Genomic DNA, 57,671 nt, shown 5'->3' with positions numbered 1-57,671 from the left:
CTGAGGAATGTGTAACACACTTAAATGGGATCTTTGCATTTGCTGTCTGGGATGAAAAAAAGGACCATCTTTTCATAGCACGTGACCGGCTTGGAGTTAAACCATTATTTTTCTCCGAGGTTTCTGGTGGACTTATTTTTGGATCGGAATTGAAAGCTGTTCTTGCCCATCCGGAAATAAAGCCTGCATTAAACCGGGAAGGTATTGCAGACGTATTGGGGCTTGGACCTTCAAGGCCGCCTGGTTCAGGTGTATTTCAGGGAGTACGTGAGCTTAAGCCAGGTCACGCCCTAACCTTTTCAAGAAATGGATTGAAGATATGGCGTTACTGGAATGTCGAGAGCAGGAAGCATACGGACAGCCTGGAGGATACGATAGAAAATGTCAGATACCTTGTGACCGACGCTGTGAAAAGGCAGCTTGTTTCGGATGTTCCTCTGTGTACCTTCCTTTCAGGCGGAGTCGATTCAAGCATAATAACAGCCATTGCGGCAAGGGATTTTCAAAAAGAGGGAAAAGGGCCGCTCAATACTTATTCGATTGACTATGAAGGAAACCATCAATTCTTTAAACGGAATGACTTTCAGCCTGATGCTGATTCCTATTGGATTAACTTAATGGCAGAAGAATTTGAAACGAAACATCACTCCTGTATTATTAGTCAGGAAGAACTCGCGGAAAATTTGAAAGAAGCAGTAATGGTAAGAGATTTGCCGGGAATGGCAGATGTCGACTCCTCTCTTCTCTGGTTTTGCCGAAAAATAAAAGAGGACTTTACTGTAAGTCTTTCAGGTGAATGTGCAGACGAAATTTTTGGCGGCTATCCATGGTTCCACAGGCAGGATGATTTGACACGTGAAGGCTTCCCATGGATGCGTTCTGTTGCAGAGCGGCAGGAATTGCTCAAGCCTCATTGGGGAAGTAAATTGAAATTAAATGAGTATGTAATCGATAACTATAATCTTTCTGTCGCGGAAACTCCAGTAATGGAAGGGGAAACCCGAGAGGAAACAAGGAGAAGAGAAATATTTTATCTAAATATGAATTGGTTTATGACTACCCTTTTAGATCGAAAGGACAGAATGAGCATGGGTGCAGGCCTTGAAGTGCGTGTGCCATTTGCAGACCACAGGCTTGTAGAGTATGCCTGGAATATCCCATGGGAAATGAAAATGCATGGGGCAAGGGAAAAAGGCATCCTTCGCAAGGCTTTTGAAGGGCTGCTGCCAGAAGAAGTGTTATATCGGAAAAAAAGTCCTTATCCAAAGACGCATAATCCGTATTACACAAAACTAGTGCAGGATTTGCTCACAAATGCACTTAAGAATAAATCTTCCGTGCTCCATGAGTTATTCGATAATAAGAAATTAACGGCCATTGCAGAATCTGGCGGCGCGTCCTTCACCCAGCCATGGTTTGGCCAATTGATGACCGGCCCACAGCTTCTTGCACACCTATATCAAATTCATGTTTGGTTTGAGGAATATGGAATTAACTTAGCAGAGTAAGAATCTAACAAGCTCCCCTCGCAGCAGGGGAGCTTTAATATTGAACGCAAATTCGGATTTTTGGTGGGCAGAAGGTCCAGATAAGTTTTACCATAGCAGCCAGCACACTTTATCACATTTATTTTTTAGGATTATCGTCATGGAGCCTGGCTTTTAGTGCAGCTAATTATAAGAGGAGTTGGGAAGTGGAAGCATCTTTACAAAAAAATCTCACATCCTTTTTTGGATTTTTATAAAATTATCTAAGTAAAATCGTCTTGCTGCTCTTTAAACGAAGATAGTTTTACAGGAAAACACAAAAAATAGACTGTGAGAAAGATATTTAAATAATTAAAAAGGGGAAATGCACGATTTTGAGAAAGAAATGCACGATTTTGAGGAAGAAATGCACGAAATTTGGAAAAGAATGCACGATTTCGAGGAGGAAATGCACGATTTCGAGGAGGAAATGCATGAAATTGGAAAAGAATGCATGACTTCAAGGGAGAAATGCACGATTTTGAGGAAGAAATGCACGAAATTGGAAAAGAATGCATGACTTCAAGGGAGAAATGCACGAATTGAGGAAATAATGCACGTGTTTGCAATGCAATCCATACCATTGAGGAGATAACCAGGCCTGCTCTCCGGACCGCCAGAGCTATAAATGTAAGTTGGCAGATATATAATACAACTATTCATAAATGCTTTCAATATACTAAAAAAAGGCCGGGAACCCCCGGCCTTAACCTGCCTTAACAAAAGCCTTATTCACCCAAATCCTTGACCGCCATCGTGTTAACATTAAAATCCCGCGAAGCCACTCATCGCAAATAAACGCGATCCATACCCCCACTAAACCGAGCCCAAAATAAATGCCAAGAATATAGGAGAGACTGACACTGACTCCCCACATGGAGAGAATCCCCATGTAAACAGGGAACCTGACATCACCGGAGGCACGCAAGCCATTTATTATTACCAGATTAAAAGACCGTCCGGGTTCCAAAATAGTCGTTAGTAAAATCAGCGTACTTCCCAAAGCGATAATATCTTTATTGTGTGTGAAAAAGGAAACCAGCTGATGGGAGAAGAGAGAAAATACTAGTGATGCAGAGAAAGAAATAATAATAGCAAGTTTTAGACTCTTTAAACATCGTTTATAGGCTTCTTCATGTTTTTGGCCGCCGACCATATGCCCAATCATAATCTCTGTACCCTGGCTTATGGCAACACTGCCAAGATAAATAAACATCATGATATTTTGCGCATATACCTTCGTGGTCAGCGCCTCTGTTCCCAACGATGTAATGAAGAATGTAATGACCATCTGGGAGGCATTGTAGGATAAGTTCTCACCAGCGGCTGGAACGCCAATTCTTAATAGATTTCTAATATGTTCCTTAGGGAAACGAAACATCAACTTAAAAGGAAAGGGCCTAGGGACCCGCTTAAATAAAATATAAAGGGCAAAGAGAAATCCAATAAAACGGCTGACTGTGGTTGAAATAGCTACACCCTCAGGGCCAAGAACCGGAAACCCTAATAATCCAAAAATAAATAACGAGTTTCCTGTAACATTTAAAATATTCATTCCCACTGCTAAAAACATAGAGTCACGAGTGTAACCATAGCTTCTGATAATAGCACTAATAGTCATAATTAATGCTTGTATAAAAGAAAAACCGCCAACTATTTTCAAAAAAATTTGAGCCTCATTCATTAATTCAGCAGGTAAGTCCATCAGCTGCAAAAGATATCCGCCGAAGAAAAAGGCAATGGCACTGAGCAGAAGTCCAAAGAGAAAGTTGGCACCAAGTGAGACTGCAGCAATTTCGGTTGCGTTTTTCCCGCGTTTCGCTCCAAGATTTTGTGCTACAAGGATGGATGTTCCAGTAGCTACAAAACCAAACATCACAATGACAAGCGAAAGAATCTGATTGGATACCCCGACTGCAGCCACCGCTTTGTCTGAGTAGAAGGAGAGCATAAGTGTATCAGCGTTCCCCATTAGCATATAAAGTAAAATTTCTATAAATAATGGCCAGGTTATAGTAAACAAGGTCATTTTCTTAGCTGTATTTTCCATAAATAACCCCCATCCCCGTAAAAACAAAAGAACGCGGACAAGGTTCAGTAAAGGACCCTGTCCGCTTCTAAATATCATATGTCTCTGAATATTAAACCATTAAAACTCAAGGATGGCAAAGCCTTTTGAAACTAGCTGTATTGAAAATTTATCAGTTCCTGATATTTCTTCATTTGTCCATAAATTGCGAACAGACTTCCCAGATAGGTTAAAGGGCAGAACATAATCAACGGTATCACTTCCGGTGTTGAGAATGACAACAGCCGTTCTTTCTCCATTAGATTTTGTATAGGCAAGACATGTTTCGTGATATTCCCCAGGAATAAAGGAGAGCTGACCTTCGTTTGCCAAAAGAGGATTTTCCTTACGCAGGGCAATCAACTTTTGTACATGGGCAAATAAATCCAGATTTTGTTTCTCCGCGTCCCACTCCATGCACTTTCTGCAGCCTGGATCCTGTTCACCTGTTAGGCCGACCTCATCTCCATAATAAATGCACGGTGTTCCATTAAAGGTAAGCAGAAGACTGTAAATCTGTTTAAGGCGGTCAATGTCCCCTCCGCATACGGTCAATATTCTTGGTGTATCATGGCTGTCAACAAGATTGAAAGCAACCTCGTTAACATTTTGAGGATACATGTGAGTAACCTGGGACATATTTTCAATAAATTCATTAACACTAATTGTTTCTTTTGCAAACAAGTTAAGGATATTTGTAGTAAAAGGATAATTCATAACTGCATCAAACTGGTCACCGCGCAGCCATGGCATTGAATCATGCCAAATCTCCCCGAGAATATATAAGTCAGATTTGATTGCTTTTACTTCTTTCCGAAATTCACGCCAGAATGCATGGTCTACTTCGTTTGCTACGTCCAGGCGCCAGCCGTCGATGTTAAATTCTTTTACCCAGTAGCGGCCAACTTCCAATAGATATTCTTTAACTTCTGGATGTTCGGTATTTAATTTAGGCATCAACTCTGTAAAAGCAAACGTGTCATAGTTTGGAATTGGCTCAGTCACAATCGGAAACTCACGGATATGGAACCAATTTTTAAAACGGGAATTCTCACCATTTTCCAAAACGTCCTGGAATTGAGGAAAGAAGAAACCACTGTGGTTGAAAACGGCATCAAGCATAACCTTTATTCCGTTTTCGTGGCATACTTCAACCATCTTTTTAAAAGTTTCTTTGGTTCCAAACTGCGGATCAATTTCCATATAATCAATCGTATCGTATTTATGGTTTGAGTACGCTTTAAAAATTGGCGTAAAATAAATTCCGCTTATACCTAGCTCTTTAAGATGGTCAATGTGCTGGATAACACCTTCAAGGTCCCCGCCAAAGAAATTTGTACGGGAAGGTTCCAATGATCCCCAAGGGAGAGCACCTTCAGGGTCATTTTCACTATTGCCATTGGCAAACCGTTCAGGAAAAATTTGATACCAAACAGTATTTTTAACCCACTCAGGAGCACGGAAAACATCGACATGATTTAGATAAGGAAAGCAGAAATAATAGGCAGTGTCATCAATCGGAGCCTCATTATAGAACCCTTTTTCTGTATAGCACACAGATTGTTTCCCATCATTTAGGATAAATCCATATCTTAATCTCCTAAAAGGGGGGGCAATGCTGATAAACCAGTAATCAAATAATTGGTCGGATCCGCTCTTAATCATCTGAGAGGTTTTGGTTTGCCATTGGCCATCTTCCCATTCATAAGGATCTCCATGCAATAATGTAACTTCTTTCATATCATTTTTTTTAGTTCTAATCCTGATATGCAATTCTTTTTCAGTGCAAGCGTATGCATAATTATCTTTAGGGCGATGATAAATGGCTTCTTTAAACAATATTATTTCATCCTTTCCAAACATGATATATATAGGTTATTTTACTGATATAAGAATGTCAACGATATATTATTACCCATAAAAATTGTCAAAAATGTTACTAAAAGAAAGATATAAAAAATTTTTTTTTGAAAAAACTAGTTGTCAAATTAGAGATAAGCATTATAATTAAATTACATTGTGCAATCGTTTTCACAGAATGAAAGCGCTTATAGTGAATTTCTGTTCAATTAAACGGTTATACACTGCAAAATTTCTTATTTATTCTTCAGGAGGGGTTCAAATGAAAAAGGGGTTATCGATTTTTATGATGATCGTCCTAATGCTAGGTGTATTAGCAGCTTGTGGTCCTAAGAAAGACGACACTAGCAGCAAAAATACCGGCAAGAAGGAGGAAACTTCTGCTAAACCGGAAAAGCTGGTTGTTTGGGAAGATAAAGATAAATCCGGCTGGCTTAAGAAAGTAGCAGCTGATTTCGAAAAAGAAAACGGCGTTAAAATTGAGTTTAAAGAAGTAGAAATGGCTACTAAAATGCGTGATCAATTACGCCTTGACGGTCCTGCTGGTACAGGTCCAGATATCGTAACTTTACCTCATGACCAAGTAGGCCAGGTTGCAACTGAAGGTCTTATTGCAGAATTGAAAGTAGATAGCAAAGTAACTGACAGATTTGCAAAACCTTCTATTGATGCAGAAACTTATGATGGAAAACTTTATGGACTTCCAAAGTCTTCTGAAACACCAGTTTTCATCTACAACAAGAAACTTATGACTGAAGTTCCAAAAACAATGGACGACCTTTACACTTTCTCTAAAGGCTTCACTAAAGGCGGAAATTATGGTTTCTTAGCTCTTTGGGATAACTTCTACTTCGCACACGGCATCATCGGCGGTATGGGCGGATACGTCTTCAAAACTTCTGACGATGGCAAAGTGGATGTAACTGATATCGGTCTAAACAACGAAGGTGCTGTAAAAGGTACTGAGTATATCCAAAAATGGTACAAAGAAGGCTTATTCCCTAAAGGTATCATAGGTGAAAACGGCGGATCTGCAATGGACGGATTATTCGGAGATGGCAAAGCTGCTTCCGTTATGAGCGGTCCTTGGGCATTCCAGCCTTACAGAGACAAAGGAATTGACATTGGTATCACTGCACTTCCAACACTTCCTAATGGCGAGCACGTAAAAACATTTATGGGTGTTAAAGGATGGCATGTATCTGCATTCTCTAAAAATCAGGAATGGGCTACTAAATTCTTAGAGTTCATCACTAACGATGAAAATGCTAAATACCGTTTCACAAAAACTGCTGAAGTTCCAACAAACACTGCTTTAGTTGACGATCCTGCTATTAAAGGGGACGAAGGTGCCAAAGCTGTAGCAGAACAGTCTCAATACGCTGTTCCAATGCCAAACGTTCCTGAAATGGGACAGGTTTGGAAGCCAATGGCTGACTCTCTTCAAACAGTTGTAACAAACAAACAAGCTCCTAAAAAAGCCCTTGATTCTGCGGTAGAACAAATTAAAGCGCAAATCAAGAAGTAATTAAATGGTGGCGGTGCCTCCTCCCTGGAGGTACTGCCCTCTATTTTTACAGACCATGGTTCAGATTCTTTATGAGGGAAAAATACTTTTTTCCTTCATAAAGCCTCTGTGCTTAAAAAATAGTCATTTAGATAAAGAAAGGGGAATATAGGATGTCTGCTGAATTATCCTATCCAACCAAACATCGAAGAACAGCGCTGCTCCTATCACTTATTCCAGGTCTGGGACAGCTCTATAACAAACAATTTTTAAAAGGTGGCGCGTTTCTTGTCCTTGCTGCCGCATTTATCTATGTGTTCAAGGATCTCTTGAATATTGGATTATGGGGATTAGTCACGCTGGGAGAGGAATTGCCACGAGATCATTCTATATTCCTTTTAGTTTATGGGATTCTAGCCATAATTGTTGTTGTTTTCGGTCTTGGCTTTTACGCATTTAACCTGCGTGATGCATTTAAAACAGGGAGAATGCGGGATCACAATGAGCCGCTTTCAACTGTTAAGGAACAATATCACAACCTGGTAGACAATGGATTTCCATATTTAATTATGACGCCAGGATTTTTATTGCTTATCTTTGTTGTAGTTTTCCCGATCATCTTTGTAATTTTACTCGCGTTTACAAACTATGATCTTTACCATTCACCACCTGCTAAATTGGTAGACTGGGTAGGAATCAAAAACTTCTTTGACATTTTTGAGATTGACATTTGGCGTCAGACATTCTTTGGAGTTCTAGCTTGGACCCTTGTCTGGACATTCTGTGCAACAACTCTTCAAGTAGCACTAGGAATTTTCCTTGCCATTATCGTTAACCAGAAGGATGTAAAAGGTAAAGCTATTATCCGTACAGTATTTATCCTTCCTTGGGCAGTACCTGCTTTCGTATCTATTCTTGTTTTTGCTGGTATGTTCAATGAATCTTTTGGTGCGATTAACCGTGATATTCTGGGTTTCTTGCATATCGATGGTCTTCCTTGGATGACTGAAAAGCTATACACTCGTATCGCTTTGATATTAATCCAATCATGGCTCGGATTCCCGTTCATTTTCGCCATGACAACAGGTGTCCTGCAGTCTATACCAGATGAGCTTTACGAAGCAGCTACCGTTGATGGTGCTTCAAACTTCCAAAAATTCAAGAGCATTACACTGCCACTTGTGCTTTTTGCGACTGCACCAATCCTAATCACACAATATACATTTAACTTTAACAACTTTAATCTTATCTATCTATTTAACGGCGGAGGTCCGGCAGAACCAGGGCAAAATGCCGGTGGTACTGATATTTTGATATCCTGGATTTATCGCCTGACAATGTCATCTGCGGAATATTCGAAAGCTGCTTCTATTACCCTGCTGCTTTCCATAATCGTTATTTCAGTGGCGCTATGGCAATTTAAGAGAACGAAATCATTCCAGGAAGAGGATATGATGTAATATGAATATGAAAAGACAAAAATTCACACGACTCACGCTAACTTACTTGGTCATCTTGGCTATGTTTGTTATTATCCTGTACCCAATGGCTTGGATTATTGGTTCATCTTTTAACCCTGGTCAGAGTTTATCAGGTTCAACGATCATTCCTAAGAATGCTTCTTTGATCCACTATAAGGAGCTTTTTAACACAGCTAAAAGCAACTATTTATTTTGGTATATTAATTCCTTAAAGGTTAGTATTCTAACTATGGTCTTCACTGTAATCCTGGTTAGTCTTACTGCTTATTCATTTTCCCGCTACCGTTTTATCGGCAGGAAAAACAGCTTGCTTACGTTCTTAATCCTGCAAATGATTCCAAACTTTGCAGCTCTGATTGCCATTTATATCTTAGGTATGCTGACACATCTAATTGATACTCATATCGGTTTAATCTGTGTATATGTTGGCGGACAAATACCAATGAACACTTGGCTGATGAAGGGTTACTTGGATACTATTCCTAAAGAGCTGGACGAATCAGCAAAAATTGACGGTGCCGGCCACTTAAGAATCTTTTTCCAGATTGTTATGCCGCTTGCAACTCCAATCATTGCGGTAGTAGCACTATTTGCCTTTATTGCTCCGTTTGGCGATTTCATCATTGCAAGTGTATTGCTCCGTACTGAATCTAAATACACATTGGCTGTAGGACTTTACGACCTTGTTGCAAAGCAGTTTGGTGCAGAATTTACTACATTTGCGGCAGGTGCCGTTCTTATAGCAGTTCCGATTGCCATACTATTCCTATCCTTCCAGCGCTACTTTGTTTCTGGATTAACCGCTGGAGGAACAAAAGGGTAAGAAAATTATTTGGACACTGGGGCCAATTAGCTTAAAATATAGTAGGGAAGGGGATCTCCCCCTTCCCTATTTTTAAAGTTTCTTGTCGTTTGGGAAATTACAGATTTTAACCTTGTGGATAACTCGATCTAGGTTATTGTAATCCAGCTCCAGCGCCCAGCCCCTCGGGGTCATAAGCCAAATCACTTCAGAAATCAGGATTTCCTACGTGATTCGTCTTATGCCTGTTAGGGCTAACCAGGGCGCTTGCGCCTTTTGTTCTGCAATACTCAACAAGCAACGGATGCTTTTAGGAGGTAACTTAATAATGGTAAAAAAATTGTCTGCTTTTGCACTGGTTTTAGTACTTCTTCTTTCATCACTACCAGTACAGGCAGCTGAAAAAAAGCAAGATCGAAAATGGCAGGATGAGACCGTTTATTTTTTAATGGTGGACCGTTTTAATGACGGAGATACAAAAAATGATATCAATGTAAATACACTGGATCCTCTTGCGTACCATGGTGGAGATTTCCAGGGAATTATTGATAAGCTTGATTATCTGAAAGATATGGGCTTTACAGCTATTTGGCTGACTCCAATCTTTGATAATGAAGATCCAGGATATCATGGTTACTGGATAAAGGATTTTTACAAGCCTGATGAGCATTTTGGCTCAATGGAAACTTTTCAAAAGCTTGTACAAGAGGCTCATAAGCGCGGTATTAAAGTTATTCTTGATTTTGTTGCCAATCATGTCGGAAAGAATAATCCATGGGTAAACGATCCCACTAAGAAAGACTGGTTCCACGAGCAAAAGGATATTGCTAACTGGAACGACCAAAAGGAACTGGAGAATGGATGGATCTATGGTCTTCCAGATTTGAATACTGAAAATCCTGAAGTGAAGAAATACCTTATCGATGCTGCCAAATGGTGGATAAAAAAAACAGATATTGATGGTTATCGGCTTGATACCGTAAGGCATGTACCAACGGCTTTCTGGTCGGATTTTTCAAAAGAAGTGAAAAAAGAAAAAAAGGATTTTTATTTGTTGGGAGAGGTTTGGTCGAACGATCCTAATTACATAGCTAAATATGATAAAGCAGGAATAGATGGTTTTGTTGATTATCCGCTTAACGACCATCTGCGTACAGCTTTTGCTAAACCAGACCAGACTCTAAGCTGGCTTTTCAATGATTGGGAGAGAAATAAAAAAATCTATGAAGATCCTTATTTAATGGGTAATTTTATGGATAATCATGACACACCTAGATTTACAAGCGATATTGTTCGAAACAGGCAGAACCCGGGAAGCCAATGGAAAATGGCTTTAACTTATTTATACACGGCTCCTGGAATTCCGATTGTCTATTACGGAAGTGAAATTGCTCTCAACGGTGGAAATGATCCAGATAATCGCAGACAAATGAATTTCAGGGCTGACAAGGAGCTGATTGATTATATTACTAAAATCGGCGAGCTTCGCCAGCAGCTTCCTTCTTTAACAAGGGGAACAATGGAAAAATTATACGAAGAAAACGGCATGGCAGTTTATAAAAGAAAGTACAAAAAGGAAACAACTGTCGTTGCTATCAATAATACAAGTAAATCGCAAACGGTTACCTTAAAGGGAAATCAGCTGGCTGAGGGAAAGGAATTGCGCGGACTTCTGGGTGGGGATATGGTAAAAAGCAAAGATGGCTCTTATACGATCATCCTGGATAGGGCGAAAGCGGAAATTTATGTACTTGCCGACAAGACTGGCCTTAATTATCCTCTAATTATATCTGTTGCAGCAGTTTGGGCTGCTTTTGCTGTCTTTATTTTCTTCATTGTTAAAAGAAAGCGGGCCACAAAACAATAGGGCTTATTGAAAAAGGGGATTTATCATGGCAGATGATTCGAGCTCAGCTATCCAGCCAGGAATGAATGATATAAATGCGCTGACAGAATACTTGAGTATAGGAAGAGTTCTCCGTTTCTTGAAGGAAGAACAAGGCATTTCTATTTCTACTGAATCAGGAGAGTTAAAGCTTATTTTTATTCGGAAAGATATTGTTAGATTTGTCATTAATTTTTTCGGGGAGACAAACCTTGCTTCAAGTCAAGCTGTCATTGGAAAGCAGGAGAAGGTTGATTTTAAGGTAGAAGAAAGCGAAAACTTCATAGTCTGCCAAACCTCTCAGTTAAAGATTTATATAAATAAAGTTCCATTAAACATAAAGGTTTACGATTATCAAGACCGTGAGATTGTCAGTGATGGTACACATGGGATGGCGTATTCTCATAGAAAAGAAGTTGTTTGTTTTAAAAAAATGGATGAAGAGGATTTCTTTTATGGGTTTGGAGAAAAATCAGGGTTTCTTAATAAGCGCGGGGATAAACTCACAATGTGGAATACCGATGTTTATTCTCCCCATAATCCTGAAACGGATGCACTATATCAGTCCATTCCATTCTTTCTGACAATGAGAGGAGGGAATACGCATGGGATCTATTTTGACAATACCTTTAAAACTGTGTTTGATCTCAAGTCAAGTCAAACAGAATATTCCTTTAAGGCAGAAGGCGGGCAGCTTGATTACTATCTTTTTGCCGGACCTTCACCTAAGGAGGTATTGGAACAATATACTTTCCTGACCGGGAGAATGCCGCTTCCACCTAAATGGGCGATTGGCTACCATCAATCCCGGTACAGCTATGAAAACGAGAAAGAAGTCTTGGCCTTGGCCGAAGCCTTTAAAAGTAAAGGGATTCCTCTCGATGCCATATACCTAGATATTCATTATATGGACGGTTACAGGGTATTTACTGTGGACCGGCAAAGGTTTCCCCATTTTGAAGAGATGGTCTCAGAGCTTAAGGAGGCCGGTATCCGTATTGTTCCGATTGTAGATCCAGGAGTTAAAGAGGATCCTGAATATCCGGTTTATTCAGAAGGAGTAAAGAAAGATTACTTTTGCCGATACCTAGAAGGTAATATTTATTTCGGTGAGGTTTGGCCTGGCAAAAGCGCCTTTCCTGACTTTGCCTCTTCCCCTGTTAGAGAGTGGTGGGGGGAACAACACCGCTTTTATACAAATACAGGAATCGAAGGCATCTGGAATGATATGAATGAACCAGCTGTTTTTAATGAAACGAAAACGATGGATTTAAAGGTTCTCCATAACCAGGACGGGAGCCCTAAAACGCATAGAGAGTTTCACAATCTTTATGGCTTGATGATGGGTGAGGCAACGTATTCCGGCATGAAAAAAGAGCTTAAAGGCAAGAGACCGTTTTTGCTAACAAGAGCAGGCTTTGCGGGCGTCCAGCGATATTCAGCTGTCTGGACAGGAGATAACCGGAGTTTTTGGGAACATTTGCAAATGTCCATTCCTATGATCCTTAATCTTGGTTTATCCGGAGTCACTTTCTCAGGTCCTGATGTTGGAGGCTTTGCCCACGATGCAAGTGGAGAATTGCTCGCAAGGTGGACACAGGTGGGAGCCTTCACACCGTATTTCAGAAATCATTCTGTCATTGGCTCAGTTCGTCAGGAGCCTTGGTCATTCGGGGAGAAATACGAAAAGATTATTAAAAAGTATATTGAGCTTCGATACCTTTGGCGTCCTCAGTTATATACATTGTTTGCTGAAGCAAGTTTGAAGGGTACACCCGTCATGAGGCCACTCTTTTTCGAGTATCCCCATGACACCAACACCTATCAGATTTCGGATCAATTTATGCTTGGCGAAAATGTAATAGTTACACCGGTCATGCAGCCAGGCGCTAAACACCGGGCAGTTTATCTTCCTGAAGGTTCCTGGATTGATTATTGGACTGATAAAGTATGGGAAGGCGGCACATACCATTTAATCCAGGCTGAATTAGATATTTTGCCTATTTTTATTAAACAGGGGTCGGTTATTGTTTTGGGAGAGCCTAAACTTACTTCAGAAAAAAAAGAGAAAAGAATTCAGCTTCATATTTACTTTAAAGAAAATGAGAAGGCTGTTTATCAATTTTATGATGATGATGGAAGCTCTTTCGACTACGAGTCTGGAAAATATATTTTAGCTGATTTTGAAATTACCATGTCCGGTGAAAATCAAATTCATATAAATGTTAATAAAAAAGGAAGCTATAAACCGGATTGGCGCGAAATAGAAATCGCCATTCATGGTATATCAGAAAAATGGAATATTTTAATCAATAGAAAACCATTCCTGGCTGAAAGAAAGAGCAATCAAAAAGTTATTTTTACTTTATAATATTAATTAAGAATGTAGTAACTTCTTTGAAAGAGGTGAAATAAATGGCTGTTACGATTAAAGAAGTTGCAAAATTGGCTAATGTTGCTCCTTCAACTGTTTCAAGGGTCATTGCCAATAGTCCCAGAATAAGTGAAAAAACAAAGAAAAAAGTAAAAGAAGCGATGGAGCAGCTAGGATATCATCCTAATTTTATAGCAAGAAGCCTGGCCAGCCAGTCAACTCAGGCAATTGGCCTTGTAATGCCAAGCTCCGGTGATGTGGTATTCCAGAATCCTTTTTTCCCGACAGTCCTGCAGGGGATAAGTGAAGGTGCACACGAGAAAAACTATGCTCTTCATATGACAACTGGTAAATCGGAAGATGAAACCCTTGATGCTGTTATTCATATGGTCCAGGGCAGAAGAGTGGATGGAGTGGTCCTTCTTTACTCTAAAGTCGAAGATAAGGTGATTTCTTATCTAAAGGGAAGGGACTTTCCTTTTGTAGTGGTTGGAAAACCATATAAGCATGTAGAAGAAATTACGCATGTTGATAATGATAATTTCAGGGCAATGAAAGAAGCAACAGAATATTTGATAGGTCTGGGCCACCATGAAATTGCATTTATCGGGGGCAGCTTGGATTTAGTGGTAACTGTCGACCGCTTATTAGGCTATGAGAGGGCCTTGAGAGACGCAAATATTCCTCTTCGGAATGAATATATTGTTCAAGAGGAATTTCTTCGTGAAGGCGGACAGGAAGCTGTTGCAGAACTTATGCAGTTAAAAGAGCATCCTACAGCTTTGGTTGTTGCCGATGATTTCATGGCATTAGGTGTGTTAAATACACTTGATGAACTGGGAATCCGAGTTCCGGAGGATATCTCTATAGTCAGCTTCAATAATGTTTTGCTGGCAGAAATGTCAAAGCCGCCATTAACTTCAGTTGATATAAATATTCTTGATCTTGGATATCAGGCATCCAAAAGCTTAATCCAAAAAATTGAAAACAATAATGAGCCAACCAAACGGATAATTATTTCTCATAACCTGGTTGAACGACATTCCTGTTCAAAATTATAATAAGAAAAAACAAGGCATAGCACTGCTATGCCTTGTTTTTATTAGAAAATAATGTTCGTTAACCATTCACTACTTTTCCTCCATTAACGTGGATCATCTGGCCTGTAATATAGGTGGAGTCATCAGACGCAAGGAAAACATAGCTTGGTGCCAATTCGTAAGGCTGCCCAGCTCGTCCCATTGGTGTGTCTGTACCGAATTTTGCCACCTGGTCTGCAGAAAAAGTTGAAGGGATAAGCGGAGTCCAGATTGGTCCTGGGGCAACTCCATTCACTCTAACGCCTTGCGTAGCCAGAGACATCGATAATGACCTTGTGAAGGTTACAATAGCACCTTTGGTCGAAGAGTAGTCGATCAGTTGTTCATTGCCTGCATATGCAGTAATGGAAGCTGTATTAATAATGGAAGCACCTTTGCTCAAATGAGGCAGAACAGCTTTTGTTAAGTAGAACATAGAGAAAATGTTTGTTTTGAACGTTCTTTCTAGCTGCTCGGCACTAATATCAAGAATGCTTTTTTGCGGATGCTGTTCACCTGCATTATTAACAAGGATATCAATTTTTCCGAACTCATCCATTGTTTGTTGAACTGCATCCTTACAGAAGGACTCATCGCCGATATCCCCCGCAATAAGAAGGCACTTTCGCCCTTCAGCCTCAATCAGCTGTCTGGTTTCTTTGGCATCACTATTTTCTTTTAAATAAATAATCGCTACATCGGCACCCTCTTTTGCAAAGTAAATAGCGACAGACTTTCCAATACCACTATCACCGCCAGTAATAATGGCGGTCTTATTTGATAATTTGCCGCTGCCTTTATAGGAAGGATCGACTGATACTGGTTCAGGATTCATTTGCCCTTCTGTACCTGGCTGCTGGTTTTGGTGTTGGGGTGGAAATCCATTTTTTTGCTGTTCACTATTGCTTGACATAAAAATCCCTCCATTTTTATAATTCCTATATTCATAATTCCTTTTTATGGGTAGAAAAAACATGGAAAAACAAGGAAGAGGACAACTTTAGGATTGAAGTGCCAGTTGATTTGGGGGGAAGGAGGCTTAATATAATCGCATGAAGGACTTTTGACGGGTTTGGGACCGAGCTTTGTACTCGAAACGGGCACACCGATGTATGCAATCCCGATATCGACAATCATCACAATATAAAAAACGAAAGAGTAGTCACTCTTTCGCTGTAGAAAACTATTATCTGTAATTAATAAATTGAACATCGACTGTCAGATCTGCTTCTCTCACTGCTGAAATAATTTTTTGCAGGTCATCACGGCTTTTTGCGCTAACCCTGACCTGGTCGTCCTGAACCTGGCTTTTTACCTTAACTCCACTATTTTTAATAATAGTGTTTATCTTTTTTGCATTTTCTTTATCGATACCCTGTACCAGTTTCGCGCGCTGACGGACAGTGCCACCAGAAGCTCTTTCAATTTTACTGTAATCCAAATTTTTAATTGGTACATTTCGTTTAATGAGTTTCCCAAGAAGTACATCCTTCAGTTGGTCAAGCTTGTACTCGTCATCTGAAACCAGGACGAGCTCCTCTTTGTCGAGGGTAACCTCACTTTTGCTGCCTTTAAAGTCATAACGGGTTTGTATTTCTTTCATTGTTAGCGTTATTGCATTTGTCACTTCTGAAAAATCAACTTTGGATACAATATCAAATGAGCTGTCTTTGGACATAAAAGCCCTCCTGTTCTGGAATATAAATCATAGATTATTTCCTTATATGGCTTCATTATAGTAAAATATAGCAATGCTAACAACCTGGTTGAATAAACTGAGGTGAAATAGAGGAGGTAACAAATTGTCATTAGTAGAATTAACCGGTACAACTACCGTTTTAGAGGTTGCCCGTATAGCATCATTTGGTTATTTTTTGACAGACGGAACGGAAGATGTATTATTGCATAGCAATGAAACAGATCGTGAATATGAGGAAGGGGAATCGGTAGAGGTTTTTCTTTATCCTGATTCACATGGACGATTATCTGCATCAACTAGAATTCCTCCCATTACTGCGGGAAATTACGGCTGGGTAACCGTGAAGGATAAAACCCCTGGACTTGGAGTGTTTTTGGATATTGGCCTTCAAAAGGATTTATTACTTGGCCAGGATGATCTTCCAGTACATACAAGTGTATGGCCAGAACCGGGTGATATGCTTTATGTTACTTTGAAAACGGACAGAAATTACCGGATTTATGCAAAGCATGCGACTGACCCGATCATCGAGGAGATCTCAACGAAAGCTGACCGCAAAGACTTTAACAAAAATGTACAGGGACATATTTACCGCACCGCTAAGGTTGGAAGCTGGATTTATACAATTGAAGGATATAAAGGTTTTATTCATGAATCCCAAAGGCAAAAGGAGCCTCGCCTCGGACAAAAGGTCGAGGGAAGAATAATAGATATTAAAGAAGATGGAACCATAAACGTATCGCTGCTTGCGAGAAAGCAATCTGCTCTTGATGAGGATTCAGAAATGATCTATGACTATCTTCTATCACGAAATGGCGCAATGCCATTCAATGATAAGAGTATGCCGGAGGATATTAAGGAACGCTTCCAGCTTAGCAAGGCTGCGTTTAAAAGAGCCCTTGGAAAGCTAATGAAGGATGGCAAAGTATATCAGGAAGGCAGCTGGACCTATAAGAAAGAATAAAGAGCAGGCATGGTGCCTGCTCTTTATTCTTGTCTTAAGCTTTTATTCGCAAGTCTTATTTATGATCTGTTTTCTTTGAATACGAGTTTTTCCCGGCTTGACGGTTTTTCTCGCGCATCATATTTTTTTCGTGGTTCATGGCATTATGGTCCTGTGCTTTTTTGTCATTATCAGAAGTATGCGGCATAAAAAGGCTCCTTTCCGTGATTTCACAAATAGTTTCTGCACGGAAGGGAGCCAGTATGTAAGAATTATGATGGCAATTGATTTAAAAAGAAAATTGCGATGGTTCCAGGGCCTGTATGTGCGCCAATTACAGAACCAATAGATGAAATATAAACTTCTTTTGGACCAAATTCTTCGATTATCAACACTTTTACCTCTTCGGCTGTCTCTAGGTCATCTGCATGGCTGATCCCGATAACCTGCTGATCTAATTGAGAGCCTCTTTCTTTCATGATATCAAGCATCCGGCGCAGGAGTTTCTTCTTGCCGCGAAGTTTTTCCAGGGGTACAAGCTTTCCATCTTCCATATTTAAAAGAGGCTTTATATTTAACAGACCGCCAAGAAAAGCAGAAGCTTTCGAAACCCGGCCGCCTTTAGCCAAATATTCAAGATCGTCTACGGTAAAAAGGTGTTCCATATGTTCGCATCTAAAAATAACTTCTCTTTTAACTTCTTCTCTTGAAGCATTTTGCTCAGCAAGCTTTACTGCTTCTTTTACCACTAAGCCCTGTCCAATTGAAGCACATTTAGTATCAATAATATCAAGCTTCAGGTCAGGGTATTTTTCTTTGACTTGTTCGAGTATCATGACAGCTGTCTGATAAGTACCGGACAATTGGGATGAAAGGGCAATATAAACGCCTTCTTCATTATTTTCCGCCATTTTTGTAAATACCTCTTCAAACATTAAAGGAGAGACCTGGGATGTTTTAGGTAAATTTCCTCCTCTAATAAAATCATAGACAGTTTTTGGTGAAATTGTTCTTAAATCTTCGTATTCCTGACCATTTATTTCAACCTTAAGGGGTAAAAGAATCACGTTGTTTTCTTCATAAAATTCAATAGGCAAATCACATGCACTGTCTGTCAGTATCTTTACTGCCATATCCTCACCTGCTTTCTAGCTAATCGTTTTTACTTCAAGTTTATCGGACTCGCATAAAAAAAACAATTACCTGTAATGAGAATTAGGAAAAAAGGGCTAAATAATGAATGAAGCTGCATTTTTATCGGGGGTATTTCAAAATGGTTGTTATGGAAGTGAAAAAACTTTCTGTTGTCCTGATAGGTTCATTTTTAAACGCAATGGCGATGAATCTATTTTTAATTCCAGCAAATATATATGCGAGCGGCTTTACAGGAATAGCGCAGTTATTGTCCAAAATCCTCTCTAATACATCCTTCCATCTTTCTACAGGAATACTGCTGCTTCTATTAAATATCCCTGTTACGATCCTTGGATGGCTTAAGGTGGGAAAGTCCTTTACATTATATAGTTTTATCAGTGTTTTTCTAAGCTCCTTATTTCTCGAAATTATTCCTGTTAAACAGGTTTCACATGATATTCTTCTAAATGCGGTATTTGGGGGAGTAATTGCGGCTGTTGGAATAGGCTGGACATTGAAGTGGGGGGCATCAACAGGCGGATTGGATATCGTCGCCATGATACTTTCAAGAATGAAGGACAAGCCGGTCGGTTCATATATTTTTATTCTCAATTCTATCATCATTCTAACTGCAGGGCTTTTATATGGCTGGGAAAAGGCTCTTTATACATTAGTAGCACTTTATACCTCTACAAAAGTGATTGATACGATTCATACAAAAAATGAAAAACTGACAGCAATGATTGTTACCAAAAAAGGCGAAGAGTTAAAAAAAGCTATATATGCTAAGCTGGTCCGTGGAATCACTGCCATTCCAGCTAAAGGTGCTTTTACAAATGAAAACAAGGACATAATGATGATCGTTATAACAAGGTATGAATTATTTGATTTGGAAAGAATAATAAAAGATGTAGATCCTCATGCTTTTACAAATATTATCGAAACAACCGGGATATTTGGTTTCTTCCGAAAAGATTAATAATAGGAGGTACATAAATGAAAGTCTTACTTGCCTTACTAGTACTTTTTACCGCTGCAGGGCTTCCAGTGTTTTCGGATATCACTGGGCATGATAAAAAAACCTTAGCAGTGGCTGATGCAAAGACGGAAGCCCCTCAAAAATTTAGAAATGTACGGAGTGCCGGTAAAAATGGCCGGTACATAATAACAGGTGAAGTTAGGATAAAGGGAGGGGAATTATTTTACACAGTAGAGGATGGGCACAACGAACTGGCAAAAGGAGTTGTACCTATAAGAGCAAAAGAGTGGACATCATTTAAATTTGAAATAAAGATTCCTCAAGTAAAATTACCCCAAAATGGATCAGTGGTTCTTTATCTATATGACAAGGAACCGAACGAAACTAATCCATTTCCTGTTCTTTTGGAGCAAAGAAAAAGCTGACACAAAAACGTGTCAGCTTTTTTTGATATAACCAGAGTTATATCCAGCTCAGCAGCCAGAGTCCTGCTTGCATCAAGTATGACTGTTAGCTAGTGTCCATCCCACTCGTGGCTAGAATAAGACAACATACTCCTCATGTTGTCTAGCTCATTGTAGGGGGGATCAAGGTCATAAGCTAATCCGAGGGGAGGTTAAAGAACAACCCCGACGGCAAGTCTTATACTTTTTCAGGGATGCAGGTCAGAAAGGTGTTGCCACAGGACGTGGTGATTTTACCATCATCCTCTGCCATACGACACTTTCAAGCCGCTTTCGCTTTTCTTACTCAAGCTCGTTTTGCATCTCATGGAGTTGAAGCTGTTCAGCCGAAGTAGAATTTGCATATGCAGAACTTAATGCATTTTTAGCTTTTTCAACTGCTTCGGGCCTTTCAGCTGGGCTGGCCGTGTTAGCCATCTCTACAAATCTGCGTGCCTCTTTGAACAATCGGTTACCCATCCTTAAATACCTCCAAGTGCGGAATCATGTACATTGGCCATCTTCTGGGCCTCCGCCTCGGCATAGGTCATGTGGTAGGGGATTCGTTCAGAATGCTTGGAAACCGTATCTTTTCCTTGCTGGACAAAGCGTTTTGATTTGTTTCGTTTACCCATTCGAATTCCCTCCAATAATAGAGCTCTGATTGAAGCAGTGCTGCTTCGTTTATAGTATGCCCTTTTTGGGAGGGTTCATTGATGTAAAATCCATTTACTTTAAATTTAACAGGTCCTTTAGATAGTGGCCGATTCCATCTTCTTCATTGGTCAGCGTAACTTCATTGGCAATGTTTTTAAGCTGATCAATGGCATTTCCCATAGCAATGCCCCGGCCTGCATACTCAATCATTTCCAGGTCATTATCTTCATCGCCAAAGGCAATCATTCTTTGGGGAGGGATCTGGAAGTATTCAGAAGCCCTTTTCAAACCAACAGCTTTGTTAAGCCCCTTACGTACAATTTCGATAACGTGCCAAGGTGCTGCCCAGCGCCTGTGTTCAATAACTTCTGCGTGAACATCTGTTAGATGCTTCCTAATTAATTCCACATCCTCCTCTTGTGAATGGATAAGCAAACTGGTAGGAGAATCCTTTAAAAGGTTAGCTAAATCACCAGATGTAATTTTGGGATTGCCAAAATTAAAAATATCGAGCAATTTTTCATCGTGATAATGAAAATAAACCTCATCAATTACCTCAGCAATAATATTGTGGAACTTAAAAGAACGGCAAGCTTCAACAATATCCTTTGCCACCTTAATATCAAGTGGTGTATGGTACTGACCCCAGCCCGGGTCAAGGGGATGGTGGACAAAAGCGCCATTAAAATTAACAACTGGTGTATCCAGTTCTAATTCATGGTAATAAAGTTCACTTGACCTAAATGGCCTTCCAGTGGCAATCATCACCACATGACCTTCTTCACGTGCTTTCTTCAAAACATCTTTTGTAAAAGGGGATATTGTCTTGTCGTCTTTTAATAAAGTTCCATCTAAATCCAAAGCAATTAAGTGTCTCTCTGTCATAAGTTCTCCTTTTCAACTGAAAGTGAATGTTTAGGAAAAAAGTTTTCTTCATGTTACACTACACATATAAAATCATTTTTTAGTCCTATAGTAACTATGTTAACAATTTTATAGCAAACCTGTAAAAAAATTCACTTAAAAAGCTTCAGAAAAAAGATATAATTTACAGGAATCCATAGGGGGTTTAAAGTTTGATCCTGATTCAAAATGAACGTATTGAAAGTATTCCCGTTCTGCACCTGGTCAATCAGGAACAGCAGACAGAAAAACTCCCGCTTGTTTTCTTTATTCATGGTTTTACGAGCGCCAAGGAAAATAATCTTCATTATGCTTATCTGCTTGCTGAGAAGGGATTCCGTGTTTTATTGCCAGAAGCCCTTTATCATGGGGAAAGAGAACTGGTATTAAAAGAACAGGATTTATATATCCGTTTTTGGGAAATCGTATTAACCACCATTCATGATTTAAATGTGTTAAAGGAGCACTATGTTTCCCAAAACCTAATTGACGTAGACCGGATTGGAGTTGCCGGAACATCAATGGGAGGAATTGCAACCCTGGGAGCACTGACCCAGTATAAATGGATAAAGGCAGCCGTAAGTTTAATGGGGATGCCAGCCTATGAAGAATTCTCCCGCTTTCAGCTTGAACAGATAAGGAATCATGGTCACCGTATTCCATTCTCGGAGGAGGAAATTGACCGCCAGCTTTCAATGCTGCGTGTATATGACTTAAGCATTCAGCCGGGAAAACTTGAAGGTCGCCCACTATTATTTTGGCACGGCAAAAAGGATGATTTTGTCCCTTATTCGTTTGCTTATGAGTTTTATCAAAATATAGCTGGGGATTATAATGGGCATCCTGAAAAATTGAAGTTTATTACGGATGAACGCGCTGGCCATAAGGTTAGCCAGAAAGGCGTAAAGGCTACTATTGATTGGTTTAGTAAATTTTTATAAATAAAATATAAATTGGAGTGATTGAAATGGATGAAGAATTAAAAGAAAATTTACTTGGTGCACTGGAACTTGTAATCGACCCGGAACTCGGCGTAGATATCGTGAATTTGGGGCTTGTTTATAATGTAGAACTGGATGAAGAAGGAACAGTAACAGTAACCATGACCTTAACTGCTATGGGCTGTCCGCTTGCAGGAACAATCGTGGATCAGGTTAAAAGGGCCCTTGCTGATATTCCTGAAGTTAAAAATACAGAAGTAGATATTGTTTTCAACCCGCCATGGAACAAAGATATGATGTCCCGCTATGCCAAAATAGCGCTTGGCATTCGCTAAGAATGGAGAATTCCAATGAAAAATAAAGTTATTCTTGTTTCATCTGATCAGCTTGGAAGGGGAGAAAAAGAACTTGGTGAAGGAGTTCTGGAAACCTTTTTCACTTTGCTAAAACAGAAAGAGGACCTTCCTGCAGCAATCTTTTTTATGAATAGCGGAGTTTTTGCCCTTACTGATGACTCCTTCTCCTCTGTCCATATTAAGGAGCTCGAAGAAAAAGGCGTTGACATTCTAGCCTGCAAGACATGTGTTGACTATTACAAAGTGGAAGATAAATTAGCTGCTGGAAAAATCAGCGGCATGGGCCATTTTATTGAATTAGCTGCCCAATATGAAGTAATAACAATATCTTAATATCTGCTGACTTTATAGACCGCTTGTGAGGGTCTATGGGGTCAGTTTTTTTATTTGTTGAGGAATAGAGCGTTGCTTTATAAAATTAAAGTCCGTTTTTTTAGGGTTAAATTCAACTTTTTCGTTGATATACAGGCGGTTAGGCTTAAAAATAGAAAAATTTCTTCTTCTGGGTCATAATTTGTGAACAAAAGCTTACTGGAAGAAGGAAATCCACGATTTCGAAAAGGAAATGCACGAATTAGGAAAGGGAATGCATGACTTTGGAGAGGAAATGCACGTTTTTGGAAAGGGAATGCACGATTTCGGAGAGGAAATGCACGTTTTTGGAAAGGGAATGCACGACTTTAGGAGGGAATGCACGACTTTGGGAAGGAATGCCCAAACTCGGAGGTACGCCAACGTACGAGGAAATGCCCAAACTCAGAGGTATGCCCCAACGTCCGAGGAAATGCCCAAACTCAGAGGTATGCCCCAACGTCCGAGGAAATGCCCAAACTCGGAGGTGCGCCCCAACGTACGAGGAAATGCCCAAACTCAGAGGTATGCCCCAACGTACGAGGAAATGCCCAAACTCGGAGCTGCGCCAACGTACGAGGAAATGATCAAACCCGGAATGACCAGAATAAGAAGAGGCCAAAATCCTCAACCACCAGACATCATTTTCTAATACTTAATTCAGCTCCGCCCCTTACCTCTCCTGATCTTCACAATTCAGACAAAGAACTTTTTCTGGATGTGAGCAAGTTCACTTTGCTGCCATGAGGACACCTATATAATACATAGTATCATGCTGTTATTAAAAAATGGCGGCAGATATCAGGAGGCGAGTCAAATGGTTATTAGCCGGGACTTTAACAAGGATCCATTTATCGTAATTTGGGAATTGACCAGGGCATGTCAATTAAAGTGCCTTCACTGCCGGGCGGAGGCTCAATATAGAAGAGATCCTAGAGAATTAACCTTTGAAGAAGGCAAGCAATTAATTGATCAAATATATGAAATGAATAATCCAATGCTGGTATTTACCGGCGGGGATCCATTAATGAGGGAAGATGTTTTTGATATCGCTAAGTACGCGGTGGAGAAAGGGGTCCGTGTGTCGATGACACCGAGTGCAACTCCTAACGTGACTAAAGAAGCAATTCAAAAAGCGAAGGAAGTGGGCCTGGCAAGATGGGCATTTAGCCTGGATGGTCCTACTGCAGAAATTCATGATCATTTCAGGGGAACAGCGGGCTCCTTTGACCTGACACTAGAAAGGGTTAAGTATTTGCATGAACTAGAGATTCCAGTTCAAATCAATACAGTTATATCCCGTTATAATATCGATCACTTAGACGAAATGGCTAAAGTTGTGGAAGATTTAAAATGTGTGCTTTGGAGCGTATTCTTCCTCGTACCTACCGGAAGAGGTCAAACTTCCGATATGATTTCGCCCGTTGAGCATGAAAAAGTATTCAGGTGGCTTTACGACCTTAGCAAACGAGTGTCCTTTGATATTAAAACAACTGCTGCTCAGCATTACCGCAGAGTTGTAATTCAGCAAAAAATGAGAGAGGCCAAAAACCAAACAGCACATATTGAATATTTAAGTGCTTTGACTAAAGAAGGACTGACCGGATCAATTGATGGGTTAGGCCGGGCTCCTAAGGGAGTCAACGATGGAAATGGATTTGTTTTTATTTCTCATATAGGTGACGTTTATCCAAGCGGCCTCCTTCCAATAAAAGCAGGAAATATCCGAGAGCAGCCTTTAGCTGAGATTTACAGGGATTCTCCCATTTTCCAATCACTTCGTAACCCGGACCTATATAAAGGTAAATGTGGAGTATGTGAGTTCCGCCATGTTTGCGGTGGCTCACGCTCAAGGGCATATGCCATGACAGGCGACTATCTTGAAAGCGAGCCTTTCTGTGTATATATTCCAAAAGCTCTGCGTGAAAAACAGGAACAACAGTAAAGAAAAGCGGATGCATTCGCTTCGAATAAATATAAATAACAAGACAAAAAAGGGGATGGCTGGCCATCCCTTTTAAATAAATGCTCTTTACTAAGAGATTGTTGAAATTTGAAGAAGCCAACCTCCTTCGCCACAGAATATTCGAAGAAGCCAACCTTCAGCTCGTCGCAAAGCTAAAAGTGCTGTACACAGATGCATATCATGAAGTTATTTACAGGCAGTAGATTGATTTTCCGCGGAAAACGAGCACCACCGAATTTAATCGGGAAATTAAACAGAATAAAAACAACAAAAGGGATGGTTCACCATCCCTTTTTACTAAAAGACCTATTCAATATTACAATAAACTGCCGGGCAGTTTTCACAGCCTATTTCCTCTTTAAGATATTGCAGATCGAGTATAGTTATTTTTCCGCGTTTTACAGATATGATATTATCTTTCTTTAATTCATTTAGGATCCTGTTCGTACTTTCTCGGGAAGTGCCGCAGAAATTTGCGAGCTCCTGGTTTGTAAGTGGCAAGTCAATTAAGATCCCATCGGTTTTATGGATTCCGTAGCTATTCGACATCCGGATAAGAGTTGAGAAGAGTGCTCCGCGTTTACCATTTAGTACAAGATCACGAAATTTAGTTTGAGTTTTTCGGAAATGATCGCTCATCCATTTCATAAATTCGAAGGCAAGAGTGCTGTTTTGGAAAATTTCATGCTCCAATACGTCTTTTCGAATGGCTACAATGTCCCCTTCTTCAAGAACCTTTGCGCTTAACAGGTACTTTGGGCTAGAAGTAAATAAAGTTAATTCTCCGCAGATATCATTCTCTCCACATATACGAAGAGAAAGCTCTCTGCCATCAGAAGTAATTTTACTTATTTGAACCTTTCCAGAAAGAATAATGTATAGTTCATCTGCATTCATTCCCTCCTGGAAAAGGAAGGTTCCTCTTTCGCTTCTAAATTTCCTGTCTGCAAAACGCAGTAATTCTTTTATTTCTATTGAATGGGTAGGCTTCATTTTCGTAACCATTTCGTCACCTTCTCTTTGTTATTTCCGTAAGCTCATGTATCCATCATTTTAATTTGAATGTAAAAATTAGTTGTTAACCATATTCTATAACAGGAAGAAGCAAAAAATAGGGGTTAACAATGACAAAATAGTGAAAACTTATTAAAAAACATTCGAGATGTAACATTTATCCTTTACAATAATAAACGAGGCATAAAAAGTGATTACTTTTAATACATAAGGGAAAATAGATTATACCAGCTTATATCCATAATGTTGTTATAGCTCTTAATCTCTTATTTTGTTATCATTAAAGGGAATGAACTATCAGCCAAATGAAAACTATTTGTTAATATAAGCAAGAAATAAGTTTCTCACTATATTGGAGTTGATGGAATTGCAAAAGTCCATTATTAAAGATAAATTGAACAGGCCTCTAAGAGATCTGAGAATATCTGTAATCGATCGCTGTAACTTTAGATGTCAGTATTGCATGCCCGCAGACGAGTTTGGTCCTGATTTTGTATTTTTGCCTAAAAGTGCATTGTTATCCTATGAAGAGATTGAGCGTCTTGCTAAGATATTTGTCAGTCTAGGCGTTGAAAAAATCAGATTGACAGGGGGAGAACCTCTGCTTAGAAAAGATATGCCTGTCCTTGTAGAAAAACTATCAAAAATCGAGGGACTAAGCGATATCGGCCTAACCACAAATGGGGTGCTTTTGCCAAAATTGGCTGCTGATCTAAAAAAGGCTGGTCTGAAAAGGGTCAATGTCAGTCTGGACAGCCTCAATGATGAGCTTTTTGGAAAAATTAACGGCCGCGGCGTCGGTGTACAGCCTGTACTAGATGGCATTAAAGCCGCTCAGGCAGCAGGGCTTGGCGTTAAAGTTAATATGGTTGTCAAAAAGGGTCTTAATGATTCAGAAATAATCCCTATGGCAGAGTTTTGCAAGCAAGAAGGCCTCCAGCTGCGCTATATTGAGTTCATGGATGTTGGCAGCACTAACGGCTGGAAGATGGATGATGTTATTACCAAGAAGCAAATATTTGAAATGTTAAAGGGAAAATTTGAACTGGAACCTGTTGATCCGGATTATTTTGGCGAGGTAGCTAAAAGGTATAGATACAAAGGGACTGATATTCAGGTAGGGTTTATTACTTCTGTATCTGAATCCTTCTGCAGCAGCTGTACACGATCCAGACTCTCAGCGAACGGCCAGTTGTTTACATGTCTGTTTAATGGTAATGGCCATGATATCCGAAACTTCATGCGAAACGAGGCAACGGATGAAGAAATAGCTGCACGAATAACCGGTATATGGAACGGACGAACTGACCGGTATTCCGATGAAAGAACAGCAGAAACAATTACTAATAGAAAGAAAATAGAAATGTCCTATATAGGCGGCTAAACTCCCTTTTTAAGGGAGTTTTTATTTTTCACCAATGCAAAAACCTCCTGTCAATTGGAACCAGGAGGTTTTCTTCTTTAAGTATAGTCGCTGTTAAAATTCGTAAAACTCCTCTTAAAATGCATTTCCACTTCCTTTGTGCACAGTTTATTCAAGTTTTATTGTCCTGCGAAAAAGCGAGCGAGGAGGCTCCGCGGACAGGGGTGGATTTTAACGAATATCAACAAACAAGATTAACAAAGTTAATTATAAATAGCGGGGAAATAAGATATTATTTTCCATATGGACATGATTAAAGGTTTCTCCCTCAAGCATTTCCAGCCGCTTATAGACTAAGCGGTAGGTACCGCAGGCATCCATGGGTGGATTAAAGTCAGAAGTAACGTTTCTAAGTTCTTTTAAAAGTGACCCGGCATGGTCATGCTCTTTTTCAAGTTCCCTAATAGAGTTTAAAGCTTCCTGCAGTTCATCTTCATTTAAACCTTCTAATTTCTGAATTAAAGGGAATACCAATTCATCTTCTTTCGCAGTGTGCTCCAGCATTTCTTTTTTAAACTCATAAAAAAGTTCATACATGGTTAATAGCTCTGGATGATTCCCTCCATGAACACGTGATACTTTGGTTACATATGGGCTAAGGTTAGCCAATTCTTCCAAAAGAGGGCGGTGGTATTTGTCGATTACATGGTTAATGATGTCATTAGATTCTTTATCCATCCAGGCCTTCCAGTCAATTTCTCCAGTTTCTCTTTTTTCATATACCTCTGTAAGGTTACCAATTAATTGATCCAGGGAAACTCCTGCCCCGGTTGCAGCTTCCTTTAAAGGAATATTGCCGCCGCAGCAAAAATCGATGCGGTTTCGTTTAAAAACATCGCTAGATTTTGGCAATTCGTTTACAATATCTTTTACCAGTGTATTTTCAGTGAATGGAATAGTCATTTTTTAATTTCCTCCTTACGTTTCTTGATTTTAGGATAACGGATTTGAAATGGTAACCGGGTGACCTAAATCACACTAATCAAAAATTTTTCAGTATTTTTATCATTTTTGTGAACTCTGTCATAACCTGCCTATTCCTTGCTTTGCTATGATGATTCTGCAGAGTGAAGGGGGAATACAAGGCGTTTGCCATGCAAAGGCCTGTGGAGTACGCTTATAATGGATAGGAATATAGGAAATGAATGTAAAAAGAAATAAAAAGGTTTGAATTGCAGGAGCTGATGATTATGTTTGAAAGAAGAACTGCCATTTCAATTGGAGAAGCCGTAGAAAAAGTAATGGAGTATAGGTTAACAGGAAAAACGGAAATGGTTTCTATTAATGAAAGTTTTGGACGCTTTTTATCAGAAGATTTAATAGCGACAAGTGATGTGCCTCATTTTAACAGGGCCCCTTATGATGGTTTTGCAGTACGTTCCGTTGATACAGTTGATGCTTCACAAAGTAACACGGTTGAATTTGAAGTAATTGACCATATAGGCGCTGGAATGGTTTCAGAAAAAAAACTAAATGAATATCAAGCTGTTCGAATTATGACTGGTGCAATGATGCCAACTGGTTCGGACGCTGTTGTCATGTTTGAGGTAGCTAAAAGCTATGAAAAAGACGGAATACCTTTTATGTCTATAAAAAGAAGCTTTAAACCTGGTGATAATGTATCTTTTCGTGGTGAGGATGCGAAAGAAGGAACTGTCCTCGTTGAAAAGGGAACATTAATTAATCCTGGAATTCAAGCCATGCTTGCTACATTCGGCTATGAAAAAGTCCCAGTAGCAGCTAAGCCAAAGGTGGGCCTTTTTGCAACCGGGACTGAACTCCTGGAAGTAGATGAACCACTTGAACCAGGAAAAATAAGAAACAGCAATTCTTACATGATTGCTGCACAAATTGAGCGTGCCGGGGGAAGTGTCCAATACTTTGGAAAGCTTCCTGATGAATTTGATACTTGTTTTGAAGCAGTTAAAAATGCTATTGATTCCGTTGATATTCTCGTTACCACTGGAGGAGTTTCAGTGGGTGATTTCGATTATCTTCCTGAGATATATGATAAATTGGGCGCAGAGGTACTTTTTAATAAGGTAGCGATGAGGCCCGGGAGCGTAACAACAGTTGCCCAGAGTAATGGCAGGCTACTATTTGGCCTGTCAGGCAATCCATCTGCATGCTATGTTGGGTTTGAGCTTTTTGCACGTCCAATAATAAGAGGGATGCTTTTTGCACCCAAACCACATTTGCGGAAGGAAAAAGCAATCCTCGATGTTGCTTTTCCAAAAGCAAACCCATTCACAAGATTTGTACGAAGCGCTTTAACCATAACCGAAGGAAAGTTGACCGTCTCACCAAGCGGATTGGATAAATCTAATATTGTAATGAGTCTTGCGGGAGCAAATTCATTGATGATACTTCCGGGCGGCACCAGGGGATTTGAGGCGGGAATGGAAGTTGATGTACTTATGCTTGAGGATCAGGAAGGAAGTCATTGGCCTTGGTAAAACCTTTAATCATTCAGGTTGCCGGATATCAAAACAGTGGTAAAACAGCAGCCATTTCAAGGGTGATAAAAGAATGGTCGCACAGAGGAAAAAAAGTTGTTACCATTAAACATCATGGCCATGGCGGAAAACCAGAAGTTGCGGATGAGAAGGATTCCACCCGCCATATTTTATCGGGGGCGGCTGCTTCTCTTGTAGAAGGGGAAGGCCGTCTGGTGTTACAGGCGGAAAAAACCACCTGGAGCCTTTCTGAAAAAATTAAATTAATGAAGGAGTTTTATCCCGATATTATCCTAATTGAGGGACATAAACAGGCAGAATTTCCAAAAGTGGTAATGATAAAAGATCAGAAGGATTTAAAACTCCTATCTTCTCTTGTAAATATTATTGCTATAGTTTACTGGGATGAGGATGTCCTTATAAAATCTGGCTTAGCTGCTAAATACCCCCGATTCAATATTAAGGATTCCATATTGGAGAAACAGCTGATTGATCTTCTTCAGGAAATTCATAAAAATGACACTAAAAGGTAAAAGGAAATGTGATAAGCTTCACTTTTTTTTGTTTTGCGCTCGCTTATATTGGAGGTAGCAGGAAATAAGGAGTGAAAAAGATGAAGCTTTTTTTACCAAAACAGCACGGTGCCTGGGCAATGCTTATTGTTCCCTTTTGGCTTGGTGTGATTGGATCACATTTTATGTGGGAACATATCCCGTTTTTTATCGGCTGGGTCTTTTTATATCTTGCCACTTATCCTATGTTGCTTTTATTTAAAAGAAAGAAGATCCAGTTTTATATAAAATGGACACTTATTTATATAATTCCAGCTATTCTTTTATTATTAGTTCCCTTGTTCACAAGGCCATCAATAATTATTTTCGGGCTTGCGATGATCCCATTGTTTGCGATTAATGCTTATTTTTCATCAAAAAATAAAGACAGGGCACTGACAAATGATATTAGTGCGATTATTGCTTTTGCTATTGCTGGGCTTGCGAGTGCCTATATGGCAGATGGTACGGTAACCATCGATTCTTTTCTTCTCTTTAGTACATCGATTCTTTTCTTTTTGGGAAGCACTTTTTACGTTAAAACAATGATCCGGGAAAAAAAGAATCTTCAATACAAGTGGATTTCATGGTCATATCATCTTCTTGTTCCAACGCTGTGGATTTTCCTTGGCTTATGGATCGCGGCATTTGCCTATATCCCTAGCTTGCTAAGGGCCATTGGCTTTTATGGAAAAAGCATTTCCGCTAAGCAGGTTGGGATTTACGAAATAGTGAATGCAGCCCTTTTCTTTATCCTGATGGCAGTGCAGGTTTTTAAATTTTAGGCGTTATCTCTTACTAAGGCTCATGTGTCTGTTAAGAAAATGAAGGCTAAAAGCCGCCGCAAACTATGGCAATACTCTTCTGATCCATTCCCGATTAGAAAAATAAGCCGGCCCCAGAGGGCCGGCTTATTCAATACAGCATATATCCTTTGAACAGTTTTCACAATCAATTTCTGTTTTTAAAGTATCCAATTCATGAATTGTAATAATACCTTTTTTTACAGATATTATTCCCGATCTTCGTAAGTCGCTAAGCAGCCTATTGACTACTTCCCTGGAAGTACCACAAAAATTAGCTAGTTCCTGATTTGTTAGAGGCAAATCAAGAATAATACCATCCTCTACTTCTCTTCCATAGCTATTTGAAAGCCTTATGAGTATCGAATACAAAGCTCCTTTTTTTCCATGAAGAACTAAATCCCGAAATTTGGTCTGTGTTTTAAGATGCTGAATGCTCATCCACCTCATAAACTCAACGGCCAAATCATGATCCTTGCTAAGCTGTTCTTCCAGATGTTCCTTTAAAATAACAGCGACTTCACCGCTTTCTGTCACTTTGGCACTAAGATAGTATTTTGATGAAGGCATGAAAAGATTAGCCTCTCCTGCCAAGTCACCCTCCGAACAAATCCGGAGAGTCAATTCTCTTCCGTCTGGTATGCTTTTACTTAATTGAAGCATTCCTCGTTTAATTATATAAAGCTCCTCTGCGGGGGCACCTTCCTGAAAAAGTAAGCTTCCCTTTTCCATTTTTCTTACATGGTGAACGGTTTTGAGCAGTTCATGTAAATCCAATGAAATATCAGTTAATGAGTGCATGCTATTACCACCTTTAGTTCCAAAATAGCATAAGACAAAACAAGACAAATTACCTATCAAAGTAGATATTACTGTAATTATATTGTTTATTAGTGGAAATACAACGGCTTTAGAATAAGATTCATACAAAAGACATAAATTTCTCAAAATAAAGATAAAATTACAACTATTCCTTGGGAAATATTTGTCGAAAAAAAGGACCCTATAATTTGAGCGGAACGGGGGAAATTAGTAAAGAAGTTTCTTTAAAGGAGGCAGCATTATGGGACAAAACAGACAATTCCGTCCGGGGCAGAAAGCTCCCAACAATGGAATTTATATTGAAACAGGTGAAACTGGAAGCAATATTGTTAATCCTCAAAAAATGAAAATGAAAGCTGGGGATGTCTTTCCGGAAACATCCAATCACAACCGACTATGGACCTATTTTCCTAAACCATGAAAAAATAGATCTTATGATCTTCTGGTTCAAGGTTTTCATTGTTGAATTTGTGCAGCTATATTGATTGAAGCGGAAAGCGTGCGCCTACAGTAAAAATCAACATGCCACTCTTTTAGAAGCCATCCAAAGCGGGTGGCTTTTCTTTCTTTTTCTCATGGAATATAATAAATATATATAAGGTCAAAAAAGGTCAAATGGAGGTATAAAATGGACTTAAATAAGATGACGGAACGCTTGCAAAAAGGCTTTATTGGGGCTCGGGAATTAGCAGCAGAGTTCCAGCATCAGGAGGTCGATGACTTACATTTGTTTCTTTCATTAATGAATCAGAAAGACAGCCTGATTAATACTGTTTTAGAAAGAACCGGTATTAAAATAGAAACTGTTAAACAAAAAATAAAAGAGAAACTGGATATGAAACCGCAGGTTACCGGAAGCGGTGTGGCGGACGGGACCTTATATATTACCTCAAATTTACAAAATCTGCTTATAAAAGCTGAGGAAGTAAAAAAGCAATTTACTGATGAATTTATCTCAACTGAACATATACTGCTGGCTGCTGATTCTGCATCTCAAACTGGAATGGGAAAAGTTTTAAATGAAGTCAATGCGGATTCAAATGCGCTTTTAAAAGCTATTAAAGAAATAAGGGGGAACCAGCGAGTGACTACACAAAACCCGGAAGAGACCTACGAAGCATTAAAAAAATACGGCAGGGACCTTGTAGAGGAAGTAAAAACTGGAAAAGTTGATCCGGTTATTGGGCGGGATACTGAAATCAGACACGTAATCAGAATCCTTTCAAGAAAAACAAAAAACAATCCTGTCCTAATTGGTGAACCAGGGGTAGGAAAAACAGCAATCGTTGAGGGGCTTGCCCAAAGAATTGTAAGAAAAGATGTGCCTGAAGGTCTAAAAGATAAAACCATCTTTTCACTAGATATGAGTTCTCTAATCGCAGGTGCTAAATTCAGGGGAGAATTCGAAGAAAGATTAAAAGCAGTTTTAAATGAAGTAAAGAAGAGTGAAGGAAAAATTTTATTGTTTATAGATGAGCTCCATACTATCGTGGGTGCGGGAAAGACGGAAGGAGCTATGGATGCAGGCAATATGCTAAAGCCCATGCTGGCCCGCGGGGAACTTCATTGTATTGGGGCAACCACACTTGAGGAACACCGAAAATATATAGAAAAAGACCCTGCTTTGGAACGCCGCTTTCAGCAGGTTCTGGTACAGGAACCAGGAGTGGAAGATACAATTTCTATTTTGCGAGGATTAAAAGAGAGATTTGAAATCCATCATGGGGTAAAAATACATGACAGGGCCCTTGTTGCCGCAGCTACTCTTTCGGAAAGGTATATTTCAGACCGTTTCCTGCCTGATAAAGCAATTGATTTAGTGGATGAAGCATGTGCACATATCAGGACTGAAATTGATTCAATGCCGACTGAACTGGATGAAGTAACCAGACGCCTGATGCTGCTTGAAATTGAAGAAGCTGCATTGAAAAAAGAGAAAGATGAAAGCAGCCTTCAGCGGCTCGCCGAGCTGGAGAAGGAACTGGCGGATTTAAAAGAGCAGGCGCATGCAATGAGGGGACAATGGCAAAAAGAAAAAGAGAGCATTCAAAATGTACAGGAGAAAAAAGAGGAATTGGAGAACCTTCGTATTGAACTTCAAAAGGCGGAGGATAAATATGATTTAAATCGTGCTGCTGAGCTTCGACACGGAAGAATTCCTCAAATGGAAAAGGAAATTAAGGAGCTTGAAGCTGCTTCAGAAGATCAGAACGAGAACCGTCTTCTCCGGGAAGAAGTGACAGAGGAAGAAATAGCAGATATTGTGGCACGGTGGACAGGAATTCCTTTAACAAGGCTTGTTGAAGGAGAAAGAGAAAAACTTTTAAACCTCGAGGCTCTCCTTCATAGACGTGTCATTGGCCAGGACGAAGCTATTCAGCTAGTTTCAGATGCAGTAATCAGAGCGAGGGCTGGTATAAAGGATCCAAACAGGCCAATAGGATCATTTTTATTCCTTGGCCCAACCGGGGTAGGAAAAACAGAGCTGGCAAAAGCCCTGGCTGAAGCATTATTTGACAGTGAAGAACAAATGATTCGTATTGATATGTCTGAGTATATGGAAAAGTTTGCGGTATCAAGGTTGATTGGAGCACCTCCTGGGTATGTAGGTTATGAAGAAGGGGGACAGCTGACTGAAGCTGTTCGAAGAAGGCCTTATTCCGTTATCCTTTTAGATGAAGTAGAAAAAGCACATTCAGAGGTTTTTAACCTGCTCCTTCAAGCATTGGATGATGGACGAATTACAGATTCCCAAGGCAGGACGGTTGACTTCAAAAACACCGTTATTATTATGACATCCAATATAGGATCACAATTATTGCTTGAAGAAAAAAACGATGGCCATGAGCTTTCTAAAACTACTGTAGATAAAGTAGAGCAGCTGTTGAGAACACATTTCCGTCCAGAGTTTTTAAATCGCATAGACGAAATTGTTCTTTTTAAACCATTAACTGGCAATGAGATAAAGGAAATAGTAAACAAGATGATAGATGATCTGCAAAACAGAGTGGAAGATCAGCATATTCAAATTTTATTGACGGAATCTGCTAAAAAATATATAGCCGAAAATGGATATAATCCTGACTTCGGTGCAAGGCCTTTAAAGAGGTATATTCAAAAAAATATAGAAACAAGGCTCGCCAGAGAGATTATATCTGGAAAAATTAAATCGAACAGTACTTTAAATATTAATGTCGAAGATGGAAAACTTGTTTTTATGGTTCACTAAAAAAAGTCATCCTGTTTTTGGGCAGGATGACTTTTTAAAAGTTAGAAAGCAGATGCTGCTTTTCTACTGTCTAACATGGAACCCAGTTTAAACGGGCTCTATGCTTTTCTTTAATGAATGTGCTTTTCTTCCTTATCGTTAGGAATAATTGCTGGAATGATAAGAATCAGGATCGTAAAGCCTACAGCCAGAATGGCACCGGTTTCAACTTTAAATTCAGAACCTACCATTGAGCAAACGACATATGTCAGCATTTCACACAGTAGGAATGTCCAGAACAGTGTCCAAAAGTATTTCATTAATTTCACCTCATACTATTTCATTCATTCTTCTAACATCTTACCATAGGTAATAGAAATAATGAACCTCCAAATCACAAGATGAAAAATCCAAGTTAGTCATTCATTCATGAAATGAATATTTTTCAATTTATTCTTCAATAATTGGGCAAAGCCCCTTTCCAATTACATGAAAAAGCATACGATAATCTGATGAATTGATGTAAAAGGAGTTTTCTCTATGGATAACCGGATTTTTCAACTGGATACCCAATGGAATATCATACACTATCCTGAAAAGCCAAATGGCTTCGGTATCCTTATAATAGGAGATGAAAGGCATTTCGTAGATGAAAGCAAAAGCTTCTGGCTGCAGAATGAGGGGAAGCTTTCCTTGATAGAGGAATTTAAGGAAGCAGGATATACTATTTTTTCTTCTAACCTCTTCGGGAAAAATTGGGGAAGCAGACCCTCGGTTGAATTGGCACAAAGGCTTTACCAGCATGTAATCCGAAATGAAATATTAAATGAAAAGATCCATATCCTTGCTGAAGGAATGGGAAGTCTTGTTGCCCTCGAGCTTTTTAAAGAAATGGGAGGGAGAATTCGCTCAGCGGTTTTTGTGAATCCCATATTATCCTTAAAATTGCACTTAGAGCAAGAACGGGAACATAAGTTTTTTTATAAAAAACTGTTAAGTGAGTTATCACTTGCTTATCAAACCGATAGTAAAACCGTGGAGAATAAAATACTAAAAAGCGAAGATCCCATCTTATTTGATAAAGACATATCTGTTAAGATCATTCAGATATTATCAGGAGGAAGGGCATTTAATCAATCACCACTTTATCAGAAACTGATTAATTCTCCGGATGCCGGGAGAGTTAGCGCAAATTTTATGGTTCCCGAAAAAAAACAGCAGCTTGGTGTGCAAATAATCAAGTTTTATAAAAAGCATGAGAAAATGCTGTAACCCCTCTGAATTTATTCAAGAAATAAAAAAACTTCATAAAGCATAGGATTCAATATATTCTGAGGACCTGGGAGGTATTCAAATGGAAAGGGCAATTATCTACGGTACTTTTCAATTTGTTGGATTTCATCTATGTACAGCACTTTTGGGCAAGGGGTGGGAGGTAACAGGGATAAGCTTTCCGGAGAACGATATAGATTCCTATGCGGATGAAAAACGCCTTGAGATTGGCAGGAATGCTAATTTTGCTGAAACATGCCTGGAGGGAGCTGCAGGTGAAACATCCAATCTTGAAAAAACAGCAGTGATTGTTTCCCTATTTGATTTATTTATGGAGTTTAAGGATGATTCCATTACTAAAAAGGATGATCTAAAATCCCTTATAAAAAGTCTTGAATCAAATGATAACGGAACAAATCTCTTTGTCTTTTTATTGCCTGTTCAATTGTTAACCGATTCTTTTAAAGCTGATATCTTATTTACACTAAGAGCATTTATTTCAGAGTTTAATATAGAGGAACAGAGATGTCAGTATTTCTATCTTCCATCTCTATATGGCCCCTGGCAGCCAGCTACCTTTTATGTGCAGCAGGCTATCCTGGAGGATATGGGAAGTAAAACTGAAAAAAAGCCAGATAGAGAATGGACGGCAGATTTAATCTATATTGAAGATGCCGTATCAAAATTGACCGAAACTATCGAAAGTGAAAGAAGTGGCCGCTACTTATTAGAAAGCAGCGAAGAAAATTACTGGGAGAATTGTATCCTGCAGCTGAAATCGATCAATAAACCTGTTCCAGAAAATCGTCCGCTGAATAACTTTAACGATAACGATCTATTAAGACTGCACATAAATAAAATAACTTCTTTCTCAGAAGGATATTCAATTCAAAAAAAGCATAATGAACGATTAAGGGATAGTCAAATATGGAAGTGATGGAAACTCCTTTTCAATTCTTTTTGATAAGGTTAGAATAAAAAGAGCAAATACACCTCAAAAGAAAAAATTTGGTGCTGCCTTGAGAAGGAGGGACAATCATGTGGTACCGTTTAACTGTTATCTTTATATCCCTTTTCCTTCTAAGCTCGTGCAGCCATTCAGATACAGCAGGTAAGCTTAAAAAAGTTGGATTATTGGTTCCTGACACCATTAATGACCAGGTATGGGGAACAAAAGGCTATAAAGGGATGCTGAAAATCCAGTCTGAATTTAATATAGATGTATATTATAAAGAAGGCATGAATACTGATTTGGTGGTTGAACGGGCTGTTAAAGAACTTCATCAAAAAGGAGTAAATCTTATCTTTGGCCATGGTGCTGAATATGCAAATTACTTTAATCGAATATCAGAAAAGTATCCTGATATACAATTTGTCAGTTTTAATGGGGATGCTAAAAACCCAAATACTACAAGTTTAAATTTTAAGGGATATGCGATGGGGTATTTTGGGGGAAAAGTAGCAGCACACATGTCGAAAACGCATCGGATCGGTGTTATTGCCGCATATAATTGGCAGTCTGAAGTTGAGGGCTTTCAAAAAGGGGCATTGAGTGAGAATAAGAATACGGATATATCTATAAAATATGTAGGTAATTGGGATGATGAAGTAAAAGCCAGTCAATTACTTGATCAGATGATCGAAAACGGGGTAGATGTCCTTTATCCTGCCGGCGACGGTTTTAATGTTCCCTTAATTGAAAAAATGAAGGAGCATGGTCTTTTTGTAATCGGATATGTTTCAGACCAATCTGATCTTGGCGAAACAACAGTGTTAACAAGTACCATACAGAATGTAGACCATTTGTATGAAGTTGTAGCAAGACAATATGCAGAAGGAAAACTAAAATCAGGAAACCTGGAATTTGATTTTAAGGATAAGGGAGTTTCACTCGGTAAGTTTAGCCCCATGGTTGATAAAAAGTTTACCAATGAAATAAATGGGGATATAGAAAAATATATAGCAACTGGCAAATTGCCATAGTAGTATAAAAAAGGAGTATACATATGAACGCACAAGAAAAAAATATGCAATTTATGCAAATAGCAATGAAGCACTTTCCGGAAGCAAAAGCACAACTAGATCAATTGGGCATTGAATTATCTATGGAAATGCTTCAGCCCCTAATGTCTCTATTTACGAAAGTAATGAACGAAGCATATGATCTGGGCTATGATGATGCTAAAAAAGAGTCAGACCAATAATAACAGATAGCAGCCCATACGCAGCTATTCAGTTTGTCGACAAAAGGGGGTTCGGAATGTTTTATTCCGGACCCCTTTTGTGATTTTATCGAGAATTCCTATTGAATAGGAAGCTAATTTTTTCTATTTAGGAAGCACTAAAGATTTTTCCCCTTATGGTAACTCCGAGGTAGGTTTATTTTAATCAAGCATCATAAGGAAGTCTTCTTCAGCTACCTCGCGAAAAAGCATTAGTTTTTTCGGGGATGTGGGTCAGGAAGGCGCTGCCACAGGACGTGAAAAAAAGGACATGACGACTTAACTTTAAGGGTGATTCAACCAATTCACCTATATTCCACAGTAGCTGGACAAAATTAAATGGATTAAAATCTGGCCTAATAGGCCGATGGTTGTCATGAAGTAAAGTCATCACTTCCCGGCGGGACTTAAGCATAATTCTTGTGAGCGGTTTCGCGGGTTCTTTTATCTTACGAAGGATTTCTTTTCCATACCACCTTCTCCTCCTGTTGAGCCCTAAATCACACGCTTTTGAATCAAATGTGTATGAATAATGGCGGAAAAAACGAAGCTAAACCTGTTGCACAAATTCTAATTTATAGGTAAAATTAGTACCAGGTAATAATATTTGATGATAATTGAAACTGGATATACTGAATAATAGGGGTAAAAAAGAAAAGGAGCTGGAAATTATGGGTGCAGGAATCGTTGGCATCGGCAGATTTTTGCCTGAAAGGGTAGTCACAAATGCTGATTTGGAAAAGGTAATGGATACTTCTGATGAATGGATCCGTACAAGAACCGGTATTGAAGAAAGAAGAATAGCAGATGACAATACAAATACCTCTGATATGGCTTTTGCTGCTGCACAAAAGGCGATTGAAAATGCCGGTATAACTGCAGAAGAACTTGATATGATTCTTGTTTCAACAGTAACTCCAGATCGACCATTTCCCTCTGTTTCTTGTATGCTTCAGGAAAGACTTGGTGCGAAAAAAGCTGCAGCTATGGATATAAGTGCAGCATGCGCAGGTTTCATGTATGGAATGGTAACAGCAAAACAGTTTGTTGAATCAGGTGGATATAAATATGTACTTGTAATAGGTGTTGAAAAGCTATCAAAGGTTACGGACTGGAACGATCGGAATACAGCAGTTCTTTTCGGAGACGGAGCGGGTGCCGCAGTAATTGGCAATGTTAAAGAAGGCAGAGGAATTTTATCCTTTGAATTAGGTGCAGATGGTACAGGTGGGAAACACCTTTATCAAGATGAATATATAATTATGAATGGACGGGAGGTATTCAAATTTGCAGTCCGCCAAATGGGCGAAAGCAGCTTGAATGTCCTGGAAAAAGCCGGCCTAACGAAAGAGGATGTCGACTTTCTTATTCCTCATCAGGCTAATATCCGCATCATGGAAGCTTCAAGGCAGAGACTAGAACTTCCAGTAGAAAAAATGTCTAAAACCGTTAATAAATATGGAAATACTTCGGCTGCTTCGATACCTATTTCTTTGGTAGAAGAGCTCGAAGCTGGAAAAATTAAAGATGATGACATTATTATTATGGTAGGATTTGGCGGAGGACTAACCTGGGGTGCCATTGCTATGCGCTGGGGAAGATAAGGCCGCTCATCATTTGACAAAAGACACATTTAAAATAGATTTATGAATACAGACAAAGGAGATGGATAGATGATGAAAAAACGACGAGTAGTGGTTACGGGCATCGGAGCAGTTACACCGCTTGGCAATGATGCTGCGACAAGCTGGAGTAATGCGATCGAAGGAGTATCCGGGGTTGGTCCGTTAACTAGAATTAATGCGGATGAGTATCCTGCCAAAGTGTCGGCAGAGTTAAAAGATTTCAATGTAGAGGAATTTATTGAGAAAAAAGACGCAAGAAAAATGGACCGGTTTACACATTATGCTGTAGCTGCATCCTTGATGGCTGTAAAGGATGCCGATTTGGTGATCACTGATGAGAATGCTCCGCGTGTAGGTGTCTGGATAGGCTCTGGAATAGGCGGCATGGAGACATTTGAAAATCAATATGAAATATTTTTAAACAGAGGATACAGAAGGGTAAGCCCATTCTTCGTTCCGATGATGATTCCGGATATGGCAACAGGCCAGGTTTCTATTACTCTAGGAGCGAGAGGCTTTAATTCTTGTACTGTTACTGCTTGTGCAACTGGAACCAATTCTATTGGAGATGCTTTTAAAGTAATTCAACGCGGAGATGCTGATGTAATGGTTACAGGAGGAGCAGAGGCTCCAATTACCAAAATGGCAGTAGCTGGATTTTGTGCAAATACAGCATTATCCAACAATCCAGATCCAAAAACAGCGAGCCGTCCATTTGATATGAATCGGGACGGATTCGTCATTGGAGAGGGAGCAGGAGTAGTAATTCTTGAGGAATTAGAGCATGCTCTGGCTCGTGGTGCCAAGATCTATGCGGAAATCGTTGGATACGGTTCAACTGGTGATGCCTATCATATAACAGCCCCGGCACCTGGCGGAGAAGGCGGGGCAAGGGCAATGAAAATGGCGATTGATGATGCAGGCCTCAGTCCTGAACAAATTGATTATATTAATGCTCATGGAACCTCTACAGACTATAATGATAAGTATGAAACAATGGCTATAAAAGAAGTATTTGGCGAGCATGCCTACAATGTAGCTATAAGCTCTACAAAGTCTATGACAGGACACCTTCTGGGCGCTGCTGGCGGGATAGAAGCTATTTTTACCGTAATGGCTATTAAAGAAGGCATACTTCCTCCAACTATTAATTATGAGACACCAGACCCTGAATGTGACCTTGACTATGTTCCAAATAAGGCGCGCCGAAAGGAAGTTAAAGCCGCTATCAGCAATTCATTAGGATTTGGCGGTCATAATGCAACAATTGCTTTTGTGAGATATGAATAAAAGTTAAATTAATACAGATAAAAAGCAGGTGCAAAAGTGCGCCTGCTTTTTATATTGATTTTGGGAAAAAGGGAGAGAATCTCACGGACCAACTTACATAACTCCTCATCGTACCTTGCTGTAAAGCAACTCCCGTCTTTTTTGCAGGACATTGACCTAACCTAACATCCACGAACGTGCACCTCACCAAGGGCTTGCTGCCCTAGTTTTATGAACAACTTACATCCCCGCACATAAACTACTCAAAGGTAAAAACAAAATAGGAGAGTGAATAAAATGGGGATAATTCAGACAGACAAGTGGATGAAGGATCAATTTGACAGTCCAATAAAAATTTGTGAAAAGCTTCTGCCTTATTTTAAAGAATTAACTGCGGATCAGATTTACAATCAATTATTAAAATTTGGAATGTATAAACCATCTTGGCCAACAAAGAGGAATTTAGATTTAATGAACGATAAGAAAGTGTGGGAACAGGTTAGAGATATATTTGAAAACTATCATGACAAATGGTCAGGGCCTGATGTTCCTATTTTTCTTTTTCCGATGGGACAAAACAGGGGACTGTTTATGAGACAGGTAAACACTAAATCTGGGGTCTCCTTTCCAGATAAAATGTTTCTCTTTATTAGTGATGTAAGCGATCCTAAAGAGATAGAGGCATTATTTGTTCACGAATACCATCATGTATGCAGGCTTAAAAAACAAACGAAAAAAATGGAGGCTAATACCTTATTAGATTCTTTAATTATTGAAGGGCTAGCTGAGTATGCTGTTTTAAAAAATTGTGGCGAAAGCTACTTGGCTAATTGGTGCCAAATGTACTCTAAAAAAGAAATAGTGGCATTTTGGAACACTTATTTAAAGGGACATTTAGGTATTCAGAAAAATGAAAGAAAACATGATGATTTATTATATGGACGTGGACGATATCCTGCTTTATTAGGATACGCTGCAGGGTTTGCTATTGTAGAAAACTACTATAAGGACAACAACTATTCTGAAAAACTTTCATTTTCGAAGGAAGCATCGGAATTTTTAGGGAATAATAGTGTATTTTGTTAAAAAACAACACTAAAGTTGTAAGTTTTTTCTATTATATGGAATATAAGTTATATAAAAAAGTTATTGCAAATGTAAACAGAATGTAATAAAATAATTTTTAAATAAAGAAAATTTACAGAATAATTAAAAGAATATAAAGATATAAAAGATAGTGACTTTTAACCTACTGTTAACAGTTAACTGAACTTCATATCAAAATCTTAGTTTTCCGTAATATTATTCTATTTTTTCTATATATGTTTTTGTTAGGGGGATTCGCATTGAGTAATCAACCATTATTGGAATTAAAAAATCTGCGTACTTCATTTCGGATAAATAATGACTATTTTGCAGCCGTTGATGATGTGACGTTAACAGTTAAAGAAAATGAAGTTGTAGCAATAGTAGGTGAATCAGGGTGTGGAAAAAGTGCCTTGGCACTGTCAATTATGGGCCTGCATCCACAGGGAAGAACGAAGTTAGAAGGTAATGTTAATTTTAACGGACGAAATCTACTGAGCTTAACAACGTCTGAAATGAATAAAATTCGTGGAAAAGATATCGGTATGATTTTTCAGGATCCTTTAACAGCACTTAACCCGCTAATGACTTGCGGAAAGCAAATAGAAGAAAGTATGACTTATCATACAAATCTCTCCGGTAGTAAGAAAAAACAAAAAGCTCTGGAGTTATTGAAAAAAGTAGGAATTCCAAATCCGGAGAGAACTTACAAGCAATTTCCTCATGAATTATCCGGTGGTATGCGCCAGCGTGTTGTGATTGCCATTGCAATCGCATGTGAGCCTTCATTAGTAATTGCAGATGAACCAACAACAGCTTTGGATGTGACAATCCAGGCTCAAATTATGGACTTGCTTAAAGAACTTCAAAAGCAAATGAAGACTGGAATTATCCTCATTACACATGACCTTGGTGTAGTTGCTGAAATGGCAGACCGAGTTGCCGTTATGTATGCAGGCGAAATAGTTGAGTTGGCAGATGTTAAGACTTTATTTAAAAATCCATTGCATCCATATACCAGATCACTATTGAATTCCATCCCTTCTACAGCTGCTGAAAAAGAAAGGCTGCATGTAATTCGGGGGATTGTTCCATCTCTTCAGAATCTGCCAAGAACAGGCTGCCGTTTTAAAGAACGTATTGACTGGGTATCAGCCCACGACCACGAAGAAAATCCATTATTACGGGAAGTTGAAGCAAACCATTTTGTACGCTGCAGCTGCTATAAGCACTTTAACTTTCCTGAAGAAATAGGGGATAGCAAATATGTCGTTTCTTAAAGTAAATAATCTCAAAGTCTATTATCCAATCCGCGGTGGTTTTTTCAGAAGAGTAGTAGATCATGTAAGAGCTGTGGATGATATCAGTTTCGAACTAAAACAAGGAGAAACCTATGGGCTTGTGGGTGAATCCGGATGTGGAAAAACAACAACAGGAAGAACGATCATTGGATTAAATAAATCCACATCAGGTGAGATTTTGTTTGAAGGAAAAGACTTAACAAAATTAAGCCGCCGGGATTTCCATCTTCATCGTCAAGATATTCAGATGATTTTTCAGGACCCTTATTCTTCATTAAATCCAAGAAAACGAGTACTAGATATTATTGCGGAACCGCTAAGGAATTTTGAAAGACTATCACCAGCTGAAGAAAAACGTAAGGTAGAGTACTACATCGAAAAGGTCGGGTTAAATCCTGAGTCGATATATAAATACCCACATGAATTTTCAGGCGGGCAGCGCCAGCGGATAGGAATTGCCAGGGCCCTTACGCTTAATCCAAAACTTATAATTGCAGACGAACCTGTTTCTGCACTTGACGTTTCAGTACAAGCCCAGGTGCTAAACTTTATGCAGGATATTCAAAAGGAATTTAATCTAACATATTTATTTATCAGTCATGACTTAGGGATTATTCAGCATATGTGTGATCGAATCGGAATCATGTATCGGGGTCAATTTGTGGAAGAAGGTTCAGGCAAAGAAATCTATTCCAATCCACAGCATATTTATACAAAAAGGTTAATTTCCGCCATCCCGGATATCAACCCGGAAAACAGGGAACGGCAAGTTGAACTTAGACAAGAAATCAACTCTGAATATAAGAATTCATATGAGAAGTACTTCAATGCTGAGGGCAAAGTTTATCAACTTAAACAAATTTCAGACACACACTCAGTTGCATTGCCGTAAGGGGGGGAAAGTAAATGGTAAAGTTTATATTGCGAAGATTCATAGTCATGATCCCTCAGTTAATGATCTTAAGTGTCCTAATTTTTGCGCTGGCAAAAGCAATGCCAGGGGATGCTTTGACTGGGCAATTGGCAAGTAATCCTAAAATGGATGCACAAACTCTTCATGAGTTAAAAGAAAAGCTCGGTTTACTCGATCCTCCATATAAACAGTATTTGCATTGGGCAGGCGGACTTATCAAAGGAGATATGGGTATGTCTGTCATTCACCAGGTTCCAGTGACACAGCTGCTGGCGGGAAGAATGGAAAACACAATTATTTTATCATTAGCCATATTAATTTTGAGCTATATGATCGCTATTCCGCTTGGAATTGTAGGCGGCAGATGGACGGATTCCTGGGCTGATAAAATGGTGGTTGGATACAATTATTTAACATTTGCAACACCATTATTCATCTTTGCATTAATCATGCTGTTCATTTTTGGTTTTGTACTTAATTGGTTTCCTACAAGTGGAAGTGTAGATATCAAGGTTGATGATGGGACATTTGCATACTACATGAGTAAGCTTAATCATCTTATTCTTCCAGCTTTATCAGGAGCTATCGTAAATACTACTGTTACCATTCAATATTTGCGAAATGAGATTATTGATACTAAGATTAAAGATTTTGTTAAAACAGCAAGGGCTAAAGGGGTTAATGAGTCAAAGGTATACACACAGCATATTTTAAGAAACTCATTTTTACCCATCGCAGCTTTTCTGGGGTATGAGATTGTCTATTTAATAGGCGGTTCAGTCTTCTTAGAAACGATATATGGATATCCGGGAATTGGCCAGTTGTTTATCGCCTCCATCTCCCAACGTGATTTTAGTGTTGTCACTGCTCTTGTAATGATATCAGGCTTTGCTACTCTTATCGGTACGTTATTGTCGGATATTATCCTAAGTGCTGTTGACCCACGAATCAGGATTGAATAGCCAAGGGGAGAGGGGGACTATCATGAAAACTGAAATTGCTAATCCAAACCAGCAAGACATAAATTCAGGCGACAAAAAAATGAAGAGACCCAAAGGAACCGGTCCGCTTGCAATAATGTGGCGGGAAATTGTAAAAGATAAACTTGCTTTAGGTTCTTTGATTCTTTTAGGACTTGTACTCGTTGTGGTATACGGGGCGTCACTTATTTTAGATCAGGAAAAGATTGTTACAGTTGATTTATTATCCATTTATGCACCGCCGTCTGCAGAACATATACTCGGAACCGATTATGGCGGCAGGGATATACTTGGACAATTGATTATAGGTGCTAAAAATTCATTTACAATCGGTTTATTTGTTACCTTAGTAGCAGGAATTATTGGTCTATCAATTGGATTGATTGCAGGCTACTTTGGCGGTAAGACTGATAATATCATTATGAGAATCATTGATTTTGTACTGATATTGCCAACACTTATGTTAATCATTGTATTTGTAACCATTATTCCAAAATATAATGTTTATACTTTTATTCTAATTATGAGTGCATTCCTTTGGACAGGTAAAGCAAGGTTAATAAGATCTAAGACTCTTGCTGAAAGAGAACTTGATTATGTAAATGCTTCTAAAACGCTGGGAACACCTGACTGGAAAATCATTATAAGAGAAGTTCTTCCAAATCTAAGCTCGATTATTATTGTTAATTTAACACTCAATCTTGCTGGTAACATTGGAATTGAGTCAGGTTTAACCTATTTAGGTTTCGGCTTACCGGAAAGTACACCAAGCTTGGGTACTTTGGTAAGTTATGCATCCAATCCGGATGTACTTCAGAATAAGTGGTGGATTTGGTTACCCGCATCATTACTAATTTTAGTATTGATGCTGTGTATAAATTTCATCGGCCAAGCGTTAAAACGTGCAGCTGATGCAAGACAAAGATTAGGATAAGGGGGAAAATAAAGCATGAAGAAGAAAAATGCAATTAAGCTTTTAACTCCGGTTATTGCAGCTGGCTTGCTGTTATCAGCATGTAATAGCTCAACTGGGGGCAGCACTAGTAAGAACTCAGCAAGCAACGCAAAAAAAGAAGATATCAGCACATTCCCAATGGTGGTAAAGAACACTAAAAAGCCAGTCGCTGATGGTGTTCTAAACTTTGCACAGGTATCCGATACTCCTTTTGAAGGTACATTAAACTATGCCTTCTACCAAGGACAGCCGGATGCTGAAATCCTGCAATTCTTTGATGAGCCATTATTCTCAACAAATGGTGATTATGAGTTCACGAATGACGGTGCAGCAACTTATAAAATGTCAGATGACAACAAAACGATTACAGTAAAAATTAAAGACAATGTAAACTGGTCTGATGGCAAGCCTGTTACAGCACAAGACTATGAATATTCATTCCTTGTAATTGGCAACAAAGATTACACAGGTGTACGTTACGGCGATGCTATTATTCAAGGTATTGTTGGAATGAAAGATTACCACGAAGGAAAAGCGCAAAACATTTCCGGTATTAAAATCATCGATGACAAGACGCTTTCTCTTACTTTTGAGTCTGCTAATCCATCTTTATTAACTGGTCTGTGGCCATATGCAATGCCTAAGCATTACCTTGGCGATGTTCCTATTAAAGATCTTGCAAAATCCGATAAGATTCATAAAAATCCAATTGGTTTTGGACCATTTAAAATCAAAAAGATGGTACCAGGAGAGTCTGTTCAATTCGAAAGAAATGACGATTATTATCATGGAAAGCCTAATCTCCAAGGTATAGTTTTAAAAGTTGTTAACCCTAAGGTAATTTTACAGTCACTTAAAAAAGGTGAAGTGGATGTTGCTGATTTCCCTGCAGATCAATACCCAGCTGCAAAAGGATCCAAAAACTTCCAATTCGTTGGAAAAATTGATTTAGCTTATAACTACATTGGTTTTAAATTAGGACATTGGGATGCCAAAAAAGGTGTCAGCGTAATGGATAATCCTAAATTCAAGGATAAGAACTTACGTCAGGCAATGGCATATGCATTAGATGAAAAATCTGTTGGGGAAAAAATCTACAACGGACTTCGTTTCCCAGCAACATCTTTGATTCCGCCTTCTTTCCCAACTTGGTCAGATCCAAAAGCTAACCCAGTGGGTTATGATCCAGCAAAAGCTAAAAAATTATTAGACAAAGCAGGCTATAAGGATACTGATAAAGACGGCCTGCGTGAAGATCCAAGCGGTAAGAAGTTTACAGTCAATTTCCTTGCAATGAGTGGAGGAGACACTGCAGAACCACTTGCTAAGTTCTACATCCAGTCATGGAAAAATGTTGGCTTAGATGTTAAGCTTGTTGATGGACGTTTAGCTGAATTTAACTCATTCTATAAAATGGTTGAAGAAGATGACCCTAAAGTTGACCTGTATGCAGGTGCTTGGGGTACAGGTACAGACGTAGACCCTTACGGACTGTATGCTAAAGATGCATCATTTAACTACTCGCATTTCGTAAGTGAGAAGAACGATAAATTATTGGCAGATGGACATTCTGCTAAAGCATTTGACAAAGACTTCCGTAAGAAGACTTACTCTGAATGGCAAAAATATATGAATGACGAAATGCCTGTCATTCCTACATTATTCCGTTCTGCTGTCACTGCAGTAAATAATCGTGTTACCAACTTTACTGTTGACCCTAAAGACACTAGCTTTGTTTGGTCACAAGTTGGCGTATCCAGCGACACACCTGACGCTCAATAATTTCATAAAAAAGAGATGTTCCCAAGCGGAGCATCTCTTTTTTTGCTGATCAGAATTTATATCCCTAAATTCTGAACGCACGACGGACAGGCAGTCCTAGTCAGGCGAAAGGCACAGGATGTGCCGATTTGAGCGTGATAAGTAAAACTAGGGCATCCGCCAAAGGGACTTGGCGAATGCCAAGTTTTACTAATGTAGCGAGAAATGTTGGAGAAGTTATGAAAGCTATATTGTTGAGATGAATGTAGTACATGCTTTTTTAATTCCTTTGTTATATATAAGAGGAAATTTTCATATATATATGAAAAAATCGGACAGGTCCCTGGGCAAAAATAAGGGAAAAGGTGCTGGCCATGGTGATTAGAATTTTTTTTTGGATGATGGGATTTGGACTTGCTGTTTCTGGAGGAATTAGTGCCATTGCCTACCTTAATATTATGGCTGCAGGAAAAGACTTTATAGAATACCTGGTATATATTTCTGACAAAACTGAATGTTATTTACTTCCCATTGGATTAGCAATTGTATCAATGAGTATTTTTTATCCAGAAAAAAAAGAAAACTAAACTGAAAGTGCAAATGTGTTAAAACAGGAATAATTTAACTAACTGCTGACCATACTGAGTGACAAATAGTTTCGTGAAGTGAGGGGTTGTCTGATGTTGTATCTTCATGATGTATGGGTAAACTGGTTTGAAGGTGAAGAAAATAGCTACAATGTTTGCCATTTCCACGAGTGGCGTAAAGATGATGGGGTTGAATTACTTGATCAGGTTCCTCTTTTAAAAATTGATTCTGTCTTATTTGATTACATTGAAAATGATCTGTCAGAGCTCCCACAGCAAATGCTGGATGATATTTATCAAAAAGCATTTCTAAGAAAAAATCACGAAAGAATTCAGCTGGATTATTGCTTTGTCGTAACGGATGGAACAGGAATATTAGCAGTGGATACAATCGGATATAATATCCCTATTCGGAAAAGCCGTTTAATCCCTCGCCAGGAACAGCTAGTATATGAAATGATTGAGAATCACGATTCAAAACAATATCATTTTCAAAAGGAAACTGATAAAAAGGTGTTCCACATATTATCACCAGAACCAACCCTGATGTCAGGATTAACGCGCAAAGAAAGGCAGCTAAAACAGCTTTTATTTATGGCTTTAGACCAGCTGCAATCTTCCGAAAATGAGGCCGAGGTCCGGTATTGGTTTACAGAATGGTGTCCTGAGAAATATTCAGATATACAAGAGATGTGTGTAAAGGAAGCCTGGGAGTGTTTATTCGAGGAAACTAAAAGTGGATGGTCAAAAAAACATGAGTATTTTTGTGAAAATTTAATAAAGGGTCAGCCGTTTTTTGAAAAATTATGGGAAATGGAACATGGTCCAAAAGTAAATTAAAAGGCATGCCCTATCAATAGGGCATGCCTTTTCTAATAATAATAAATGAATGTAATTACTTTCTCTTTCTTCCTAGTCCCATGGCGTTTTCCATTTTTTTAACCATTTTTCCTGCTGTTTGGTTAGCTTTATTAGCACCCTTATCAAGAATTTCATCCAGTTCAGTTGAATTGAGCAATTGATTATATCGTTCCTGAATTGGCTTAAATGCATTAATAACAACGTTAGCCAGATCAGCCTTAAAATCGCCGTAGCCTTTACCTTCGTATTTCTCTTCTATTTCTGAAATCTGCATTCCTCCGAGGATAGAATAAATAGTTAACAGGTTAGAGATACCAGGCCGATTTTCTTTATCATATTTTACAATTCCTTCTGAATCAGTAACTGCACTTTTAATTTTCTTCTCAATCTGTTTTTCATCATCTAAAAGAGATATAAAAGCTTTTTGGTTTGGGTCGGATTTACTCATTTTCTTAGTCGGATCCTGCAGTGACATAATTCTTGCCCCGACCTTTGGAATACTCACCTCTGGAACAGTAAAGATATCGTTATACTTTTTATTAAAGCGTTCAGCCAAATCCCTTGTTAATTCCAAGTGCTGTTTTTGATCTTCTCCGACTGGGACAAGGTCAGTGTTATATAACAAAATATCTGCAGCCATAAGAGGCGGATAAGTTAACAATCCAGCAGAAACTGCTTCCTTTCCAGCCGACTTATCTTTGAACTGGGTCATGCGCTCTAGTTCACCAATGTATGAAACACACTGCAGCATCCACCCTGCCTGGGCGTGGGCTGGAACTTCAGATTGAATAAATAATGTTGCTTTTTCAGGATCGATACCAACAGCAAGATATAAAGCCGCAAGACTTCTAATATTCTTGCGGAGCTCAAGACGGTCCTGAGGAACAGTTATCGCATGCTGGTCTACAATACAAAAGAAACAATTATATTCATTTTGAAGTTCAACAAATTGTTTCAAGGCACCGATATAATTTCCAAGAGTGATGGTACCGCTCGGCTGAATACCAGAAAAGATTGTTTTCATTTAATTGCCTCCATTAATAGTAAATTTACCTTTTTACACAAAAAAAGCCACTCATCCCCCAAAAAATAGGGACGAATGGTCCGCGGTGCCACCCTAATTGCTCTTAATAGAGCCTCTTTAATCCCCGTTAAAGCAGGTAGGGGATGCCAGGATAACGCTGGGCAGACGCCGGAGAATACTAGAGCGGTTGTTTCGGCCAGTTCCTCTCCAGGGCTCAAAGTCCATTCCCTGCAACACGGATGTTTGTTTACACCAGCCACAAACTCTCTGCATTCCATAGTTCGCAGGTACTACTCTTTTTCAACGCCTGAATAATGAAATATTTATAAATAAGATAGCGTAACTAGGAAAAAAAATCAAGTTATCCTTTATGAAATTATATAAGCATAACAATAAGTCGTCCAAAAGGAAGCCGTGGCAAAAAGTGAAATTTAGGAATAATGCACTCATTACAGTGTTAAAGCGATAAATTTGTTAAGATTAGGTAAAAAATATTGCACAATTCTTACTTGCATTAAATATTTAAACTATTTATAATAAACTTAACAAACGATATATTTACTATATTGTCACATTACTAGTTCAATGTACCTCCTGACCAAAAGAATGGGTAAGTTTATAGCTGGCATCTTAAGGGACCAAATAATTTTCTAATATTCTTTTGATCTCTTAAAATGGTAAACTTGCTTTTTTATTCATCTTTTAATAGTCAGGCAATTCCATAAATTAAATTTACAGACTATTTGTAAATTATACCCAGGACGTACAATTGTAATTGCTAATGAGGACAGAAGTAAAAGTTGTTTGCCGAAAAAAATAGGGGGGTAATACCGTGAAAAAAAGATTTTCAGTCTTTTTTAGCATGCTGCTTGTTCTGAGCATGTTCCTTACTGCATGCGGCGGCTTTAACAAAGACGAAAAGGCAAGCAATGAATCAACTAAAAAGGGCGACAGCAAAAAGTCTGACGTACCTCAGGAAATGCGTGTAAACATTAACTCCGAACCATTCGCCTTGAATCCGGGCCTGGCTAACGATGCTACTTCCGGCGGAGTATTGCTTCAAACATTTGAAGGTTTGACTCGTATTGATAAAGACGGCAAACCACAGCCTGCTATGGCTGAGAAAATTACACATTCCGATGATTTGAAAACTTACACTTTCAAACTTCGTGATGCAAAATGGACAAACGGAGATCCAGTAACAGCAGAAGACTTTGTTTATGCTTGGAAATGGGCTCTTGATCCTAAAAACGAATCACAATATGCTTACCAGCTTTACTATGTAAAAGGTGCGCAAGCTATTAACGAAGGTAAAGCAGGAGCTGACACTCTTGGAGTTAAAGCTGTTGACGACAAAACATTAGAAGTACAATTGGAAAACCCAACTCCATATTTCTTGGAGCTTACAGCATTCTACACTTATTTCCCTGTTGACCACAAGGTAGCGGAAGCTAATCCGAAATGGGCACAAGATGCTGGAGATTCTTATGTTTCAAACGGTCCTTTCAAAATGACTGGATGGTCTCACCAGGATAAAATCACTCTTGAAAAGAATGATCAATACTGGGATGCAAAGAATGTAAATCTTACAAAAGTTGAAATGTACATGATTAATGATCCTAACACTGAACTTTCTATGTTCGACAATGGCGAACTTGACTGGGCTGGTTCACCGTTCGGTACACTTCCAACTGATGCTCTAAAACAATTGAAAGATGATGGCAAACTTAATGTTAAGCCGATTGCCGGTACTTACTGGTTCAAGTTTAATACTGAAAAGCCGCCATTGAACAATAAAAACATCCGTAAGGCACTTTCTTACGCAATCAACCGTCAAGCTATTGTTGACAATATCACTCAAGGCGGACAGATTCCTGCTATGGCAGCTGTACCACCTTCCATGATCAAAGAAAACAAAGAAGGTTATTACAAAGATAATGATGTTGCTAAAGCAAAAGAGTATCTTAAAAAAGGTTTAGAAGAACTTGGTTTAAAAGATGCTAAGGATCTTCCACCAATCACTGTATCTTATAACACAAGTGAAGCACACCAAAAGATTGCACAGGCAATCCAGGATATGTGGAAAAATGAACTTGGTGTAGATGTGAAACTGGACAACGCTGAGTGGAAAGTTTACATCGATAAGCTGCACAAAGGTGACTACATGGTAGGACGTATGGGCTGGTTAGGTGACTTCAACGACCCTATTAACTTCCTTGAATTGTTCCGTGACAAAGATGGCGGTAACAATGATACCAAGTGGGAAAACCCAGAATTCAAGCAATTGCTTGTAGATTCTGCAAAAGAAAGCGATGCAACAAAACGTATCGACATGCTGAAGAAAGCTGAAGCTATCTTCATGGATGAAATGCCGGTTGCTCCTATTTACTTCTACACTAACGTGTGGGTTAAAAAGGATAACCTAAAAGATGTTGTAGTATCAGGTCTTGGTGATGTTCAGCTGAAATGGGCTCACTTCGAATAATAAATATCATAAGAAAAGGCTAGGTATATGGGCTTTGTTACCCATATACCTTCCTTTCTGATTAAGAGTTGTTAGTAAAAAATGGAGGTGTGAATTTTGGCGAAATACATCACGAAACGTCTATTATACTTGCTGTTTTCTCTTTATCTTATTATTACAGCAACCTTTTTCTTAATGCGCCTTGCACCAGGTAACCCGTTTACTGGTGAAAAGCAGCTGCCACCTGAAATCCAGGCTTCACTTAATGAGCATTATGGATTAAATCAGCCATGGTATGTGCAATATGGAGATTATTTAGTTAAAATTTCGCAGTGGGATTTTGGTCCATCCTTTAAATATAAATCGAGAACTGTTAACGATTTAATTAATGATGGATTCCCTGTTTCGTTATTTTTGGGTGTGGAAGCTATCCTGATTGCTTTGGCGCTTGGAACAATGTTAGGAATTATCGCTGCATTAAAGCATAATAAATGGCAGGATTATGGTGCAATGATTATTGCGGTACTGGGTATATCCGTGCCTTCATTTATTATGGCTACTGTTTTGCAATACTTCTTTGCAATTAAATTCCATATTTTCCCTGTTGCTCGTTGGGAATCATTTATGCATACGGTCCTTCCTGCCTTGGCCCTGGCCTCAACTCCAATGGCTTTTATCGCGCGTTTAACACGTTCGAGCATGCTTGAAGTACTCTCAAACGATTATATCCGTACAGCAAAATCAAAAGGACTTGGACAAACTGCTATTACAATTAAGCATACAATTCGTAATGCGCTTCTTCCTGTTGTTTCTTATATGGGACCTTTATCGGCTGGTATCGTAACAGGTAGTTTTGTTATTGAAAAGATTTTTGGTATTCCAGGGCTTGGTTCACATTTCGTTATGTCGATTTCAAACCGTGACTATACAGTTATCATGGGCGTCACAGTGTTCTATAGTATTATCTTGCTTAGCGCGATTCTCCTTGTCGACATTGCGTATGGTTTCATCGACCCGCGTATCAAACTAACAAGCGGGAAGAAAGGAGAATAAACATGGAAATCTCAAAAGAAAAATTTCAAATAGTTGGAACCAGAAAAACAGATGCTGAAAAAATTTCTAAACCGAGCCTTTCGTTTTGGAAGGATGTTTCTATCCGCTTTCGAAAAAACAAGCTTGCCATGTTTGGTGTTGTGCTTTTAATTCTCCTTATTTTCATGGCAATCTTTGGACCATATATGACAAAGTTTGATTATCGTACTAATGATCTTATGAATACAAATAAAGCTCCTGGTAATTTACACTGGTTTGGAACTGATGACCTGGGCCGTGACGTTTTTGCACGTACCTGGGAGGGAGCCCGTATTTCCTTATTTATCGGTGTAGCTGCTGCAGCAGTTGACTTCTTTATTGGTGTTTTCTGGGGTGGATTTGCAGGATATAAGGGCGGACGTATCGACGAAGGTATGATGCGTACAGCTGATATCCTTTGGGGAATTCCATATTTACTGCTCGTTATTCTTTTCATGGTCGTCATGGGTCAAAGTCTTGGAACAATGATTCTTGCAATGACCATCACGGGATGGATAAATATGGCCAGGATTGTCAGGGGACAAGTTTTGTCACTGAAGAGCCAGGAATATGTTTTAGCTTCCAGAACTTTGGGAGCAGGACTTCAGCGAATCATGAGTAAACATTTAATTCCTAATACTATGGGGCCCATTCTGGTTACAATGACTTTAACTGTTCCTTCTGCTATCTTTACAGAAGCCTTTCTTAGTTATTTAGGATTAGGATTAACGCCTCCGTTAGCAAGCTGGGGAACTATGGCTTCCGACGGTCTGCCTGCGATTAAATATTATCCATGGCGATTATTTTTCCCTGCAACGTTTATCTGTTTAACTATCTTTGCGTTTAACGTAATCGGGGATGGACTGCGAGATGCCTTGGATCCACGACTACGTAAATAGGGGTGTGATAATATGGAAAAATTACTAGAAGTAAAGAATTTGGAAGTCTCTTTCCAAACTTATGGTGGAGAGGTTAAAGCCGTACGCGGAGTCAGCTTCGACCTTCACAAAGGTGAGACTCTTGCCATTGTGGGTGAGTCAGGTTCAGGAAAGAGTGTAACATCACAAACCATTATGAAATTGATTCCAATGCCTCCTGGCAAAATCAAAGGCGGACAGATTCTCTTTAATGGTGAAGATATAGTTACTAAGACTGACAAACAAATGGAAAAGATTCGTGGTAAGGAAATCAGCATGATTTTCCAGGACCCAATGACTTCATTGAATCCGACTATGAAGATTGGCCGCCAAATTATGGAGGTTCTTACCAAACATCAGAATATGTCAACAGCCACAGCCAAGGAAAGAGCAGTGGAACTTTTGCGCCTTGTAGGTATACCTATGCCTGAAAAACGCGTAAATCAATATCCGCATGAGTTTTCAGGAGGTATGAGACAACGTGGGATGATAGCAATCGCCTTGGCAGCTAATCCTAAATTGTTAATTGCCGATGAGCCTACCACTGCATTAGACGTTACAATCCAAGCACAAATTCTTGAATTGATGAAAGACCTGCAAAGCAAGATGGATACGTCTATTATCTTTATTACCCATGATCTTGGGGTAGTTGCTAATGTGGCAGACCGTGTTGCTGTTATGTATGCAGGACAAATTGTTGAAATGGGAACGGTTGATGAGATATTCTATGATCCACGCCACCCGTATACTTGGGGTTTATTGGCTTCCATGCCAAGCCTGGATAACGATGATAAATCTGAGCTTGCTGCTATTCCGGGAACTCCTCCGGATCTTATACATCCACCTAAAGGGGATGCATTCGCTGCAAGAAACCAGTATGCTATGGCAATCGACTTTGAAGAAGAACCGCCAATGTTCCAAATCTCCGAAACCCATTTTGCGAAAACATGGCTCCTTCACCCGGATGCTCCAAAAGTAGAGCCGCCTGAAGCTGTTAAAAAGCGTATGCGCAAATTAGCTTCTACTTTTGAAAAGCCTGTTCTCGTTCAGGAGGGTAAATAATAATGGCTGAAAAGTTAATTGAAGTAAAGGATTTAAAACAGTATTTTAACGTGGGGAGACCGAATCTGGTTAAAGCCGTTGACGGTGTTACCTTCGATATTTATAAAGGTGAAACATTAGGTCTTGTGGGGGAGTCTGGCTGTGGAAAGTCTACTACAGGCCGTACTATTATCCGTCTTTATGATGCTACTGCTGGACAGGTGTTTTTTGATGGAGAAAATGTCCATGGAAAGAAATCTGTAAAAGAACTAAAGAAATTCAACCGTAAAATGCAAATGATTTTCCAGGATCCTTATGCTTCACTAAACCCAAGAATGACGGTTGCTGATATTATTGCTGAAGGAATAGATATTCACGGGCTTGCTAAGAACAGGAAAGCACGTATGGAAAGAGTTTATGAATTACTTGAAACAGTTGGACTCAATAAAGAGCATGCCAACCGTTATCCTCATGAGTTCTCCGGTGGTCAAAGACAGCGTATTGGGATTGCACGTGCACTAGCTGTTGAACCTGAGTTTATTATTGCGGATGAGCCAATTTCAGCTCTTGACGTTTCCATCCAGGCGCAAGTAGTTAATCTGTTGAAGAAACTGCAGCGTGAAAAGGGATTAACCTACCTTTTTATTGCCCATGACCTTTCAATGGTTAAATACATCAGTGATAGAATCGGTGTAATGTATTATGGAAAATTGGTCGAACTTGCACCAGCTGAAGATTTATATAAAAATCCTCTGCACCCATATACTAAATCTTTATTATCTGCTATCCCTATTCCGGACCCTGAATCAGAAAGAACACGTAAACGGATAACCTACAATCCAAGTGTCCATAACTATGGTGATAATGAAGAAGTTACTATGAGGGAAATCAGTCCAGGTCATCTTGTTCTTTGTTCAGCTAAGGAATTCGAACAATATAAACAGCAATATAGATAATTTACCCAGGATGGAAACTTCTTGAAACTTCCCATCTTATAAAAAAGAACTCAGAAAGTGATGTGACCCCCAAAAGTTAGAGTTTTATATTAAGCAGCCGATTGGCTGGTATGAATCCGGTATTGTACTGGACTC

At 39.1% G+C, this 57,671-nt stretch carries 54 protein-coding genes and 1 other annotated feature (1 of these 55 running past the window's edge); of the genes, 40 read left to right on the top strand and 14 right to left on the bottom strand.

Annotation, left to right across the window (positions count from 1 at the left end; all coding sequences use genetic code 11):
* Nucleotides 1–1,508, top strand: partial view of an asparagine synthase (glutamine-hydrolyzing) gene (asnB, locus tag AC3WR0_RS19935; protein WP_492553947.1) — the 3' portion only. It extends 340 nt beyond the left edge of the window; the window shows 1,508 of its 1,848 coding nt (coding positions 341–1,848); its start codon lies off the left edge, out of view; it ends in the stop codon at nucleotides 1,506–1,508.
* A gap of 364 nt (nucleotides 1,509–1,872) precedes the next feature.
* Complete coding sequence (locus AC3WR0_RS19930) at nucleotides 1,873–2,046, top strand: hypothetical protein (RefSeq protein WP_492553946.1); 174 nt, start codon at nucleotides 1,873–1,875, stop codon at nucleotides 2,044–2,046.
* Between the two features lie 186 nt (nucleotides 2,047–2,232).
* On the opposite strand, the gene AC3WR0_RS19925 is transcribed toward AC3WR0_RS19930, so the two are convergent.
* Together AC3WR0_RS19925 and AC3WR0_RS19920 are read right to left on the bottom strand one after the other, a co-directional pair.
* Nucleotides 2,233–3,576: an MATE family efflux transporter gene (locus AC3WR0_RS19925; RefSeq protein ID WP_492553945.1), complete on the bottom strand. Its 1,344-nt coding sequence runs from the start codon at nucleotides 3,574–3,576 to the stop codon at nucleotides 2,233–2,235.
* 99 nt (nucleotides 3,577–3,675) lie between these two features.
* Entirely contained in the window at nucleotides 3,676–5,433 is a 1,758-nt protein-coding gene (locus tag AC3WR0_RS19920) for an alpha amylase N-terminal ig-like domain-containing protein (RefSeq protein WP_492553944.1), read from the bottom strand.
* Between the two features lie 283 nt (nucleotides 5,434–5,716).
* Between AC3WR0_RS19920 and AC3WR0_RS19915 the strand changes: the two genes are divergently transcribed.
* From AC3WR0_RS19915 to AC3WR0_RS19890, 6 genes are all read left to right on the top strand, one after another.
* Complete coding sequence (locus AC3WR0_RS19915) at nucleotides 5,717–6,982, top strand: sugar ABC transporter substrate-binding protein (RefSeq protein ID WP_492553943.1); 1,266 nt, start codon at nucleotides 5,717–5,719, stop codon at nucleotides 6,980–6,982.
* A gap of 152 nt (nucleotides 6,983–7,134) precedes the next feature.
* The gene (locus AC3WR0_RS19910; RefSeq protein WP_492553942.1) at nucleotides 7,135–8,421 is read left to right on the top strand and encodes a sugar ABC transporter permease; all 1,287 of its coding nucleotides are present in this window, start codon (nucleotides 7,135–7,137) and stop codon (nucleotides 8,419–8,421) included.
* 1 nt (nucleotide 8,422) lies between these two features.
* Nucleotides 8,423–9,265 carry a sugar ABC transporter permease gene (locus tag AC3WR0_RS19905; protein ID WP_492553941.1) on the top strand — a complete coding sequence of 281 codons (843 nt, stop codon included), beginning with the start codon at nucleotides 8,423–8,425 and terminating at the stop codon, nucleotides 9,263–9,265.
* A gap of 307 nt (nucleotides 9,266–9,572) precedes the next feature.
* Complete coding sequence (locus tag AC3WR0_RS19900; RefSeq protein ID WP_492553940.1) at nucleotides 9,573–11,111, top strand: alpha-amylase family glycosyl hydrolase; 1,539 nt, start codon at nucleotides 9,573–9,575, stop codon at nucleotides 11,109–11,111.
* A 25-nt stretch (nucleotides 11,112–11,136) separates the two neighbouring features.
* A complete protein-coding gene (locus tag AC3WR0_RS19895) occupies nucleotides 11,137–13,500 on the top strand; it encodes a glycoside hydrolase family 31 protein (RefSeq protein ID WP_492553939.1) in 2,364 nt (787 codons plus the stop codon).
* Between the two features lie 44 nt (nucleotides 13,501–13,544).
* Entirely contained in the window at nucleotides 13,545–14,564 is a 1,020-nt protein-coding gene (locus AC3WR0_RS19890) for a LacI family DNA-binding transcriptional regulator (RefSeq protein ID WP_492553938.1), read from the top strand.
* 58 nt (nucleotides 14,565–14,622) lie between these two features.
* Here the strand turns inward: AC3WR0_RS19890 and AC3WR0_RS19885 are convergent, their stop codons facing one another.
* Nucleotides 14,623–15,495 (bottom strand): SDR family oxidoreductase, encoded by an 873-nt coding sequence (locus AC3WR0_RS19885; RefSeq protein WP_492553937.1) that lies wholly within the window; start codon nucleotides 15,493–15,495, stop codon nucleotides 14,623–14,625.
* Between the two features lie 273 nt (nucleotides 15,496–15,768).
* Nucleotides 15,769–16,260: a YajQ family cyclic di-GMP-binding protein gene (locus AC3WR0_RS19880; RefSeq protein WP_492553936.1), complete on the bottom strand. Its 492-nt coding sequence runs from the start codon at nucleotides 16,258–16,260 to the stop codon at nucleotides 15,769–15,771.
* 124 nt (nucleotides 16,261–16,384) lie between these two features.
* Between AC3WR0_RS19880 and AC3WR0_RS19875 the strand changes: the two genes are divergently transcribed.
* Entirely contained in the window at nucleotides 16,385–17,245 is an 861-nt protein-coding gene (locus AC3WR0_RS19875) for a CvfB family protein (RefSeq protein WP_492553935.1), read from the top strand.
* Nucleotides 17,246–17,300: 55 nt separating this feature from the next.
* On the opposite strand, the gene AC3WR0_RS19870 is transcribed toward AC3WR0_RS19875, so the two are convergent.
* Together AC3WR0_RS19870 and AC3WR0_RS19865 are read right to left on the bottom strand one after the other, a co-directional pair.
* Nucleotides 17,301–17,432, bottom strand: a complete 132-nt coding sequence (locus AC3WR0_RS19870) for a DUF3941 domain-containing protein (RefSeq protein WP_081680081.1) — start codon at nucleotides 17,430–17,432, stop codon at nucleotides 17,301–17,303.
* Nucleotides 17,433–17,496: 64 nt separating this feature from the next.
* Nucleotides 17,497–18,357 carry a DegV family protein gene (locus AC3WR0_RS19865; protein ID WP_492553934.1) on the bottom strand — a complete coding sequence of 287 codons (861 nt, stop codon included), beginning with the start codon at nucleotides 18,355–18,357 and terminating at the stop codon, nucleotides 17,497–17,499.
* A gap of 140 nt (nucleotides 18,358–18,497) precedes the next feature.
* Between AC3WR0_RS19865 and AC3WR0_RS19860 the strand changes: the two genes are divergently transcribed.
* Entirely contained in the window at nucleotides 18,498–19,337 is an 840-nt protein-coding gene (locus tag AC3WR0_RS19860; RefSeq protein WP_492553933.1) for a YitT family protein, read from the top strand.
* Between the two features lie 17 nt (nucleotides 19,338–19,354).
* The gene (locus tag AC3WR0_RS19855; protein ID WP_492553932.1) at nucleotides 19,355–19,762 is read left to right on the top strand and encodes a hypothetical protein; all 408 of its coding nucleotides are present in this window, start codon (nucleotides 19,355–19,357) and stop codon (nucleotides 19,760–19,762) included.
* Nucleotides 19,763–20,083: 321 nt separating this feature from the next.
* Here AC3WR0_RS19855 and AC3WR0_RS19850 read toward each other — a convergent pair whose 3' ends face one another.
* The 3 genes from AC3WR0_RS19850 to AC3WR0_RS19840 form a co-directional block, all read right to left on the bottom strand.
* A complete protein-coding gene (locus AC3WR0_RS19850; protein ID WP_081680080.1) occupies nucleotides 20,084–20,260 on the bottom strand; it encodes a DUF3813 domain-containing protein in 177 nt (58 codons plus the stop codon).
* A gap of 2 nt (nucleotides 20,261–20,262) precedes the next feature.
* Nucleotides 20,263–20,415 (bottom strand): hypothetical protein, encoded by a 153-nt coding sequence (locus tag AC3WR0_RS19845; RefSeq protein WP_166030536.1) that lies wholly within the window; start codon nucleotides 20,413–20,415, stop codon nucleotides 20,263–20,265.
* 94 nt (nucleotides 20,416–20,509) lie between these two features.
* Nucleotides 20,510–21,322, bottom strand: coding sequence for a Cof-type HAD-IIB family hydrolase (locus AC3WR0_RS19840; protein ID WP_492553931.1), 813 nt, complete (start codon nucleotides 21,320–21,322; stop codon nucleotides 20,510–20,512).
* 191 nt (nucleotides 21,323–21,513) lie between these two features.
* Here AC3WR0_RS19840 and AC3WR0_RS19835 point away from each other — a divergent pair, with 191 nt between their 5' ends.
* The 4 genes from AC3WR0_RS19835 to AC3WR0_RS19820 all read left to right on the top strand — a co-directional run bounded on the left by AC3WR0_RS19835 (nucleotide 21,514) and on the right by AC3WR0_RS19820 (nucleotide 24,933).
* Nucleotides 21,514–22,281, top strand: a complete 768-nt coding sequence (locus tag AC3WR0_RS19835) for a prolyl oligopeptidase family serine peptidase (protein WP_492553930.1) — start codon at nucleotides 21,514–21,516, stop codon at nucleotides 22,279–22,281.
* Between the two features lie 26 nt (nucleotides 22,282–22,307).
* Nucleotides 22,308–22,616 (top strand): metal-sulfur cluster assembly factor, encoded by a 309-nt coding sequence (locus AC3WR0_RS19830; RefSeq protein WP_492553929.1) that lies wholly within the window; start codon nucleotides 22,308–22,310, stop codon nucleotides 22,614–22,616.
* Between the two features lie 15 nt (nucleotides 22,617–22,631).
* Entirely contained in the window at nucleotides 22,632–22,970 is a 339-nt protein-coding gene (locus AC3WR0_RS19825) for a DsrE family protein (protein WP_492553928.1), read from the top strand.
* Between the two features lie 835 nt (nucleotides 22,971–23,805).
* Nucleotides 23,806–24,933: a TIGR04053 family radical SAM/SPASM domain-containing protein gene (locus AC3WR0_RS19820; RefSeq protein WP_492553927.1), complete on the top strand. Its 1,128-nt coding sequence runs from the start codon at nucleotides 23,806–23,808 to the stop codon at nucleotides 24,931–24,933.
* A gap of 327 nt (nucleotides 24,934–25,260) precedes the next feature.
* Here AC3WR0_RS19820 and AC3WR0_RS19815 read toward each other — a convergent pair whose 3' ends face one another.
* On the bottom strand, nucleotides 25,261–25,959 hold the full coding sequence (locus AC3WR0_RS19815) for a Crp/Fnr family transcriptional regulator (RefSeq protein WP_492553926.1): 699 nt from the start codon (nucleotides 25,957–25,959) through the stop codon (nucleotides 25,261–25,263).
* 376 nt (nucleotides 25,960–26,335) lie between these two features.
* On the opposite strand from AC3WR0_RS19815, the gene moaA reads away from it, so the two are divergent.
* Nucleotides 26,336–27,352 carry a GTP 3',8-cyclase MoaA gene (gene moaA / locus AC3WR0_RS19810; protein ID WP_492553925.1) on the top strand — a complete coding sequence of 339 codons (1,017 nt, stop codon included), beginning with the start codon at nucleotides 26,336–26,338 and terminating at the stop codon, nucleotides 27,350–27,352.
* Nucleotides 27,353–27,598: 246 nt separating this feature from the next.
* Here moaA and ric read toward each other — a convergent pair whose 3' ends face one another.
* Nucleotides 27,599–28,294 (bottom strand): iron-sulfur cluster repair di-iron protein, encoded by a 696-nt coding sequence (ric, locus tag AC3WR0_RS19805; RefSeq protein WP_492553924.1) that lies wholly within the window; start codon nucleotides 28,292–28,294, stop codon nucleotides 27,599–27,601.
* Nucleotides 28,295–28,581: 287 nt separating this feature from the next.
* Here ric and AC3WR0_RS19800 point away from each other — a divergent pair, with 287 nt between their 5' ends.
* From AC3WR0_RS19800 to AC3WR0_RS19790, 3 genes are all read left to right on the top strand, one after another.
* Entirely contained in the window at nucleotides 28,582–29,847 is a 1,266-nt protein-coding gene (locus AC3WR0_RS19800; protein ID WP_492553923.1) for a molybdopterin molybdotransferase MoeA, read from the top strand.
* Nucleotides 29,835–30,380 carry a molybdopterin-guanine dinucleotide biosynthesis protein B gene (gene mobB / locus AC3WR0_RS19795; protein WP_492553922.1) on the top strand — a complete coding sequence of 182 codons (546 nt, stop codon included), beginning with the start codon at nucleotides 29,835–29,837 and terminating at the stop codon, nucleotides 30,378–30,380. Before AC3WR0_RS19800 ends, mobB begins: the two co-directional genes overlap by 13 nt.
* Before the next feature lie 80 nt (nucleotides 30,381–30,460).
* Nucleotides 30,461–31,183, top strand: a complete 723-nt coding sequence (locus AC3WR0_RS19790; protein ID WP_492553921.1) for a YwiC-like family protein — start codon at nucleotides 30,461–30,463, stop codon at nucleotides 31,181–31,183.
* Between the two features lie 126 nt (nucleotides 31,184–31,309).
* On the opposite strand, the gene AC3WR0_RS19785 is transcribed toward AC3WR0_RS19790, so the two are convergent.
* The gene (locus AC3WR0_RS19785) at nucleotides 31,310–32,002 is read right to left on the bottom strand and encodes a Crp/Fnr family transcriptional regulator (protein ID WP_492553920.1); all 693 of its coding nucleotides are present in this window, start codon (nucleotides 32,000–32,002) and stop codon (nucleotides 31,310–31,312) included.
* Nucleotides 32,003–32,264: 262 nt separating this feature from the next.
* Here AC3WR0_RS19785 and AC3WR0_RS19780 point away from each other — a divergent pair, with 262 nt between their 5' ends.
* Both AC3WR0_RS19780 and clpB read left to right on the top strand, forming a co-directional pair.
* Nucleotides 32,265–32,444 carry a YjzC family protein gene (locus AC3WR0_RS19780; protein ID WP_027321786.1) on the top strand — a complete coding sequence of 60 codons (180 nt, stop codon included), beginning with the start codon at nucleotides 32,265–32,267 and terminating at the stop codon, nucleotides 32,442–32,444.
* A gap of 207 nt (nucleotides 32,445–32,651) precedes the next feature.
* Nucleotides 32,652–35,252: an ATP-dependent chaperone ClpB gene (gene clpB / locus AC3WR0_RS19775; RefSeq protein WP_492553919.1), complete on the top strand. Its 2,601-nt coding sequence runs from the start codon at nucleotides 32,652–32,654 to the stop codon at nucleotides 35,250–35,252.
* Nucleotides 35,253–35,362: 110 nt separating this feature from the next.
* Here clpB and AC3WR0_RS19770 read toward each other — a convergent pair whose 3' ends face one another.
* Entirely contained in the window at nucleotides 35,363–35,551 is a 189-nt protein-coding gene (locus AC3WR0_RS19770) for a YjzD family protein (RefSeq protein ID WP_027321784.1), read from the bottom strand.
* 220 nt (nucleotides 35,552–35,771) lie between these two features.
* On the opposite strand from AC3WR0_RS19770, the gene AC3WR0_RS19765 reads away from it, so the two are divergent.
* The 14 genes from AC3WR0_RS19765 to AC3WR0_RS19700 all read left to right on the top strand — a co-directional run bounded on the left by AC3WR0_RS19765 (nucleotide 35,772) and on the right by AC3WR0_RS19700 (nucleotide 50,042).
* Nucleotides 35,772–36,503 carry a lipase family protein gene (locus AC3WR0_RS19765; RefSeq protein WP_492553918.1) on the top strand — a complete coding sequence of 244 codons (732 nt, stop codon included), beginning with the start codon at nucleotides 35,772–35,774 and terminating at the stop codon, nucleotides 36,501–36,503.
* An 82-nt stretch (nucleotides 36,504–36,585) separates the two neighbouring features.
* Nucleotides 36,586–37,440: a hypothetical protein gene (locus tag AC3WR0_RS19760; RefSeq protein ID WP_492553917.1), complete on the top strand. Its 855-nt coding sequence runs from the start codon at nucleotides 36,586–36,588 to the stop codon at nucleotides 37,438–37,440.
* Between the two features lie 101 nt (nucleotides 37,441–37,541).
* Nucleotides 37,542–38,486: a BMP family ABC transporter substrate-binding protein gene (locus tag AC3WR0_RS19755; RefSeq protein ID WP_492553916.1), complete on the top strand. Its 945-nt coding sequence runs from the start codon at nucleotides 37,542–37,544 to the stop codon at nucleotides 38,484–38,486.
* A gap of 23 nt (nucleotides 38,487–38,509) precedes the next feature.
* Nucleotides 38,510–38,707, top strand: coding sequence for a ComZ family protein (locus AC3WR0_RS19750; RefSeq protein ID WP_492553915.1), 198 nt, complete (start codon nucleotides 38,510–38,512; stop codon nucleotides 38,705–38,707).
* A gap of 689 nt (nucleotides 38,708–39,396) precedes the next feature.
* Nucleotides 39,397–40,329: a beta-ketoacyl-ACP synthase III gene (locus AC3WR0_RS19745; protein WP_492553914.1), complete on the top strand. Its 933-nt coding sequence runs from the start codon at nucleotides 39,397–39,399 to the stop codon at nucleotides 40,327–40,329.
* A gap of 72 nt (nucleotides 40,330–40,401) precedes the next feature.
* On the top strand, nucleotides 40,402–41,640 hold the full coding sequence (gene fabF, locus AC3WR0_RS19740; protein WP_492553958.1) for a beta-ketoacyl-ACP synthase II: 1,239 nt from the start codon (nucleotides 40,402–40,404) through the stop codon (nucleotides 41,638–41,640).
* A gap of 276 nt (nucleotides 41,641–41,916) precedes the next feature.
* On the top strand, nucleotides 41,917–42,705 hold the full coding sequence (locus tag AC3WR0_RS19735) for a DUF2268 domain-containing putative Zn-dependent protease (protein ID WP_492553957.1): 789 nt from the start codon (nucleotides 41,917–41,919) through the stop codon (nucleotides 42,703–42,705).
* Between the two features lie 260 nt (nucleotides 42,706–42,965).
* A complete protein-coding gene (locus tag AC3WR0_RS19730; protein ID WP_492553913.1) occupies nucleotides 42,966–43,985 on the top strand; it encodes an ABC transporter ATP-binding protein in 1,020 nt (339 codons plus the stop codon).
* On the top strand, nucleotides 43,972–44,898 hold the full coding sequence (locus AC3WR0_RS19725; RefSeq protein ID WP_492553912.1) for an ABC transporter ATP-binding protein: 927 nt from the start codon (nucleotides 43,972–43,974) through the stop codon (nucleotides 44,896–44,898). The genes AC3WR0_RS19730 and AC3WR0_RS19725 overlap by 14 nt, the downstream gene beginning before the upstream one ends.
* Before the next feature lie 14 nt (nucleotides 44,899–44,912).
* Nucleotides 44,913–45,881, top strand: a complete 969-nt coding sequence (gene opp4B, locus AC3WR0_RS19720) for an oligopeptide ABC transporter permease (RefSeq protein WP_492553911.1) — start codon at nucleotides 44,913–44,915, stop codon at nucleotides 45,879–45,881.
* 79 nt (nucleotides 45,882–45,960) lie between these two features.
* Nucleotides 45,961–46,833, top strand: coding sequence for an ABC transporter permease (locus AC3WR0_RS19715; protein ID WP_492553956.1), 873 nt, complete (start codon nucleotides 45,961–45,963; stop codon nucleotides 46,831–46,833).
* Between the two features lie 15 nt (nucleotides 46,834–46,848).
* Nucleotides 46,849–48,636 carry an oligopeptide ABC transporter substrate-binding protein gene (gene opp4A / locus AC3WR0_RS19710; RefSeq protein ID WP_492553910.1) on the top strand — a complete coding sequence of 596 codons (1,788 nt, stop codon included), beginning with the start codon at nucleotides 46,849–46,851 and terminating at the stop codon, nucleotides 48,634–48,636.
* Between the two features lie 353 nt (nucleotides 48,637–48,989).
* Nucleotides 48,990–49,202, top strand: a complete 213-nt coding sequence (locus AC3WR0_RS19705; RefSeq protein ID WP_492553909.1) for a YuzI family membrane protein — start codon at nucleotides 48,990–48,992, stop codon at nucleotides 49,200–49,202.
* A 93-nt stretch (nucleotides 49,203–49,295) separates the two neighbouring features.
* The gene (locus tag AC3WR0_RS19700) at nucleotides 49,296–50,042 is read left to right on the top strand and encodes a YjbA family protein (RefSeq protein ID WP_027321770.1); all 747 of its coding nucleotides are present in this window, start codon (nucleotides 49,296–49,298) and stop codon (nucleotides 50,040–50,042) included.
* A 55-nt stretch (nucleotides 50,043–50,097) separates the two neighbouring features.
* Here the strand turns inward: AC3WR0_RS19700 and trpS are convergent, their stop codons facing one another.
* Entirely contained in the window at nucleotides 50,098–51,087 is a 990-nt protein-coding gene (trpS, locus tag AC3WR0_RS19695; protein WP_492553908.1) for a tryptophan--tRNA ligase, read from the bottom strand.
* A gap of 64 nt (nucleotides 51,088–51,151) precedes the next feature.
* Nucleotides 51,152–51,400: a binding site (T-box leader), on the bottom strand.
* Nucleotides 51,401–51,919: 519 nt separating this feature from the next.
* Between trpS and AC3WR0_RS19690 the strand changes: the two genes are divergently transcribed.
* From AC3WR0_RS19690 to AC3WR0_RS19670, 5 genes are all read left to right on the top strand, one after another.
* Nucleotides 51,920–53,572, top strand: a complete 1,653-nt coding sequence (locus AC3WR0_RS19690; protein ID WP_492553907.1) for a peptide ABC transporter substrate-binding protein — start codon at nucleotides 51,920–51,922, stop codon at nucleotides 53,570–53,572.
* 96 nt (nucleotides 53,573–53,668) lie between these two features.
* Nucleotides 53,669–54,604, top strand: a complete 936-nt coding sequence (locus tag AC3WR0_RS19685; protein ID WP_027321767.1) for an ABC transporter permease — start codon at nucleotides 53,669–53,671, stop codon at nucleotides 54,602–54,604.
* A 2-nt stretch (nucleotides 54,605–54,606) separates the two neighbouring features.
* Nucleotides 54,607–55,521: an ABC transporter permease gene (locus AC3WR0_RS19680; protein ID WP_492553906.1), complete on the top strand. Its 915-nt coding sequence runs from the start codon at nucleotides 54,607–54,609 to the stop codon at nucleotides 55,519–55,521.
* Nucleotides 55,522–55,533: 12 nt separating this feature from the next.
* A complete protein-coding gene (locus AC3WR0_RS19675; RefSeq protein WP_492553905.1) occupies nucleotides 55,534–56,601 on the top strand; it encodes an ABC transporter ATP-binding protein in 1,068 nt (355 codons plus the stop codon).
* Nucleotides 56,602–56,603: 2 nt separating this feature from the next.
* A complete protein-coding gene (locus AC3WR0_RS19670) occupies nucleotides 56,604–57,536 on the top strand; it encodes an ABC transporter ATP-binding protein (protein WP_492553904.1) in 933 nt (310 codons plus the stop codon).
* Nucleotides 57,537–57,671 lie beyond the last annotated feature (135 nt).

The organism is Neobacillus sp. FW104-15D2, from assembly GCF_058790155.1.
This window is presented reverse-complemented; position numbering and strand designations above follow the sequence as displayed.

Coding starts and splice junctions, on each gene's coding strand:
- AC3WR0_RS19930 (WP_492553946.1), top strand. CDS start 1,873: ATGCACGATTTTGAGGAAGAAATGCACGAAATTTGGAAAAGAATGCAC.
- AC3WR0_RS19925 (WP_492553945.1), bottom strand. CDS start 3,576: ATGGAAAATACAGCTAAGAAAATGACCTTGTTTACTATAACCTGGCCA.
- AC3WR0_RS19915 (WP_492553943.1), top strand. CDS start 5,717: ATGAAAAAGGGGTTATCGATTTTTATGATGATCGTCCTAATGCTAGGT.
- AC3WR0_RS19910 (WP_492553942.1), top strand. CDS start 7,135: ATGTCTGCTGAATTATCCTATCCAACCAAACATCGAAGAACAGCGCTG.
- AC3WR0_RS19905 (WP_492553941.1), top strand. CDS start 8,423: ATGAATATGAAAAGACAAAAATTCACACGACTCACGCTAACTTACTTG.
- AC3WR0_RS19900 (WP_492553940.1), top strand. CDS start 9,573: ATGGTAAAAAAATTGTCTGCTTTTGCACTGGTTTTAGTACTTCTTCTT.
- AC3WR0_RS19895 (WP_492553939.1), top strand. CDS start 11,137: ATGGCAGATGATTCGAGCTCAGCTATCCAGCCAGGAATGAATGATATA.
- AC3WR0_RS19890 (WP_492553938.1), top strand. CDS start 13,545: ATGGCTGTTACGATTAAAGAAGTTGCAAAATTGGCTAATGTTGCTCCT.
- AC3WR0_RS19885 (WP_492553937.1), bottom strand. CDS start 15,495: ATGTCAAGCAATAGTGAACAGCAAAAAAATGGATTTCCACCCCAACAC.
- AC3WR0_RS19880 (WP_492553936.1), bottom strand. CDS start 16,260: ATGTCCAAAGACAGCTCATTTGATATTGTATCCAAAGTTGATTTTTCA.
- AC3WR0_RS19870 (WP_081680081.1), bottom strand. CDS start 17,432: ATGCCGCATACTTCTGATAATGACAAAAAAGCACAGGACCATAATGCC.
- AC3WR0_RS19865 (WP_492553934.1), bottom strand. CDS start 18,357: ATGGCAGTAAAGATACTGACAGACAGTGCATGTGATTTGCCTATTGAA.
- AC3WR0_RS19860 (WP_492553933.1), top strand. CDS start 18,498: ATGGTTGTTATGGAAGTGAAAAAACTTTCTGTTGTCCTGATAGGTTCA.
- AC3WR0_RS19855 (WP_492553932.1), top strand. CDS start 19,355: ATGAAAGTCTTACTTGCCTTACTAGTACTTTTTACCGCTGCAGGGCTT.
- AC3WR0_RS19850 (WP_081680080.1), bottom strand. CDS start 20,260: ATGGGTAACCGATTGTTCAAAGAGGCACGCAGATTTGTAGAGATGGCT.
- AC3WR0_RS19845 (WP_166030536.1), bottom strand. CDS start 20,415: ATGGGTAAACGAAACAAATCAAAACGCTTTGTCCAGCAAGGAAAAGAT.
- AC3WR0_RS19840 (WP_492553931.1), bottom strand. CDS start 21,322: ATGACAGAGAGACACTTAATTGCTTTGGATTTAGATGGAACTTTATTA.
- AC3WR0_RS19830 (WP_492553929.1), top strand. CDS start 22,308: ATGGATGAAGAATTAAAAGAAAATTTACTTGGTGCACTGGAACTTGTA.
- AC3WR0_RS19825 (WP_492553928.1), top strand. CDS start 22,632: ATGAAAAATAAAGTTATTCTTGTTTCATCTGATCAGCTTGGAAGGGGA.
- AC3WR0_RS19820 (WP_492553927.1), top strand. CDS start 23,806: ATGGTTATTAGCCGGGACTTTAACAAGGATCCATTTATCGTAATTTGG.
- AC3WR0_RS19815 (WP_492553926.1), bottom strand. CDS start 25,959: ATGGTTACGAAAATGAAGCCTACCCATTCAATAGAAATAAAAGAATTA.
- ric (WP_492553924.1), bottom strand. CDS start 28,294: ATGACTATTCCATTCACTGAAAATACACTGGTAAAAGATATTGTAAAC.
- AC3WR0_RS19800 (WP_492553923.1), top strand. CDS start 28,582: ATGTTTGAAAGAAGAACTGCCATTTCAATTGGAGAAGCCGTAGAAAAA.
- AC3WR0_RS19790 (WP_492553921.1), top strand. CDS start 30,461: ATGAAGCTTTTTTTACCAAAACAGCACGGTGCCTGGGCAATGCTTATT.
- AC3WR0_RS19785 (WP_492553920.1), bottom strand. CDS start 32,002: ATGCACTCATTAACTGATATTTCATTGGATTTACATGAACTGCTCAAA.
- AC3WR0_RS19780 (WP_027321786.1), top strand. CDS start 32,265: ATGGGACAAAACAGACAATTCCGTCCGGGGCAGAAAGCTCCCAACAAT.
- clpB (WP_492553919.1), top strand. CDS start 32,652: ATGGACTTAAATAAGATGACGGAACGCTTGCAAAAAGGCTTTATTGGG.
- AC3WR0_RS19770 (WP_027321784.1), bottom strand. CDS start 35,551: ATGAAATACTTTTGGACACTGTTCTGGACATTCCTACTGTGTGAAATG.
- AC3WR0_RS19765 (WP_492553918.1), top strand. CDS start 35,772: ATGGATAACCGGATTTTTCAACTGGATACCCAATGGAATATCATACAC.
- AC3WR0_RS19760 (WP_492553917.1), top strand. CDS start 36,586: ATGGAAAGGGCAATTATCTACGGTACTTTTCAATTTGTTGGATTTCAT.
- AC3WR0_RS19755 (WP_492553916.1), top strand. CDS start 37,542: ATGTGGTACCGTTTAACTGTTATCTTTATATCCCTTTTCCTTCTAAGC.
- AC3WR0_RS19750 (WP_492553915.1), top strand. CDS start 38,510: ATGAACGCACAAGAAAAAAATATGCAATTTATGCAAATAGCAATGAAG.
- AC3WR0_RS19745 (WP_492553914.1), top strand. CDS start 39,397: ATGGGTGCAGGAATCGTTGGCATCGGCAGATTTTTGCCTGAAAGGGTA.
- fabF (WP_492553958.1), top strand. CDS start 40,402: ATGAAAAAACGACGAGTAGTGGTTACGGGCATCGGAGCAGTTACACCG.
- AC3WR0_RS19735 (WP_492553957.1), top strand. CDS start 41,917: ATGGGGATAATTCAGACAGACAAGTGGATGAAGGATCAATTTGACAGT.
- AC3WR0_RS19725 (WP_492553912.1), top strand. CDS start 43,972: ATGTCGTTTCTTAAAGTAAATAATCTCAAAGTCTATTATCCAATCCGC.
- opp4B (WP_492553911.1), top strand. CDS start 44,913: ATGGTAAAGTTTATATTGCGAAGATTCATAGTCATGATCCCTCAGTTA.
- AC3WR0_RS19715 (WP_492553956.1), top strand. CDS start 45,961: ATGAAGAGACCCAAAGGAACCGGTCCGCTTGCAATAATGTGGCGGGAA.
- opp4A (WP_492553910.1), top strand. CDS start 46,849: ATGAAGAAGAAAAATGCAATTAAGCTTTTAACTCCGGTTATTGCAGCT.
- AC3WR0_RS19705 (WP_492553909.1), top strand. CDS start 48,990: ATGGTGATTAGAATTTTTTTTTGGATGATGGGATTTGGACTTGCTGTT.
- AC3WR0_RS19700 (WP_027321770.1), top strand. CDS start 49,296: ATGTTGTATCTTCATGATGTATGGGTAAACTGGTTTGAAGGTGAAGAA.
- trpS (WP_492553908.1), bottom strand. CDS start 51,087: ATGAAAACAATCTTTTCTGGTATTCAGCCGAGCGGTACCATCACTCTT.
- AC3WR0_RS19680 (WP_492553906.1), top strand. CDS start 54,607: ATGGAAATCTCAAAAGAAAAATTTCAAATAGTTGGAACCAGAAAAACA.
- AC3WR0_RS19675 (WP_492553905.1), top strand. CDS start 55,534: ATGGAAAAATTACTAGAAGTAAAGAATTTGGAAGTCTCTTTCCAAACT.
- AC3WR0_RS19670 (WP_492553904.1), top strand. CDS start 56,604: ATGGCTGAAAAGTTAATTGAAGTAAAGGATTTAAAACAGTATTTTAAC.